At 60.6% G+C, this 57,039-nt stretch carries 54 protein-coding genes and 2 pseudogenes (2 of these 56 only partly in view); 42 read left to right on the forward strand and 14 right to left on the reverse strand.

Going from position 1 to position 57,039, the window contains the following annotated elements:
- A protein-coding gene (locus tag FHS49_RS04725; protein ID WP_281397031.1) for a carbon-nitrogen hydrolase family protein crosses the window boundary here: on the forward strand, window positions 1-513 show its 3' portion. The gene continues 294 nt to the left of window position 1, outside the view; only the last 513 of its 807 coding nucleotides appear in the window; its start codon lies beyond the left edge, outside the window; the stop codon is at window positions 511-513.
- Window positions 513-1,217 (forward strand): RraA family protein, encoded by a 705-nt coding sequence (locus FHS49_RS04730; RefSeq protein WP_221240366.1) that lies wholly within the window; start codon window positions 513-515, stop codon window positions 1,215-1,217. The genes FHS49_RS04725 and FHS49_RS04730 overlap by 1 nt, the downstream gene beginning before the upstream one ends.
- Before the next feature lie 312 nt (window positions 1,218-1,529).
- Here the strand turns inward: FHS49_RS04730 and FHS49_RS04735 are convergent.
- Window positions 1,530-2,035 (reverse strand): annotated as a pseudogene (locus tag FHS49_RS04735) (IS3 family transposase); the annotation flags it as partial.
- A gap of 188 nt (window positions 2,036-2,223) precedes the next feature.
- Complete coding sequence (locus FHS49_RS04740) at window positions 2,224-3,069, reverse strand: class I SAM-dependent methyltransferase (protein ID WP_184015712.1); 846 nt, start codon at window positions 3,067-3,069, stop codon at window positions 2,224-2,226.
- Between the two features lie 399 nt (window positions 3,070-3,468).
- Between FHS49_RS04740 and FHS49_RS04745 the strand changes: the two genes are divergently transcribed.
- The 12 genes from FHS49_RS04745 (at window position 3,469) to FHS49_RS04800 (ending at window position 20,221) form a co-directional block, all read left to right on the forward strand.
- Complete coding sequence (locus tag FHS49_RS04745) at window positions 3,469-4,257, forward strand: hypothetical protein (RefSeq protein WP_184015714.1); 789 nt, start codon at window positions 3,469-3,471, stop codon at window positions 4,255-4,257.
- A gap of 836 nt (window positions 4,258-5,093) precedes the next feature.
- The gene (locus tag FHS49_RS04750) at window positions 5,094-7,391 is read left to right on the forward strand and encodes an AAA family ATPase (protein ID WP_184015716.1); all 2,298 of its coding nucleotides are present in this window, start codon (window positions 5,094-5,096) and stop codon (window positions 7,389-7,391) included.
- An 89-nt stretch (window positions 7,392-7,480) separates the two neighbouring features.
- Window positions 7,481-8,746, forward strand: coding sequence for a metallophosphoesterase family protein (locus FHS49_RS04755; RefSeq protein WP_184015718.1), 1,266 nt, complete (start codon window positions 7,481-7,483; stop codon window positions 8,744-8,746).
- A gap of 2 nt (window positions 8,747-8,748) precedes the next feature.
- On the forward strand, window positions 8,749-12,207 hold the full coding sequence (locus tag FHS49_RS04760) for an ATP-binding protein (RefSeq protein WP_184015720.1): 3,459 nt from the start codon (window positions 8,749-8,751) through the stop codon (window positions 12,205-12,207).
- Entirely contained in the window at window positions 12,204-12,404 is a 201-nt protein-coding gene (locus FHS49_RS04765; RefSeq protein WP_184015722.1) for a hypothetical protein, read from the forward strand. Before FHS49_RS04760 ends, FHS49_RS04765 begins: the two co-directional genes overlap by 4 nt.
- Complete coding sequence (locus FHS49_RS04770) at window positions 12,401-12,871, forward strand: hypothetical protein (protein WP_184015724.1); 471 nt, start codon at window positions 12,401-12,403, stop codon at window positions 12,869-12,871. Before FHS49_RS04765 ends, FHS49_RS04770 begins: the two co-directional genes overlap by 4 nt.
- A gap of 95 nt (window positions 12,872-12,966) precedes the next feature.
- The gene (locus FHS49_RS04775) at window positions 12,967-13,767 is read left to right on the forward strand and encodes an RNA polymerase sigma factor (protein ID WP_184015726.1); all 801 of its coding nucleotides are present in this window, start codon (window positions 12,967-12,969) and stop codon (window positions 13,765-13,767) included.
- Window positions 13,764-14,351, forward strand: a complete 588-nt coding sequence (locus tag FHS49_RS04780; protein WP_184015728.1) for a hypothetical protein — start codon at window positions 13,764-13,766, stop codon at window positions 14,349-14,351. The genes FHS49_RS04775 and FHS49_RS04780 overlap by 4 nt, the downstream gene beginning before the upstream one ends.
- 3 nt (window positions 14,352-14,354) lie before the next feature.
- Entirely contained in the window at window positions 14,355-17,759 is a 3,405-nt protein-coding gene (locus FHS49_RS04785; protein WP_184015730.1) for a UvrD-helicase domain-containing protein, read from the forward strand.
- An 83-nt stretch (window positions 17,760-17,842) separates the two neighbouring features.
- Entirely contained in the window at window positions 17,843-18,595 is a 753-nt protein-coding gene (locus FHS49_RS04790; RefSeq protein ID WP_184015732.1) for a multiubiquitin domain-containing protein, read from the forward strand.
- Entirely contained in the window at window positions 18,570-19,754 is a 1,185-nt protein-coding gene (locus FHS49_RS04795; protein WP_184015734.1) for a ThiF family adenylyltransferase, read from the forward strand. The genes FHS49_RS04790 and FHS49_RS04795 overlap by 26 nt, the downstream gene beginning before the upstream one ends.
- The gene (locus FHS49_RS04800; RefSeq protein ID WP_221240368.1) at window positions 19,754-20,221 is read left to right on the forward strand and encodes a ubiquitination-like system serine protease family protein; all 468 of its coding nucleotides are present in this window, start codon (window positions 19,754-19,756) and stop codon (window positions 20,219-20,221) included. Before FHS49_RS04795 ends, FHS49_RS04800 begins: the two co-directional genes overlap by 1 nt.
- Before the next feature lie 33 nt (window positions 20,222-20,254).
- Here the strand turns inward: FHS49_RS04800 and dgt are convergent, their stop codons facing one another.
- The 3 genes from dgt to dinB form a co-directional block, all read right to left on the reverse strand.
- The gene (gene dgt / locus FHS49_RS04805; protein WP_184015738.1) at window positions 20,255-21,622 is read right to left on the reverse strand and encodes a dGTP triphosphohydrolase; all 1,368 of its coding nucleotides are present in this window, start codon (window positions 21,620-21,622) and stop codon (window positions 20,255-20,257) included.
- A gap of 472 nt (window positions 21,623-22,094) precedes the next feature.
- The gene (locus FHS49_RS04810; protein WP_221240369.1) at window positions 22,095-22,997 is read right to left on the reverse strand and encodes a 3'-5' exonuclease; all 903 of its coding nucleotides are present in this window, start codon (window positions 22,995-22,997) and stop codon (window positions 22,095-22,097) included.
- 4 nt (window positions 22,998-23,001) lie between these two features.
- Window positions 23,002-24,105 carry a DNA polymerase IV gene (gene dinB / locus FHS49_RS04815; RefSeq protein WP_184015746.1) on the reverse strand — a complete coding sequence of 368 codons (1,104 nt, stop codon included), beginning with the start codon at window positions 24,103-24,105 and terminating at the stop codon, window positions 23,002-23,004.
- 229 nt (window positions 24,106-24,334) lie between these two features.
- Here dinB and FHS49_RS04820 point away from each other — a divergent pair, with 229 nt between their 5' ends.
- The 14 genes from FHS49_RS04820 (at window position 24,335) to FHS49_RS04885 (ending at window position 39,041) form a co-directional block, all read left to right on the forward strand.
- A complete protein-coding gene (locus FHS49_RS04820) occupies window positions 24,335-25,240 on the forward strand; it encodes a HEPN domain-containing protein (RefSeq protein WP_184015748.1) in 906 nt (301 codons plus the stop codon).
- A gap of 185 nt (window positions 25,241-25,425) precedes the next feature.
- Window positions 25,426-27,471, forward strand: a complete 2,046-nt coding sequence (locus tag FHS49_RS04825) for a conjugal transfer protein TraG (protein ID WP_184015750.1) — start codon at window positions 25,426-25,428, stop codon at window positions 27,469-27,471.
- Window positions 27,472-27,482: 11 nt separating this feature from the next.
- Complete coding sequence (locus FHS49_RS04830; protein WP_184015752.1) at window positions 27,483-27,884, forward strand: CopG family transcriptional regulator; 402 nt, start codon at window positions 27,483-27,485, stop codon at window positions 27,882-27,884.
- Entirely contained in the window at window positions 27,884-28,981 is a 1,098-nt protein-coding gene (trbB, locus tag FHS49_RS04835; RefSeq protein ID WP_221240399.1) for a P-type conjugative transfer ATPase TrbB, read from the forward strand. The genes FHS49_RS04830 and trbB overlap by 1 nt, the downstream gene beginning before the upstream one ends.
- Window positions 28,978-29,313 carry a TrbC/VirB2 family type IV secretion system protein gene (locus tag FHS49_RS04840; RefSeq protein ID WP_184015754.1) on the forward strand — a complete coding sequence of 112 codons (336 nt, stop codon included), beginning with the start codon at window positions 28,978-28,980 and terminating at the stop codon, window positions 29,311-29,313. Before trbB ends, FHS49_RS04840 begins: the two co-directional genes overlap by 4 nt.
- Complete coding sequence (locus FHS49_RS04845) at window positions 29,310-29,579, forward strand: VirB3 family type IV secretion system protein (RefSeq protein ID WP_184015756.1); 270 nt, start codon at window positions 29,310-29,312, stop codon at window positions 29,577-29,579. The genes FHS49_RS04840 and FHS49_RS04845 overlap by 4 nt, the downstream gene beginning before the upstream one ends.
- Entirely contained in the window at window positions 29,573-32,032 is a 2,460-nt protein-coding gene (gene trbE / locus FHS49_RS04850) for a conjugal transfer protein TrbE (RefSeq protein ID WP_184015758.1), read from the forward strand. The genes FHS49_RS04845 and trbE overlap by 7 nt, the downstream gene beginning before the upstream one ends.
- Window positions 32,014-32,748 carry a P-type conjugative transfer protein TrbJ gene (gene trbJ, locus FHS49_RS04855; protein WP_184015760.1) on the forward strand — a complete coding sequence of 245 codons (735 nt, stop codon included), beginning with the start codon at window positions 32,014-32,016 and terminating at the stop codon, window positions 32,746-32,748. Before trbE ends, trbJ begins: the two co-directional genes overlap by 19 nt.
- A gap of 115 nt (window positions 32,749-32,863) precedes the next feature.
- The gene (trbL, locus tag FHS49_RS04860; protein WP_184015762.1) at window positions 32,864-34,204 is read left to right on the forward strand and encodes a P-type conjugative transfer protein TrbL; all 1,341 of its coding nucleotides are present in this window, start codon (window positions 32,864-32,866) and stop codon (window positions 34,202-34,204) included.
- A 4-nt stretch (window positions 34,205-34,208) separates the two neighbouring features.
- Window positions 34,209-35,003 carry a conjugal transfer protein TrbF gene (trbF, locus tag FHS49_RS04865; RefSeq protein WP_184015764.1) on the forward strand — a complete coding sequence of 265 codons (795 nt, stop codon included), beginning with the start codon at window positions 34,209-34,211 and terminating at the stop codon, window positions 35,001-35,003.
- 14 nt (window positions 35,004-35,017) lie between these two features.
- Window positions 35,018-35,983, forward strand: coding sequence for a P-type conjugative transfer protein TrbG (gene trbG, locus FHS49_RS04870; protein ID WP_184015766.1), 966 nt, complete (start codon window positions 35,018-35,020; stop codon window positions 35,981-35,983).
- Entirely contained in the window at window positions 35,980-37,311 is a 1,332-nt protein-coding gene (locus tag FHS49_RS04875) for a TraB/TrbI/VirB10 family type IV secretion system protein (protein WP_184015768.1), read from the forward strand. The genes trbG and FHS49_RS04875 overlap by 4 nt, the downstream gene beginning before the upstream one ends.
- A gap of 5 nt (window positions 37,312-37,316) precedes the next feature.
- Window positions 37,317-37,553, forward strand: coding sequence for a DUF2274 domain-containing protein (locus FHS49_RS04880; protein WP_184015770.1), 237 nt, complete (start codon window positions 37,317-37,319; stop codon window positions 37,551-37,553).
- 840 nt (window positions 37,554-38,393) lie between these two features.
- On the forward strand, window positions 38,394-39,041 hold the full coding sequence (locus tag FHS49_RS04885) for a TetR/AcrR family transcriptional regulator (protein WP_184015772.1): 648 nt from the start codon (window positions 38,394-38,396) through the stop codon (window positions 39,039-39,041).
- Window positions 39,042-39,496: 455 nt separating this feature from the next.
- Here FHS49_RS04885 and FHS49_RS19480 read toward each other — a convergent pair whose 3' ends face one another.
- Together FHS49_RS19480 and FHS49_RS04895 are read right to left on the reverse strand one after the other, a co-directional pair.
- Window positions 39,497-39,715, reverse strand: a complete 219-nt coding sequence (locus FHS49_RS19480) for a helix-turn-helix domain-containing protein (protein WP_221240370.1) — start codon at window positions 39,713-39,715, stop codon at window positions 39,497-39,499.
- 199 nt (window positions 39,716-39,914) lie between these two features.
- Window positions 39,915-40,259 carry a hypothetical protein gene (locus FHS49_RS04895; protein ID WP_184015774.1) on the reverse strand — a complete coding sequence of 115 codons (345 nt, stop codon included), beginning with the start codon at window positions 40,257-40,259 and terminating at the stop codon, window positions 39,915-39,917.
- 26 nt (window positions 40,260-40,285) lie between these two features.
- Between FHS49_RS04895 and FHS49_RS04900 the strand changes: the two are divergent.
- Both FHS49_RS04900 and FHS49_RS04905 read left to right on the forward strand, forming a co-directional pair.
- A pseudogene (locus FHS49_RS04900) lies at window positions 40,286-40,541 on the forward strand (hypothetical protein); the annotation flags it as partial.
- 74 nt (window positions 40,542-40,615) lie between these two features.
- On the forward strand, window positions 40,616-41,704 hold the full coding sequence (locus FHS49_RS04905; RefSeq protein ID WP_184015775.1) for a DUF3089 domain-containing protein: 1,089 nt from the start codon (window positions 40,616-40,618) through the stop codon (window positions 41,702-41,704).
- 255 nt (window positions 41,705-41,959) lie between these two features.
- On the opposite strand, the gene FHS49_RS04910 is transcribed toward FHS49_RS04905, so the two are convergent.
- From FHS49_RS04910 to FHS49_RS04920, 3 genes are all read right to left on the reverse strand, one after another.
- On the reverse strand, window positions 41,960-43,030 hold the full coding sequence (locus FHS49_RS04910; RefSeq protein ID WP_184015777.1) for a VOC family protein: 1,071 nt from the start codon (window positions 43,028-43,030) through the stop codon (window positions 41,960-41,962).
- Window positions 43,030-43,830, reverse strand: a complete 801-nt coding sequence (locus FHS49_RS04915; RefSeq protein WP_246350360.1) for a phytanoyl-CoA dioxygenase family protein — start codon at window positions 43,828-43,830, stop codon at window positions 43,030-43,032. Before FHS49_RS04915 ends, FHS49_RS04910 begins: the two co-directional genes overlap by 1 nt.
- A gap of 123 nt (window positions 43,831-43,953) precedes the next feature.
- Window positions 43,954-44,874, reverse strand: a complete 921-nt coding sequence (locus FHS49_RS04920) for an alpha/beta fold hydrolase (protein WP_184015781.1) — start codon at window positions 44,872-44,874, stop codon at window positions 43,954-43,956.
- Between the two features lie 283 nt (window positions 44,875-45,157).
- Here FHS49_RS04920 and FHS49_RS04925 point away from each other — a divergent pair, with 283 nt between their 5' ends.
- The 5 genes from FHS49_RS04925 (at window position 45,158) to FHS49_RS04945 (ending at window position 51,317) form a co-directional block, all read left to right on the forward strand.
- Complete coding sequence (locus FHS49_RS04925) at window positions 45,158-46,276, forward strand: PepSY-associated TM helix domain-containing protein (RefSeq protein WP_184015783.1); 1,119 nt, start codon at window positions 45,158-45,160, stop codon at window positions 46,274-46,276.
- Window positions 46,273-46,578 (forward strand): hypothetical protein, encoded by a 306-nt coding sequence (locus FHS49_RS04930; RefSeq protein ID WP_184015785.1) that lies wholly within the window; start codon window positions 46,273-46,275, stop codon window positions 46,576-46,578. Before FHS49_RS04925 ends, FHS49_RS04930 begins: the two co-directional genes overlap by 4 nt.
- 154 nt (window positions 46,579-46,732) lie before the next feature.
- A complete protein-coding gene (locus FHS49_RS04935; RefSeq protein ID WP_184015787.1) occupies window positions 46,733-47,722 on the forward strand; it encodes a hypothetical protein in 990 nt (329 codons plus the stop codon).
- A gap of 76 nt (window positions 47,723-47,798) precedes the next feature.
- Complete coding sequence (locus FHS49_RS04940) at window positions 47,799-50,315, forward strand: TonB-dependent receptor (RefSeq protein WP_184015788.1); 2,517 nt, start codon at window positions 47,799-47,801, stop codon at window positions 50,313-50,315.
- A 207-nt stretch (window positions 50,316-50,522) separates the two neighbouring features.
- Entirely contained in the window at window positions 50,523-51,317 is a 795-nt protein-coding gene (locus FHS49_RS04945; protein WP_184015790.1) for a helix-turn-helix domain-containing protein, read from the forward strand.
- Window positions 51,318-51,596: 279 nt separating this feature from the next.
- Here the strand turns inward: FHS49_RS04945 and FHS49_RS04950 are convergent, their stop codons facing one another.
- A complete protein-coding gene (locus FHS49_RS04950) occupies window positions 51,597-52,100 on the reverse strand; it encodes a glycerate kinase (protein WP_184016039.1) in 504 nt (167 codons plus the stop codon).
- A gap of 81 nt (window positions 52,101-52,181) precedes the next feature.
- Here FHS49_RS04950 and FHS49_RS04955 point away from each other — a divergent pair, with 81 nt between their 5' ends.
- From FHS49_RS04955 to FHS49_RS04975, 5 genes are read left to right on the forward strand one after another with little or no spacing between them, the layout of a single operon-like run.
- Window positions 52,182-52,379, forward strand: a complete 198-nt coding sequence (locus FHS49_RS04955) for a hypothetical protein (protein WP_184015792.1) — start codon at window positions 52,182-52,184, stop codon at window positions 52,377-52,379.
- Window positions 52,379-52,642 (forward strand): hypothetical protein, encoded by a 264-nt coding sequence (locus FHS49_RS04960; protein ID WP_184015794.1) that lies wholly within the window; start codon window positions 52,379-52,381, stop codon window positions 52,640-52,642. Before FHS49_RS04955 ends, FHS49_RS04960 begins: the two co-directional genes overlap by 1 nt.
- Window positions 52,643-52,645: 3 nt before the next feature.
- Window positions 52,646-52,966, forward strand: coding sequence for a hypothetical protein (locus tag FHS49_RS04965; protein ID WP_184015797.1), 321 nt, complete (start codon window positions 52,646-52,648; stop codon window positions 52,964-52,966).
- Between the two features lie 32 nt (window positions 52,967-52,998).
- The gene (locus FHS49_RS04970) at window positions 52,999-53,646 is read left to right on the forward strand and encodes an SOS response-associated peptidase (protein WP_184015799.1); all 648 of its coding nucleotides are present in this window, start codon (window positions 52,999-53,001) and stop codon (window positions 53,644-53,646) included.
- A complete protein-coding gene (locus tag FHS49_RS04975; RefSeq protein WP_184015801.1) occupies window positions 53,643-53,942 on the forward strand; it encodes a hypothetical protein in 300 nt (99 codons plus the stop codon). Before FHS49_RS04970 ends, FHS49_RS04975 begins: the two co-directional genes overlap by 4 nt.
- Here FHS49_RS04975 and FHS49_RS04980 read toward each other — a convergent pair.
- Window positions 53,935-54,129, reverse strand: coding sequence for a hypothetical protein (locus FHS49_RS04980; protein WP_184015804.1), 195 nt, complete (start codon window positions 54,127-54,129; stop codon window positions 53,935-53,937). The two genes, FHS49_RS04975 and FHS49_RS04980, sit on opposite strands and share 8 nt — an antisense overlap.
- Window positions 54,130-54,315: 186 nt before the next feature.
- Here FHS49_RS04980 and FHS49_RS04985 point away from each other — a divergent pair, with 186 nt between their 5' ends.
- On the forward strand, window positions 54,316-54,771 hold the full coding sequence (locus FHS49_RS04985) for a thermonuclease family protein (protein ID WP_184015806.1): 456 nt from the start codon (window positions 54,316-54,318) through the stop codon (window positions 54,769-54,771).
- Window positions 54,772-54,930: 159 nt separating this feature from the next.
- Window positions 54,931-55,380, forward strand: a complete 450-nt coding sequence (locus tag FHS49_RS04990; RefSeq protein ID WP_184015808.1) for a Ros/MucR family transcriptional regulator — start codon at window positions 54,931-54,933, stop codon at window positions 55,378-55,380.
- Window positions 55,381-55,501: 121 nt separating this feature from the next.
- Here FHS49_RS04990 and FHS49_RS04995 read toward each other — a convergent pair whose 3' ends face one another.
- Window positions 55,502-56,314, reverse strand: coding sequence for a hypothetical protein (locus FHS49_RS04995; RefSeq protein ID WP_184015810.1), 813 nt, complete (start codon window positions 56,312-56,314; stop codon window positions 55,502-55,504).
- 366 nt (window positions 56,315-56,680) lie between these two features.
- On the reverse strand, window positions 56,681-57,039 hold the 3' portion of the coding sequence (locus tag FHS49_RS05000) for a helix-turn-helix domain-containing protein (protein ID WP_281397034.1). 133 nt of this gene lie beyond the right edge of the window; the window shows 359 of its 492 coding nt (coding positions 134-492); its start codon lies beyond the right edge, outside the window; its stop codon occupies window positions 56,681-56,683.

The raw sequence follows: 57,039 nt of genomic DNA on the forward strand, positions 1-57,039 counted from the left end.
ATATTTAATAGAGAGGGCAATATTGTTGCCCAATACAGCAAGATCCATCGCTTCGATATAACGCTGCCAGACGGGACGGAGGTGCGGGAATCTGCGCTTGTCGAGGCGGGATGTGATGTGGTGGTAATCAACATCGAAGGCGTGAAGGTCGGGCTGTCAATTTGTTATGATCTGCGCTTCGGCGAGCTTTTCCGAAAGCTTGAACAATTGGGCGCCGACGTCATCGTTCTTCCAGCCGCATTTACCCAGCAGACTGGAATCGACCATTGGGAAATTCTGATCCGTGCGCGCGCCATCGAAACCCAGTGCTATGTCGTTGGTGCCGGCCAGATTGGCTCATACGACAACGGCGCTGGGCATAACTTCGGGCATTCGTTGATTGCTGATCCCTGGGGAATAATCATCGCACAGGCACCAAATCGCGAAGCTCATATTACTGCCTATGTGGATCTGGCCCACTTGCACGCTATTCGTGCAGCCTTGCCCGTCCGGTCGCACAGGGTTCTCGTTTGATGCCAGCATTCGTCTTAAGGCCAATGCCTGCAATGTTGCCTGCGGCACTGCTGGACCAGGCCAGGATGGTCTGCGCGGCCACGATCGGCCATTTTCGTTTTCTCGGCTTTCCGGACGGCGGGATCAGGCCGATCGGATCTGACGACCGAATTGCCGGGACTGCCGTAACTTTGGCGCTTCCCGGCATGGACTCCACACTCTTGCACCACATCGCCGGAATGCTCGGCCCCGGCTTTATTCTTGTTATAGACCGGCTGGGAGATCAGCGACACGCATGCATTGGCGGCGGAGTGGCGGTTGCGCTTAAGAAGACGGGTGTCGAGGGGGTGGTCGTTGATGGCCCATGTACCGATCCGGACGAGGTCCAAGCCGCCGGGCTCCCACTTTGGTCGCGCGGGACTTCACCTATAACAACGCGACTGCAAGGCTTGGGCGGGGCGTTCAATCTACCAGTCAGCATTGGCGGCGCGGTGGTTATGCCGGGGGATCTGATCATTGCAGACGTTGGCGGTATCGTCGCAATACCGCCCGTGGAGGCCGAGGCAGCAGTCTTTAGAGCAGCGGAGATGGAAGCGGCGGAAAACCGTATGCTGCCGCGCCTTGACGAAGGGGAGAGCCTTGGCGATATTTCGGGTGCCACTGCTATGATAAAGAAGGCGACCAGCGTCTTGACCGAGGCGTTAGCACTGCAAGAACGTCGATAGTTCCCCCGCGATACCGGCAAGCCGGCGAGCAGCTTTCATAACGGACGCGGAACAGGCGCCGATACGCTAACCGATCTTCGGAAAAAGATTCAACGAAAAGAGAGAGCCATTTGCCAAATATGGCCAGTAAACGACTGGGCCCTATTCTTAGGCTGTGAAGGTCTAAGATTTTGTGGCCACAGCGGGGGATCTAAGGCCTGATCTTACGCCGATGCTTCAAGACCATGCACGCCGCATAAGGCGAGTTACAGCGATCGCAAGCTTCGGTCGGGGTGAACCGCTCCGCGTCTACCGGAGGCATTGGGTTGTGAGTCACGCTGCTTTATCGATGTTGTCCGCGGCAGCATAATATTGATATTCGGCTTCGGCAGGCGGGATGTTGCCGATGGGTTCCAGCAGACGACGATGTTGAACCAATCGACCCATTCGAGGGTCGCGTATTTCACCGCTTCGAAGGATCGCCACGGCCCACGCCTGTGGATCACCTCTGCTTTATAAAGGCCGTTGATAGTCTCGGCCAAAGCATTGTCGTAGCTGTCGCCGACGCTGCCAACCGAGGGCTCGATCCCGGCCTCGGCGAGGCGTTCGATGTACTTGATGGACACGTATTGCGAGCCACGATCGCTATGATGGATCAGGCCAGCCCGATGGGTCGGCCGGCGATCGTGAAGCGCCGGTTCCAAGGCATCGAGGACGAAGCTGGCATGCGCCGTCCTGCTGGCCCGCCAGCCGACGATGCGCCGAGCATCGGTATCGATGACGAAGGCAACGTAAACGAACCCCGCCCAGGTCGCGACGTGGGTGAAGTCCGACACCCAGAACATGAGCGATGTCTGTCCATCGTAACGGTCGCACTTCGACCCATGCCAGACGCTCAGCGCCCAATTTCCGATCCCTAGCAGCAGACATTCCGCTTTTCCGGCAGCTGTCGACCCCTATCACCCGCTCAGCGTCCAATATTCGATCGCCAGGTGCAATCCGTCCGCTTTCTCAACTTGGCTGCATGTTAGACGGCCTGCTGTTGCAGCGTCTCAAGGCTCATAGAAGGGTGAGGGTAGCGAAATTCATTCATCGCCATTGGGAGAACGAAACCCTCAGGTGAGCCTGCGACGAAATAATTGCCGTGATATTGATCCGGACTCGTGCGGAAGTCATGCTCACCATAAGCTTCGCCGATGGGGGCATAATTGAGGTCGAGGCCGAAAACGGCGTAGAGGGCCATATCGACAAAGTTCATATATTTTGCGTGGCCGCGCAGGTGAGTGTCCTGAACGATGATCGCGTGCACTTTTTCTGCGACATAAGACAGCGAGGCCATGTCCTTCACGACCTGCGAAAACTGATGGTCGCCATCGTGATGGATGATGCACTGCGCAGGCTCGTGCGAGAGAATGTTGGAGACGTACGCCGGCAGATCACCATGGAACATGCGTACGCGCCCGATCGCTTCTGGATGAGTCCGACGGATCCGCTCATACGCAAAATGCAGGCAGCGGTCATCGATATCTACGAGATCAAGGTCGAAATCGAAAGCCTGAACACAGCCCCCCAATATGGCCGATGCACCACCCATAAATACACCAACTTCGACGACTCGATTGAACTCACCATTGAAGTCCCGCAACGCATTTACGATGTCGAAATAGTATTTGGCCGAACATTGATCCTCATAAGGAATGTCCAACTGGTTCAAGCGATGGGCAATTCGGTCGAAAATTCGACTGCGGCCCATATAGGCGTCCCAGTCGCGTTCAGCGCGATACCCGCCGAGGATAGGGATGCCCATTTTCTGGTTAGGGTCAGCCAATTCTTTCAATCGATCGTCGGGATCGATGAAGGTGCCGAAAGTCATGCTCATATCCTGCTAATTACCATGACGCGCTACTCTAAAAATGGTTAACAATGTCTTGGCGTCAATTCGCGGAGACCAAATTATAAGCGACGCCTCCCCAAGTTGAATTAGCAGGGCCGCCGCAGTCGACCGCTATTGGACGCTCAGCAGTGGATTTTTGGACCCTAGGAGCCAACCGTCTGCTAATTCAGCGGATGTCGACCAAAAATGGAGATTTAGCGTATTGGTTGGGAACGACCGGTCGGTGGAAATGCACCATTCGAAATTTGAGGAGCCAGGCGTTCGACCGTTCCGACAGACGCTGCTCACAACATGCTGTCGCAGAACCCGCATTCCATGTAGCTGTCCGATATCATGCCCGCCAATGCAGACTCGAGACCACAAATAAGCCCGGCAGACATGCAGATCGTTGAGCACGTTCTGAACATGAAAGGCGGCTATGTATTGGATTTTAGCGACCGCACCTTTGACGAATTCATCGCTCATGAGGTGGGGATTGACGCAACGGCTCCACGCTTTTCCGAAGATGGTGGGTCAAAGGCAAAACGGTTGAGGCGCATCCTCCCATCACTCGCGGCTGGCCAGCAGGCGAGAATGCTGCGGGCTTTTTTGGATTATCGTGACAGCCCCGCTCGCGATAGCCGCGTGGACTTGCTTGATGATGAGTGGCGACAATCATATGAGAAAATCATTCGAGGCTTGGAAAAGCAGGTCACAGATGCCGACAACACATATGCTGCTAGTTCCTGGACGGGAGTCCGTACTATACGTGAACAGGTCGCCATCGTCCGTGGCCTAGCTCCTGTCACGCTCAGAGAGATTGATGTCCTTGCCGATCTGATCGAAAGTAAGCGGTTTAACGATCCCATCACAGCCGACGCCGTTCAATGTTTGCGCGACCTTCACCGACAATTAGGTGATTTGATAGATGCAATTGATCGCGGCAATATGACCCGCGCTGCGGTCGAGGCGATCGAAGCGAACCGTGAGAAATTGACTCATTACGTAAAGCAGGGAGCAAAGCTAACGATGGTGGCGCCAGCGATGACGTTCGGCATCATGCACCTCCTCGCTTGGCTGTCCGGTGTGCCTATCGACAGCACAATTGTTTCAACCGTGTACGGTTCTGTCGTCGGCGTCGACGTCCTAACAGCATTTACGAAGAAATCGAGCCTAGCGGGGACGTAGGATAAACAATGGTTTCGGTGTAAAGTCTCGGCGGCCATATCAGAGGAGCTCCAGTAGGCATTGGCGCTACGTGCACGCACATTTCGACATCGGCGGAACCACAAGCAATTGGCCAAATTCAATCTCAAACGGATTGATTTCCAAAAAAAAATCATTCCGACAGAACTGAACAGGCAGTGGCCCAGCGACCGGGGGGGCGCCCTTTTCATGTTTAACTTCATTCCGACAAATACCTGACGCTAGTAAGAAGACGGCGCGCGCCGCTTGACGCCTGTTTAGAAAGATGCCCTATATCCCGCAGGGATTGAGGGCCTCTCGTCTTTGAAAGTGATATCTTTCACGCGGAGGTCCAATGTTTAATCGAGAACCACCATCAGACCAATTGGAAATGGTCGCGGCTTTTATTCGGGCAAAGCGCTACAAAAGTGCACTGGTAGTTGCGGCTCTTAATAGCCGGGCAACAATTCCGCTTGGAACCGGCATGCTGGCGCTGGCCGGAATTCTAACTCAATCTTTCGTATAGATTTACCGAGAACATGAAAAAACGGGATAAACGACCCTTTGTTGCCATTCAGCCGCCGATTTTCGATCCCCAGGAGCCGACCGTCTGCTATTCCGGCGGGTGTCGACCATTACAGGCTATTCAACGGTGAGGCCATAAACGGCTGGTTTTACCAATTGCTGTCGTTCGTCGAGCGGCTGGCTGTCTATCGCAACGAGAGGCTGTTCATCTTGATTGATGACAGGAGCTACGAGGCAAGGCGCGCACCGCCCGAACGTTCGGACTTGCGAATTGAGAAGTTGACAATGACTATGCCAACGCATGAACTCCGACTATGGGGATCATAAAGAACATCAAGTCGCTGCAGGGAATGGGGATATACGCAGACCGCGGCGTTCGCTCGCCCTCCCTCCAGTTCCGCCGCTACAATCTCGTCTACGGTTTCAATGGGTCGGGCAAGAGCACGCTGTCTCGCCTCTTCGCGAGTCTCGAGGCCGGCGGACCGCACCCCAAGCTCCCCGCGGGCGGCACATTCGAGGTAGAGCTTGACGATGGCACAGCGTTCGGATGCCCTATCAATCCCATCGGCCTCGAGCAGCGGCTGCTGGTCTTCAACTCGGACTACATCGAGCAGAACCTGCAATGGGCCGCAGGGCGCGCGAACCCTGTGTTCTACATCGGCGCGGACCAGGCTGAAGCCGCTAACGAGCTGACGAAGGTCGAAGGCGACATCATCCAGGCGGATGCAAAGAGGGATACCGCATCCGCGACAGAGAAGGCAGCGGAGAAGACGTTCGCCAACTATAAGAAGGAGCGCGCGAAGTCGGTCGCATCCCGCCTCCACCTCGGCAGCCGCAAGTACGAGGCGCCGGCTCTTGCTAAGGACTACGAGACCTGGAAAGCCGACGATCGGCCCGCGCTCACGGACGACGAATTGAAGGCGGCTGAGGACACACGCCGGCTCGACGAGCCAATGCCGCGCCTCGAATCCATGTCGTTCGACAAAACGACTATCGAGACGGCCTACCGCTTCATCGCCGACGTCTGTGGCCAGTCGTTGGCGACGGTCGCGCTCGAGGAGGTGAAGCAGTATCCCGACATGCTGCTTTGGCTGAAGCACGGGCACGAATACCATGAAGCCCACGGGATTGCCGACTGCCTCCTATGCGGCAATGCGATATCGGCCGAGCGCCGCGCGCTCCTCGCCGCCGCCCTCGACGACAAGGTCGATCAGTTCGTCGCGCGTCTGAAGAAAACGGCTGAGCGGCTGAGCGACCTGATCGACACATCGACCCGGCTTGGCGCCCAGCTACCTGCCCCGGACGACCTGGCAACGGAGTTGCGGGCCGCTTTCAAGGAAGTCCGGGAGAATGTGTCGAAGGACGTGCGCCTGCTCGCGAAGCAGCTCAGCACGCTGCAGACCGTCCTCTCCGCCAAGTTGGAGCGTCCGGCGACACCCGCCGATATGAAGGACGTCGCCTCAGAGACGGAGGTCCTCGCAACCGCGGAGAGGCTTGCTGCGGGCGTTGCGACCGTCAACGAAGCCATCGTAGCCCACAACCAGGCAGTCACCGATTTCGCGAAGCGCAAGGATGCCGCCGAGAACTCGATACGGCGGCACTTCATCGTCGACTGCCGCGATGACTACGCGAAGGCCGCTAAGGACCTCGACGAAGCGACAGACAAGCTGAAAATCGAGACCGACAACGCGGCGGCGTTGCGAGAGAAGGCGCGCGAGTTGCGCCTGCGGATAAGGACCCATGGACCTGCCGCCGGCGTGATCAACAAGCTGATCGCGGCTTACCTCGGACACGGCGAGCTGACGATCAATCCCGTAGACGAGGGCTACGAGCTCCAGCGGCACGGCGCGCCGATCACCGGCGCCCCGAGCGAAGGTGAGAAGACCGCTATCGCGATCTCCTACTTCTTGTCATCCATCGAGGCAGACAATCGGAAACTAAAGGACGTAATCGTGGTCGTCGACGATCCGGTGTCGAGCCTGGACACAAAGGCTCTTAATTTCGCGTGCTCTCTAGTGAAAACCCGGCTGGAGAAGGCCGCTCAAGTGTTTATCCTCACCCACAACCTTCAGTGCATGAATGAGTTCAGGAAGGCTTGGAAAGGCAGGGTGCGTCCCCCTGAAGGCAAGGAGCCGACCGGCACCTTCCTATTCATTGACGTTACTATTCCAGAAGGACAGCATCGGCGCTCGTCGATCATCATCGAGATGTCGAAGCTGCTCAGGGAGTATGACTCAGAGTATCATTTCCTGTTCAGCCATATACTCCGGTTTGTGGAGCAGCCGGATGCCTACGACGATCACGGCTACATGATTCCCAACGTGATCCGACGGGTGCTAGACGTGTTCTTGGCGTTCAAGTGCCCGGGTGGCGGTGGACTGCCCAGTCAGCTCGACAAGCTGTGCACCGACTATTCGGTCCTCGACCGCGAGAGGCTAGCCGCACTCGATCGCCTTGCCCAGGTCGAATCCCACTCTGACAACATCGACGACTTACTGTCTTTCTCGACCATGACCTTGGAGGAAACGAAGGGAGCGGCGGCCACGCTGTTCGACATGATCGAAAAAGTCGATTCCAAGCATCTTGAGCGCCTGAAGAACCTTTGTCGTTAACTGCTTAACGGCGGCAATTGCTGTTGCATGATGCTTGTAAAAGTACACTGGATGGGGCCTCATTGTCGGTACCCCGGGGATAAGTATTGATGAACGACTTTCGTTTTCTACACGCCGCCGATATCCATCTCGACAGCCCGCTCCGTGGCCTGTCGCGATACGAGGGGATGCCGGAGGACGAAATCCGCAGCGCGACCCGGGCTGCCTTCGACAATCTCATCCAGCGGGCCGTCGACGAGGCCGTCGACTTCGTATTGATCGCCGGAGACATTTTCGACGGCGATTGGAAGGATATGGGTACTGGGCTCTACTTCGCCCGCGCCATGGGGCGACTCAACCAAGCTGACATCCCGGTCTTCCTCCTCTCGGGCAACCACGACGCGGAGTCGGTGCTAACCCGCAGCATACCTTGGCCGCCGAATGTGAGGCTTTTCGGGACGAAGCGGCCCGAGACCCACACGCTTCCTGACCTCGCGGTCGCGGTGCACGGACAGAGCTTCGCGACGCCTGCTGTGACAGACAACCTCGTGCTCGCTTACCCCGACGCGACCGACTACCACTTCAACATCGGGATGCTCCACACCGCCCTGGCAGGCCGGCAGGGGCACGCCGCGTACGCCCCGTGCAGCCTCGAAGATCTCAAGTCTAAGCACTACGACTACTGGGCGCTCGGCCATGTCCACGAGCACGAGATCGTCTGCGAGGACCCGCACGTCGTGTTCCCCGGCAACACGCAGGGACGCACGATCCGCGAGACCGGTCCGAAGGGTGCCGTGATCGTGACGGTCGGGGATGCGCAGGTCGTCACCATCGAGCGCGTCGAGCTCGACGTGCTGCGTTGGGCGCGCGTCGAGGTGGACTGTACCGACGCGACGGCAGACGCCGTCCCATCCCTCATGCGCGCATCGCTCCTATCGGCCTGGCAGAGCAACGCGGCTGGCCTGCCGCTGATCGCGCGAGTCTCGCTGACGGGACAGACCGCGGACGCTGGTCTGCTCCACGATGGTGTGACGTCCCTCCGCGATGATGCCCGCGCGGTCTCCGCGTCAATATCGCCAGATCTGTTCATCGAGAGGGTAAAGGTGCTGGTCGCGCCGTTGGCGCAGACGCAGGAGATGGTGATCGGGGACGACTTCGCGTCCCTCATCGGACAGGCGTCGACCGACCCGACCCTAGCCGCCCTGCTGGCTGAGGACCTCGCTCCGTTCCTCCTCGCTGCCCAAACCGCGCTCGGCCAATCGCCGGAGGACGCGGATGACGAGGGTTTGCGGCGGTCCGCGAGCGACAGCAACTGGACGGAGGTATTGGAGACGGCGACGCTCGCGCTCCGATCCCGTCTGACCGGGGAGGCGTAGAGATGCGCTTCGTCGACCTCGCACTCGAGCGCTACGGCCACTTCGACAACTGCACGCTCTCCTTCCGCGCCGGCGAACCCGACCTCCACGTGATCTACGGCGCGAACGAGGCCGGCAAGACCACGTCGATGGCGGCCGTATCGGACCTGTTGTTCGGCTTCCCCGGCCGTTCGCCCTACAACTTCATCTATGACTATTCACTACTAAGGGTCGGAGCCGTACTTGAAGACGAGGGCCGGACGATGGCCTGCCGCCGCAAGAAGGCCGCCAGCGGAACGCTCCTCGGCCCTGACGACAAACCCATCGACGAGGGGCCACTGCTCGCCATGCTCCGAGGCCAGACGCGGGAGACATTCGGCCTGTCGTTCAGCCTAGATCAGGAGGGCTTGCGCGCCGGCGGGAAGGCGATGGTCGAGGCGCGCAACGATCTCGGGAGGGCGCTGTTCGCCGCCGGATCGGGCCTGACCGGTGTTTCCGACGAGCTGGCGCGCCTCGAGGAAGAGGCCGACGCCATCTGGGGGCCACGCGCGTCGAACAAGAGGTCGTTCACTGTCGCGCAACGAGAGCTCGAGACTAACGCGCGGGCCATCCGTGAGCGGTCGCTGAGGCCGAAGACCTGGCTCGATGCGAAGGCGGCGGTGGCGACGGCGCAGGGTGCGCTGGACGACGCGCGGGGACGGCGGGACGAGCTGCTTGCCGAGATCAGCCGAGCGGAGCGGATACGGCGGATCGCTCCTTCGGCACGTCTTCGGGCGGATCATCTGGCGGCGCTCGCGGAGTACAGCGCGACCGTCGACATCCCAGCGCAGCGCGAGGACATGGCCGAGGCCGCGATGGCCGACGTCGCTCTCGCAACGAGGGCGAAGGCCGCTGCCGCGAAGCTTGCCGATGAGGCGACCGAGCGCATGAAGGCGCTCGTGGCCGACGCGGAGATTCTCGCCCAGGCAGATCTCATCGACGAACTGGTGACGACTTCGGGCGCAGTCGTGAAGGCAGGCAGCGACATGGTCCGGCTGACGACTGAGCAGGCCACGCGCGCCGGCCGTATCGAGATCCTCCGGGAAGAGGCCGGCGCACTGGCAGCGGACCCACCGTCCCGGATCGCGAGTGCAAAGCTGCGCGAACTTGCGCTCGCGCACGTCGAGGACAAGTCGGCGCTCAGTCAGATAGCCGAGAGCGAGCAGGAGCTTGAGGAACGACGGCGGATTGCACCAAACACCTCGCTGACGGTCGACGACGGCTCGCCGGACGAGTTGAAGAGGGTGGTCGCCGCCGTCGATGCAGCACGCGCGCTCGGCGCCGACAGCGACGCCCGATGCCTGACACTGCGGAGGATCGCCGACTCGACCGCCGCCTCGCTCTCCCAGGCGCTCGTCCGGCTTGCACCATGGAACGGCGACGCCTCGTCGCTCCTCGAACTCCCGAGGATCGGCCAGGTCGAGGTCGATGAAGTGCGCACGACGCTCTCCGATCTGACCACCGAGGTCGACCGCGAGCTGGCGACCGCGGCTCGCTCCAGGGAAGAGGCCGCAGCCCTCTCCCTCCAAATGGACCAACTAGCGTCAGGCAAGGCAGTATCGGCCGACGAAATCGAGAGCGCGCGGACTGAACGCGACGGACGCTGGCGTCCGATACGCGATCATGTGCTCTCCGAAACTCGACTCGATGCCCCTACGGAAGTTGTCTCCGCATTCGAAATCGCCCTCGCTCAAGCCGACGAGCGCAGCGATCTCAGGTTCGCGGCAGCCGACGAGTCCAGCCGACTGACCGACATGGGCAACCGCGCCGCGAAGCTGCTGTTGGATGCTGATCAGGCGGACATCCGCACCGCGACCTTCACCCGGCGCCGGGAGGCAGCGCGCACCGCGTGGGGTGAGAAGCTCATCGCCGCGGGCCATCTCGATATGGAGCCGACCCGCTTCGTTGGCTGGAGCGCCGAGAGAGCCGCCGCGGAAATGGCGCACGCTGCTTCCGTCGCTGCCGCCGAGGAGGCCGATGCAGCCATTGCCCGAAGGGTGACGGTTCTTGAGGGACTCGCCTCATGCTTGCCTGAAGGCGATGCTGCACGTGAGGGCGTCGAGATCGCTCCCGTCCTGACCTCCGCCGAGCGCTTGAGGACCGACCTCGAGATGCTCCAGCAGCAGCGGCGGCTCGACGAAGCCGCAGCGGCACGGATCGAGCAGGATGCCGAAGCGCTGGGGAGGCGGAGGAAGCGGCTTGAAGATGCCGCATTCACCCGTAGCGACCAGTGGCGCCAGCAGCTTGAGCAGACCGGGCTGAGCCTCGAGATCGAGAGCGCGATCGCCACTCTAGACGTGCTCGACGAGCTGCGCGTCGAGATTGCGGCCCAGTCGGACCTGAAGGGACGGCTGGACGGCATGGTCAGGGACTCTGGCGAGCACAACAGCAGGGTCGTCGCGGTGGCCGATGCGCTTGGCATCCCAGCAGCGAAGGAAACCGGTGATCGACTGGCCTTGATGCGCACCAGGCTCACAGCCGCGCGGTCCACCGCCACCGTCCTCGACACCCTGCAGGCGACGGTCAGCAGCCGCGACGACGAGATAGCCGCGGAGGGCGCCAAGTTGACCGCGGCGCTGGATTCGCTGGCGGCTCTGATGAAGGAGACGGGAGCCGCGGACATCGACGCGCTGACCGGCGCGATCGAGCGCTCGCGGGCGGCACGGGCCCTTCGCGCTTCGGTCGCCGAGACCGAAACTGCGATCAAGTCGGCCGGCGACGGCAAGGGTCTGGAGGAACTGCTCGATTCACTCGAGGGCGTCGACCCAGACGGTCTGGCGGCTAGGACGCAAGCCCTCTCGTCCGAGCTCGCCGACCTCAACGCGGGAGTAGACGCGGCTGCGGCGGCCCACGGGGACGCGCGAAGGGCCTTCGCGAGCCTCGAGAAGGAAGGGAACAGCGCAGTGGACGCGGCGACTGACGCGGATCATGCCCGCGCGGAACTGGCCGTTCTCTCCGAGCAGTACATCCTGAAGCGAGCCGAGGCGGTGACGCTGCGCTGGGCCATCGAGCAATACCGCGAACGCCATCAGGATCCGATGCTGCTGCGTGCCTCTGAACTGTTCTCCACCCTCACGATCGGACGCTACGCAGCGCTGCGGATCGACAACGACGCTAGCACGCCGCGGCTGCTTGGGATGCGGGACGACGGCAGGACGGTGGTCGAAGTCGGCGCCATGAGCGAGGGCACGACGGATCAGCTTTTCCTGGCGTTGCGCCTCGCCGCCGTCGAGCAGTCCGTTGCTTCCGGCATCCGCCTACCGTTCCTCGCCGATGACCTCTTCGTCAACTTCGACGACGAGCGATCGCAGGCCGGGTTTCGCGTTCTCGCGGAACTTGCCAGGTCCACCCAGGTCCTGTTCTTCACCCACCATCCCCACCTCGCGTCGATCGCACGTTCGGTGGTCGGGGTCGACGTCCACTCGGAGTGCTCGCTGGCTTGAGACCGGTGCCGCCCGAACTGCTTCCGGCGTTCAAGCCGAACTGGCTGGCCGCCAGTGCATTGACGGAGCGGCTGCGTTTCGTGGATGCGACCGCGCTCATGCACCTATCCCGCGGCCTGACCTTCGATCCGCTGCGATCGGCCGAGGTGTTGGACGACGCGCTGTGCGCCCTCGACGAGAAGACCTTCAAGCCATGACCGACGGCCGAGTTCACGACAATAAAGCCCGTACTCGTCTCTATCCCCAATTAGCGCATGGCTATTTGTCGTGGTGGAACGAAAAGCGGCGTTGGATCAATGAGCCAATTGAAGTCATCCCCCAAGGAGTTAAGGCACCTTATTCGTTTGCTGAAATAGGAGGAACCGTAAAGGTCGAAAATCTGTTGGCTCTAAATATTGGTGGTAATAGAAAAAGACTGGTTTATCCATATTTTAGCGAAAAGCCCGTCATGCAAGATGACGTTGCTCGCCTGGGATTGTGGCTTATGGGACAAGCACTTCCGAAATATCAGATTGAGGATATGAGAATTTTGGATGTTCTTAGGGGAGTAACATTTTCAATCGACAAGAGCCATCTGCTTGGAAACGAGGGCGCGATTTTTGTTGAGCGATACGCAAAAATGTTATCGGACTGGCGGGGGTTTCTCAGGGACTTTGCTGACTAGATCGGAGATCGTTCCGATCTGGAGCAGGTTTTTTTGCGGAGCCGTTCCGGTTCTTTTTTCCGTGGCGATTATCCGAATATAGAAGCTATGCACGAATGCGGATCGGGGAGGATAAGTTGATTGTTCCGCTAACTAAGCGAAAGAAGGACGGTACGCTCTACCTCCGTCCCGACAACGTCGAACCGCTGTTGAAGTCCCTTTCCGATCTACCGCGCGATGTCCTGCTCGAACGGGCGCGCATCCGCGATCGCAAGCATCCGGACTACGTTCCCAGCGAGTGCCTGCTGCATTTCATCCGGGCCAGCCGTCGCGACAACTCCGATGCCTGGTTCGAACGGTTGTACAAGGTGCTCGTCGAACGGGTCCTGAGGGCGGTCCCGCGAGTGGAGGCTTCCGGGAACAGCGCGTCGCTTGCCAACGAGCGCATCCGCAACTCGGTGTTCGACCGCTTCGTTGAACTGCTCGCGAAAGATCGCAAGGAGCTGGACGACAAGCTCGACTTCTTCGAGGTGCGGTTCGACCTCGCCATCAAGCGCCTTCGCCTCGACGCGCAGGAGCGGGTGTGGCGCGAGGAGAACCGCAGCGATTCCATTGACGACGAATCCGGCGGCGCTGGCGACGACGCGGCCGAAGCCACCTCGGCCAGCCCGTTCGACGCGGATAATTTTTCCGATCCGCTTTTCCGGGAGCGCCTCTATGTGGCGATTGACGCCCTGTCACCGGAACAAAGCAGGACCATGCACCTGCTGCTTCTCGGGTGGCAGACCCATTCGAACGATCCGGCCGTCATGACGATCGCGAAGGCGCTGGGCTGCTCGGATCGGTCAGTTCGCAACTATCGGGACCGGGCGATGAAGACGCTCGGCGCCCTATTCAATCTTGGGGACGACCAATGACCTCCAATACTCCGCCCCTCACGCTCGAGGCTGTGCTTGACCACTTCCAGATGGAGGAGATCCACGATGGTGACGTGCTCGCACGCTACGTCCAGGCGCATCCACAGTTCGCCCTCCAACTCATCGACCTCTCCAGGCTGATCGCGACGTCCGGCGTGGAGGACGAGAGCCCGCTGTCCGCCACCGAGCAGTCGCGCATCGATACGGCATGGATCGCGCACAAGGCTGCTGGCCCGGAAGTGCCCCCGGCCGGCGATCCGCTCGCCGCGCTGGTCGGAGAACCCAGCAAGGCTCTTGCGCGCAAACTCGGCGTGCCGCGCCAAGTGATCACCTGCTTTCGCGAACACAAAGTGAAGGCATCGAGCGTGCCTGGCCACGTCCTCCAAGACTTCGCCGACGCGCTGAATGTTCCCGCGGCGCACGTGATCGCGGCCATGCAGCAGCCTCCTTCAATGGCGATGGGCAGAAGTTACAAGTCGGACGGCAAACCCGGCTCGGGCGAACAGGATACCTTCGAGCAGGTACTCATAGATGCCGGCGTATCCGAGACGGATCGCGCGCGGCTGCTCGCCGGCGTCGCCTGACGCATGGACGCAATCGAGCTAGGTCGCCAACGCGCTGCGGAACTGCACTCCGACGCCATCGCGCGCGAGCTCGATCCGACCGATCCATACGCGTTCGCCGTCGCCGTAGCAAAGGCTCGCGGCCTAGACGTCGAGGCGACGAATCCCGGCGGCGCCAGCCTGGACAATGGCCGCGCGACGCTGGTGCCCGCGGACGACCTGATCATCCACGAGAACATCGGCTCCCGTTTCGAACAGGCCTTCCTGGTCGCCCACGAGATCGGCCACCACGTGCTGGGCGACGCCACTGCGTCTCCCACCGTGCTCCGCGCCGACATCGCACGGCCATCCGAGCCCTCACCGACAGGCATTGACCGGGTCGTCGACTATGGCCGGCGCCAGCGGCGCGAGGTGCAGATGGATCTCTTCGCGCGCGAGCTCCTCCTTCCGCGCGAACTGATGTGCCGCCTTCATCTCGAGGACGGTCTGACCGCCTCCCAGATCGCCGCGCGCATGAACGCCCCCTTCGACGCCGTCGCGCAGCAGCTGCTCGACGCGCTGATGCTCCCGGTAATCGAACCAGGTGAAAAGGTGCGCCAGGAGCATCCGCTGAACGAGGCCCAGGTGAAGGGGGCCGGACATCGCGGGCGCGCCTACCTGCTCGAGGCTGGCCCTGGCACCGGGAAGACCCAGACGCTCACCGCGCGAGTCGTCCAGCTGCTCGACGAGGGCGTCGATCCGCGCAGGCTGCTCGTCCTCACCTACTCGAACAAGGCCGCCGGCGAGATGGCCGAGCGCATCGCGGCGAAGAAGCCGGACCAGACCGCGGCAATGTGGATTGGCACCTTTCATGCCTTCGGGCTCGACCTCATCCGGCGCCTGAGTTCCGAATTCTCTCTCCCCGACGATCCTCGAATGATGGACCGGGTCGAGGCGGTCGAACTGCTCGAGGCGGAGTTCCCCAAGCTCGCGCTCGACCACTATCAGGACCTCTACGATCCGACCCGCCTCATCGGCGACATCCTCGCCGCCATATCGCGGGCTAAGGATGAGGTTGTCGGCGCCGATGAATACGCACGCCACGCGGAGGAGATGCGGATTGCGGCGCAAGGCGCGGAGCCGCGCAACACCGACGCCCTGAAGGCCGCCGAGATCGCCCGCGTCTATACCCTCTACGAGAAGCTCAAGCGCGACCGGCGGGCGATCGACTTCGGCGATCTGGTCTCGCTCCCCGTCGAACTGCTCGAGGCGCGACCCGAGATCGCCACCCAGCTGGGAAAGCTGTATGATCATGTGCTCGTCGACGAGTACCAAGACGTCAACCGGGCGAGCGTGCGTCTACTCAAAGCGCTACGTCCGACCGGCGAGAACCTCTGGGTGGTCGGAGACGCACGGCAGTCGATCTATCGGTTCCGAGGCGCTTCCCCGATCAGCACGTCCAAGTTCACGTCGGAGGACTTTCCGGATGCAGCGTCGGGCAGGCTGGAGATCAACTACCGTTCAGCCGACGAGATCGTCACCGCCTATTCCGCTTTCGCCGCCGAGATGACGGCGAGTTCGACGAGTTCCCAGCTGAAGGCCCATCGCGGCGCCAGCGGCAACCCGATCGAACTCAGGCTGCGCGCGGCAAAGGATGAACAGTCCATAGCGATCGCCGACGGCATCAGCGAGATGCTCGCCGCGGGCGTCGCCTATCGGGACCAGGCCGTGCTGTGCACAGGAAACGAGCGCCTTGGCGAGATCGCGCGGAACCTCGAGCGGATGGACATCCCCGTCCTCTTCCTGGGCAGCCTGTTCGAGCGCGGTGAGGTGAAGGATCTGCTCTCGCTCCTTTCACTGCTCACCGACCGTCGTGCGATGGGACTCGTCCGCACCGGCTGCATGCCCGATTTCGCCATGTCGCTCGGCGACGTCGGCGCCGTGCTGGACTCGTTGCGCAACGAGGAGCGCGAACCGCTGGACTGGCTCGTCGAGCGTCACGGCCTGCCCATTTCAGCCGAAGGACATGCCGCGCTCGACAGGCTCGCCTTTGTGCTCGACGGCTTCGATGCCGACGCGCCGCCCTGGCGGGCGCTGGCCGTCATCCTTCTCGACCGTACCCGCATCGCGGCGCGTGTCGCGGAGGCGGGTTCAGTCGCCGAGCGCAGCCAGGGCATCGCGCTATGGCAGCTGATGAACTTTCTCCGGGTCCAGCCGCGCGAGCAGGGCCGTGCCGTGCCGCGTCTGCTCGACCGCATCCGGCGGCTGGTGGCGATCGGCGACGATCGCGATCTCCGCCAGCTACCGTTGGCGACGCAGGGGCTGGACGCCGTTCGCCTGATGACCATCCACGGTGCCAAAGGCCTCGAGTTCCGATGCGTCCATCTCCCCGGCCTCAACCAGGACACGCTTCCGAGCTACCCGAAGGCGCCGGCCTGCCTGCCGCCGGAAGGCATCATCGCCGGCGTGACCGGCGACGTGAAGGCGACGTTGTGCGCCGGCGACGCGGAGGAGCGTGAATGCTTGTTCTACGTCGCCACCTCGCGCGCGCGGGACCGCCTCTTCCTCTATGCCGCGACGGAGAAAACGGACGGTAAGAAACGTCCTCTGTCCGACTTCCTTCCTCGGCTGGGGCCGGCCGTAATCCGACGCACGCCGGTTCTCATCCACGCCCTCCCGCCCGCACCCGAGGCCGAGCCGATTCTGCTTTCAATCGGCGGGCCAATCCGCCTGCGGGACTCGCAGGTCGCTATGCTGGATAAGGACAAGTGCAAGCGGCGCTTCTTCTACACCCACGTGCTCGGCATCGGTGGCCGTCGGACCGAGACCGACTACATGCGGATGCACGAGGCGGCGCGGTCGGTCGTGCGCGCCATTGTCCGCGACGGGCTCGACGTCTCGAACGACGCCCATCTTCGCGCAGCCGTCGAACAGGCCTGCGACGATCACGGCCTCGACACGCCGGGCAGCTTCGCGGAACTGCGCGCGGCGGCGATCGCGCTCGTGACCAGGTTCCGGCGATCGCGCGACGTGCATCAAGCCGAGATGCCAGCCGCGCTTTCGCTGCAGATCGGAAACGATCAGATCGCGTTCAGCGCCGATGACGTCCTCATCAACGCGCAGGGTGCCCGGATCTACCGTCGCGTTCGCACTGGCGTGTTTCGCAAGTCGGACACCGAGAACCTCGGCGTGGCGACCGCGCTGCTCGCCCTAGCGGACAACGCCCCCGGTGCGGTCGCGCAGGTCGTCCATCTGACCAGCGACAAAGTCACACCGCTCAGTCTCTCCGCGCTGGTTCTCGGCCGGCGCCGCGATGCTTTGGGTGCGGCGCTGACGGGCATCCGCGCCGGCAGCTTCCCGACCGCCCCCTCGCAACGGGTTTGCCCCGGCTGCCCCGCCTTTTTCATCTGCGGTCCGGTGCCTGCTGGAACGCTGCAGAAAGATTTCTAACCGTCTTTCCGGTCGGTCGCCACTGTCCCGATTGTCCTTCCATAGCCGGGCTGACCCGGCAGAGCACGAAGGACAAACGCAAAATGAACTCCCCCGAACTCCCCGAATACGACGACGTCGGCGAAGCGGTCCGCGAGGGTCGCGCCCTGCTGCCGGCAAATGCATACCGCATCCAGTTCGCCCTCGAGAACCTCGACTTCCGTCCGCTCAGCGTCGCCGACCCGATCCCGCTGGGCCGCCAGGTCCTTGAGGCGGCGGGGCTCGAGCCCGACCGCGGCTATAGTCTGTTCGCGATCCTCGACACGGGCGACTTCGAGGACATCCGTCTCAACGAGCCGTTCGACCTGCGCGGGGTGGCCGCGGAACGTTTCGTCGCCTTCCTCACGGACCGCGAATTCAAGTTCGAGGTCAACTCGCACGAGGAGCGTTGGGGCAAGCCCGCGATCAGCGGCCAGATCCTCAAGCAGCTCGCCAAGCCCGGTCCGGACGAGGCGGTCTTCCTCGAAGTGCGCGGCGGAACCGACGTCTTGATCGAGCCGACCATGCTGGTCGATCTGAACGCACCGGGCATCGAGCGCTTCTACAACGCGCCGCGTCCCCCGGTTGAGATCGAGGTCATCGTCAACACCCGCCCGCGCCTGGTCCGCGGCGCGACGGTGACCTTCGAGCAGATCGTCGAGCTGGCATTCCCCGGTCTGCACGATGCCAACGTCGTCTTCTCGATGACTTATCGCAAGGCGGCCTCGACGCCGCACGCCGGTGAGCTGGGCGCCCACGGTTCAGTCACCATCAAGCAGGGGACGGTCTTCAATGTCACGCGCACTGTTCAGTCGTAACGCCGACCTCGCAAAGCTTCGCGAGGAAGGCTATTTCGTCCAGGTCGTCGGAGGGTTCCTCGTCATGCGCGAGGTTCCCTACGTCGATGCGAACCGCAAGGTCCGCAAAGGCACCCTGATCTCGAGTCTCGCGCTGGCCGGCGACCAGACCCGGCCGCCGGACACCCACGTCCTGCATTTCGATGGCGACTACCCGTGCTTCGCGGACGGAATCCGAATCGCGGCGATCGCAAACCAGACGACGCACTTCGATCTGGGACACGGGCTGACAGCCGAGCATGCCTTTTCGAGCAAGCCCGACGGCGGCTATCGCGACTATCACCACAAGATGAGCACCTACGCGTCGATCATCGCGGGCCCGGCCGCGGTGCTCGACAGCACCTCGACACCCCGGCCCTACCGCGCGCTCGATGAGGAGGAGGACGCTGACAGCGTGTTCAACTACGTCGAGACAGCGTCGGACCGCGTCGGCATCGGTGCGCTCACGGCGAAGCTCGCGGGACACCGTGTCGCGATCATCGGCCTCGGCGGGTCCGGCAGCTACATTCTCGACATGCTCGCGAAGACTCCTGTCGCCGAGATCCGGATGTTCGACGCCGACGAGTTCCTTCAGCATAACGCATTCCGAGCGCCAGGCGCGCCGAGCCTCGAAGAACTGCGCGAGGCCCCCCTTAAAGTGAACCACTTCAAGGCGATCTACGAGCGCATGCACCGCGGCATCACCGCGGTACCCCAGGCGATCGCGGCGGATAACCTCGATCTGCTAGACGGCATCGACTTCGCGTTCCTGAGCCTCGACGCGGGTGAGGCCAAAGCGCCACTCGTCGAACGGCTCCATGCACGCGGTGTCGGGTTCATCGACATCGGCATGGGCCTGGAACTAGGCGATCATGGGCTGAGCGGAATCCTGCGGGTGACGACCAGCACGCCGGCAACCCGGGAGCAAGTCAGCTCGCACGAGCGCATTCCCCTGGCCGGCGGTGGGGATGGCGACGTGTACGCGTCCAACATCCAAGTCGCAGACCTCAATGCGCTAAACGCGGTGCTCGCGGTGATCAAATGGAAGAAGCTGTGCGGGTTTTACTGTGATCTCGAGAACGAACATCACTCGACCTATACGCTCGACGGAAACATGCTCCTCAACGAGGACCAGTCGTGATGCAGCACACGGTCCTCGAGCATCGCTTCGTCGAGCACTTTCCCGAAACCCTCGAGCCGGGGGTGCTCTATGTGTCCCTCGAATTCGGCAGCGCCGCCCACAGCTGTTGCTGCGGCTGCGGTGAGGAGGTCGTGACGCCGCTCACCCCAACGGATTGGGACATCACATACGACGGCGAAACGATCACGCTGCATCCTTCGGTCGGCAGTTGGACACTGCCCTGCAGGTCGCACTACGTGATCCGTCGAGGGCGCGTGATCGAGGCACCGCCGTGGACAGACGCCGAGATCGCGGCAGAACGACGGCGTGACGGCCGTGCCAAGGCGAGTCACTTCGGGCAGAATGAATTTAACCCCGCGCCTTCCTCATTGCCTGAGGTAACCGTCGGAGCCGCCCGTGCGCCCGAACCGCCAGTCGGACACTGGTGGCAGCGTCTTCTGGCATGGTGGTGCAGCGTGCGGAACTGACGCAAAGTCGCTGGGAAGAGGCAGCCCCTCGCCTCAGCGGCCAATCATTTCAGCTACTTTGACGGCGTAGCGATCAGTCATCCCGGAAACGAAGTCCGTCATGGCGTGCAATGCGTTGTAGGCGTTTGTTGCCGTCGTGACAGGGAACTTGAGCGCACGCGCCAACTGCACATGGTAGGAGCTAAGTTTGCTCCTATCCCACCCGTGGCTGCGGAGGTCATCAAGCAACGGAACGATGCCGTCTAATGCCCGGTAGATAACGTTACGGCCTGACACCTCAAGTTCGGTCTTGCGCGGCGCACTGAATATCCGCTGTTTGGCAACCTTCTTGATGGCTCCAAATTCCTGCGAAAGCCGCGATGCCTCAACAAGCGACACCGCGAAGGAGCCGCTCATGATCTCAGCATAATTGTCCTTGAAAGCGTCGGCACACGCATCAATCGCTCCCTTTATGGCGAGGGCACGATGACGCGATACGGTGCCGGATTCCTCGTCATCGACATAGATCTTGTTGGTTTTGGACATAACCGGCGTGAGCAATTCGCATACAAGATCGAAACTGATATCACCGGCGAGGTAGGCATCCTCCAAGTCCATGACATTGTAGCAAATGTCGTCCGCGGCCTCCATTAGGAATGCTAGCGGGTGACGGCGCCACCACGACCCTACGGGCGTGCCGTCTTCACGAATGACGTCGGTTTTCAGCAGACCAAGTTCTTCCGCTACGCTCGCAAACGTCTCAATGTCGTTGTCGAAAAAACCGAATTTCTTCAGACCGATATAACGGTTCCCGTTGATCTCTCCCTCCGTGCCTACCTGTTGCCGAACGCTTGCTGCCACGGGATATTTCGCGAAGGCGCCGAGCGAACCAACCGCAAGCCGCAGTCCGCCCTCGTTCTTATACATTTCGGTTCGGGTCAGGATGCGAAAGCCCTGAGCATTACCTTCGAATGCGATGAACTCTTCGCGCTGGTGTGTATCAATTTCAGCCAATACGCCGTGTGACTTGGAGAAGCGATCGGCAAACCAAGATCCGATCGCACTCTCGCCCGAATGACCGAAAGGCGGATTGCCAATATCGTGCGCCATGCACGCAGCTTGTACGAGGCCTGCAATGATCTCAACGTCCGACGCTTTCACCTCTTTCTCGTCGGCTAGCCAGGAACCAACAGAAACGCCGAGATCATGACCGACTGTCGCAACCTCTAAGCTATGAATAAGCCGGTGATGGATATGATCGTTGTCGTAGAGTGGATGGACCTGCGTCTTATTCGCTAGGCGACGAAAGGGCTGTGAGAATAGAATACGATCGATATCCTGCCGGTAAGCCGGGCGATATGGATGTTGAACATATTTCGGGTCGTTAAGCCGATCGAGCTTGAGAAGCTGGTGCCACTCCATTATGTTGTTTCCCCACATTGAGATGGCTCGATCAAAGTGCCTCAAGACACAGACCCGTAGTGATGGAAGCCTCGCATATAAGCAATGATGTCTTACGGAGGTCCAACCCTCAATTTGAATTAATGTCGGCTTTCTGGATCAGCCGCATCGAGCCTGAATGACCGCATTGCGGCGCAAAGCACAAACACGGCGCAGCGCCGCCGATATTCGCTATTCGCATAGTGACGCTCCAGCGGACCGATCATAAAGTTCCAGCCAAGGGAGCTTCGGCGCGTTTCATCCGGTTCATGAACGTACGACTACTTCCTCCGAATTCCGCTCCAAACCGGACTGTCGCGAATGTCCCATTTGTAGCCGTAAAAGGACTGACGGATTGCCCAGAAGTCGATGTCACCAGGCGAGCGCTGGCTAAATCGTCTGAGTGAGTACGGCATCTTCTGACACTGCGGCTTCTAACCAAAATTATGGGACATTACGCAGACTCGATGCGGGTGAGGCGCGCCCTGAGCGCGTCTTCCGTTACGATTTCGACGGAAGCGCCGCCGTTCAGGAGCTCCTTGGCACGCCGATATTCATGGCTTGCGTGAACGAAACGCCCAAAAGGTTGTGTATTGGCAATCACGAGCATCGTCGTGGTGATACCCACCGAGGCAACGATCCGAGCGCCTGCGCCAGCAATCCAATGGGCAACGGTGCCATCGCGCGGCGCGCCGAGGATGGCGACCCGCTCTCCTTTCAGCGGACCCGAAGATGCGGGTTTAGGAGCAATTCCTCCGCGCTTTTTCACCGGCGTCAGCCAACCGGCGAGATCTATTCCGGTGTGATCGATGGCCCTGACCACCACCATCCCCGCTGCGCGAGCGTCGCTCAAAGCGTCGTGGTGCTTGTGCTTCACGCCCAGGAAGCGCGTCAAAACGTTCAGCCGATGGCTTGGTAATTCGGGCCATGCGCGCTTGGCGACGCGAACGCTGTCGAGCCATGTCGTCTCGATCGGAGCGCAATCGGTGAGACGACAGGCCGCCGCGAGGGCACCCTTGTCGAAATAGGAATGCGCGACAGTGATCCGCCCAGAGAGATGCGCATCTACAATCGGGTGGACTTGCAAGAAGGACGGTTGTCCGACCACGTGATTGGCGCAAATTCCGTGGATCCGCGTGTTGAATGACGAAAACTCGTCCCGCGGATCAACCAGCGTTTCATAAGCGAAGGTCTCGACCCCGTCTCGGAAACCGACGATACCGACCTGGCAGATACTGCTTACCCGAGAGCAGGCCGTCTCCACATCGATGACTACGAAATCGAGCGGCGCCGGCTGATTTTCCGGGACAGAAATATTATCAACAATGGACGATGCGCTGCTCACTGAATTGGACATAATGTCAGGCGGCCTCTCTCGCAATCTGCGCGCCTTCAAACAGCGGAAGCGCGCCATCCTCGACAACAGCTCGATCGAAGTTTGAGACGGTCACTCCCACCAGCCGAATGCCTTTTTCGGTCGGAAGCACCGATCGAATCAAGGCCATGCTCGCGTCGCGCAGGTCGGCCTGAGTGGTGACAGGCGTTCCATGCGTGCGGCTCCGCGAAATGTTATGAAAGTCGGCATATTTCACCTTTACGGTGACTGTCCGACCATAAGCGTCGGCTTTCTGGCACCAGGCCCAGACGTCGTCAGCCTGACCGAGCACGCCAGCGACGATTTCGTCATCTCCCATCAGATCGCGGTCGAACGTTGTCTCTGAGCCAGAGGATTTGCGTTCCCGATTGGGATTGACCGGCCGATCATCGATGCCTCGCGCGATGTCGTGATACCAGTCGGCCGAACTGCCGAAATGCTCCTGCAGGAAGGCCATCGGCTTGGCGCGCAGGTCGGCGCCCGTCTCGATCCCGAGCCTTGCCATTTTCGCGGCCGTCACCGGACCCACACCGTGAAACCGGGATACGGGCAACGTCTCGACCCAATCGGCACCCATGCCCGGCGTGACGGCGAACTGTCCATTCGGCTTACGCTGGTCGGAGGCGAGTTTCGCCAGAAACTTGTTATAGGAGATGCCGGCAGAGGCGGTAAGTCCGGTGACTTCGAATATCCGTTTCCGGATCGCCTTGGCCGTCAGCCAAGCCGTCGGGAGGCCCTGACGGTTGTTGGTCACATCGAGATAGGCCTCATCCAGCGAGAGCGGTTGGATCAGATCCGTGAACTCTTCAAAAATCGCGTGGATCTGCCGAGACACCGTCTTGTAGACATCGAACCGCGGCGGCACGAATATGAGCTGGGGACAGCGCCGCATCGCAGTGACAGACGGGAGTGCCGAGCGTACACCATGCACACGGGCTTCGTAGCTGGCAGCAGCGACCACACCCCGCGCGGCTGCATAGCCCACGGCAACGGGTCGACCTCGAAGGCCGGGATCGTCACGCTGCTCCACAGACGCGAAAAAGGCGTCCATGTCGACGTGGATAATCTTGCGGTGCTCGGATTCCGCCATGGTCTCGCCATAACCGATCTCGAACAAAAAGAGAACGAATAGTTTTGGTAACTGGGGCTTAGCACAGGGCGAACATCGGCACGCCACCGACCAACGCTGCTTATTGGCGCCACGGCGCCAAAAAGTGTGTCGCCAGGGCGGCGTCTACCTGCCGAAAAATAACCGCCAATTTGGTGGATTGCTTTGATGATGGGTTGCGTTGCCAATCCGTTCCGGCAAGAATCATTCCATGGCCGAACTTAAATCCAGCATTGAACATTTGCCCGAACGCGCGCGGGGTGATTTGGCGCGGCTTGTCGAAATCCTGCACGAAGAATTTGCTTCGGCCATCGCCGACCGCAAAGCACCGCGGCTGCGGGACGGGAAAATCCTGAAGATCGTGCTGTTCGGCTCATATGCCCGTGGCACGCAGGTGGTGGATCCCGTGGGCCGTTATTTCTCGGATTACGATCTGCTCGTGGTGGTCGATCACGAGGATCTGACTGACACCTTTGAGTATTGGGCCATGGCAGAGGAGCGGATGCTTAAGGAAATGGCTCAAGGGGAGTGGCCTCAGCCCTTCAACTTGATCGTCCACTCGCTTGATGATGTGAACTATAAGCTCCGTCTAGGTCGATACTTTTTCATAGATATGATCAAGGATGGGATCGCACTTTTTGAGTTGCCGGGTTTCCCGCTTGATGAATCGCTGGTGCTAGAAGAGGCCGAGGCGAAGTCAGAAGCCCAAGATTTCTTCGATGATTATTTTACTGCTGCTGTAGATGCTCGAAAGGGTGTCGACGCGTTTCGCAGCATCGGAAATCCGAAATGGGCAGCATTCATGCTGCACCAGTCTGCAGAGGCTGCCTATTACTGCCTCCTTCTGGTCATCAAACTTTATATGCCCAAATCTCACAATCTCAATTTCCTTTCCGGGCAGTGCGAGCAGATCGACAGCCGGCTGATCGGGATATGGCAGAAAGACAGCAAATTCGGGCAGCGTTGCTACGAACTGCTCCGCGCCGCCTATATCAAGGCGCGCTATTCCAAACATTATAAGATCACCGATGAAGAGCTGGATTGGCTGAGCGCGCGGATCGATGAGCTGCACGCGCTGACCAAGGTGATCTGCGAGGAAAGACTGGCCAAGATCTGATCCGGCGTGCAGCGCGGCTGGCGATTCTGATCGCCGACCCGCTATTATGGCGCGCGCCAGGAAAACCGGGTCCAATTTGCATCATGATCGCACGTGAGCGCACACCAGCGTAATTTCCAAATGCGCGAATTGAGCCGATTTTAAGCGCCTGACCGGATGCACCCCTGCACCGGGGGAGGCGTTCGATGACACCCACCAAATTGCTCATTGGCCAGATCTTGACCGTGTTCGCGATCGTGATCCTCGGCGTCTGGTTCGCGACGCAATGGGCGGCTTCCATGCTGGCCTATCAGCCCGAACTGGGCGCTCCATCCTTCCTGATCGGCGATATGCCAGTGTATCAGCCCTGGGCGCTATTTGCCTGGTGGTATCATTTCGACGCTTATGCGCCCCATGTGTTCGACAAGGCTGGGGCCCTGGCCGGCGCGAGCGGGTTCATCGGCTGCGGTGCCGCGATCGCCGGGTCGCTCTGGCGTGCACGCCAGTCCTGCATGGTCACGACCTATGGCTCGGCGCGCTGGGCCACGTCCCGCGAGATCAAGGCCGAAGGCCTGCACGGCGACGCCGGCGTCTTTCTGGGACGTCGCGGTTCCCACTATCTTCGGCATGATGGTCCCGAGCATGTCCTGACCTTCGCGCCGACCCGGAGCGGCAAGGGCGTTGGTCTTGTCGTGCCGACCTTGCTGTCCTGGACCGGTTCGGCCGTCATCCACGATATCAAGGGCGAGAATTGGGAGGTGACCGCCGGCTGGCGGTCGACCTTCTCGCACTGCCTGCTGTTCAATCCGACCGATCTTCTCTCGGCGCGTTACAATCCGCTGCTCGAAGTGCGCCGCGGCGCCAACGAGGTCCGCGACGTCCAGAATATCGCCGACATTTTGGTCGATCCCGAAGGCGCGCTCGAACGCCGCAATCACTGGGAGAAGACCAGCCACTCCCTTCTTGTCGGCGCCATCCTCCACATTCTCTATGCCGAGCAGGACAAGTCCCTCGCCCGGGTCGCGACCTTCCTGTCGGATCCCCAGCGCAGCTTCGTCGCCACGCTGCGGCGCATGATGACCACCAACCATCTGGGCGACGCCGACCATCCCGTCGTTCACCCCGTGGTGGCCTCGGCCGCGCGCGAATTGCTCAACAAGTCCGAAAATGAACGCTCGGGCGTACTGTCGACCGCCATGTCGTTCCTCGGGCTGTACCGCGATCCAACCGTAGCCGCGGTCACCTCGCGCTGCGACTGGCGGATCGCCGATCTGGTCGATGCCGCGCAGCCCGTCTCGCTCTATCTGGTCATTCCCCCGTCGGACATCTCGCGCACCAAGCCGCTCATCCGCCTCATTCTCAACCAGATCGGCCGGCGGCTGACCGAGAAACTGGAAGCCGAACGCGCCAAGACGGGCCGCCACCAATTGCTGATGATGCTCGATGAATTTCCGGCATTGGGACGCCTGGACTTCTTCGAGACCGCGCTCGCCTTCATGGCCGGCTATGGCATCCGCGCCTTCCTGATCGCCCAGTCGCTCAACCAGATTTCCAAGGCTTATGGCGAGAACAACGCCATTCTCGACAATTGCCATGTCCGCGTCGCGTTCAGCACCAATGACGAGCGGACCGCCAAGCGGATTTCCGATGCGCTCGGCACCGCCACCGAACAGCGCGCCATGCGCAACTATGCCGGCCACCGGCTCGCGCCCTGGCTCGCCCATGTCATGGTCAGTCGCCAGGAAACCGCCCGACCGCTGCTGACCCCAGGCGAGATCATGCGATTGCCCGCGACCGACGAGATCATATTGGTGTCGGGGCTGGCACCGATCCGCGCGAAGAAGCTCGTCTATTATAAGGACCGCAACTTCCGGGACCGGGTCCAGCTGCCGCCAGTCCTGTGCCCCGTCACCTATGCCGATTGCCCTGCGGCGCGCGCCGACGATTGGGCCGGCGTGACCGGCTTGAGCGACCCGCGTCTCGAGGCCGCGGTCGAGGCGCAGGAGGCCGCAGAAGTGCCGGCCGACGACGAGGGCGGGGCGCAACAGCAGCGTCACCCCGGTCTCGCCGAAGAGACGGTTCATCTGCTTCCAGAGCCTGATCCCGCTGGCCAGGGCGAATTTGCCGACGATCAGGACGACCCCCAGGCCGAGCAGCGCGCGATGGCGCGCGCCCAGTCGACCGGCCTGGTCGTGCGCGCATATGCCCTCAACGAAGGCGCGGGGCCTGACGACCTCGTGCCCGATTTCTGAAGGGCGCGGACATGAAACCCCGCCATCATCTCTATCTCGACGTCGCGCTGACGACCGAGCTCGAGGCACTCGTGCGCAGCCGGCCCAAGCTTACCAAATCGGCTGTCGTGGCCGATGCGCTGCGCAGCTATCTCAAATATGGCGCGCGGCACGAAGTGGACGAGCTGCTCCGCAAGCGCCTCGACCGCATGACCGCCGAGACCGCTGGCGTGCGGCGAGACCTGCATGCCTTGTCGGAGGCCTTGGCCTTGTTCATCCGGCACGAGCTGACCGTTCAGGCACCGATTGCCGAGGGCGACGAGGCGGCGCGTGCCATGGGTCGCGCCCGCTTCAACCAGTTTGTTCTTCAGGTGGGTCGCAATCTCGCCAATGACCGCCTTAGCCTGGGCGGCGGCGAAGGGGAGGGGGCATGATGCGTCCCACCGAATCCGACGACCGGCGCCGCGTCATGCTGCAGACCGCCATGGGGTCTGCCATCGCTGCCGCCATGGCCGATCCGCTCGTCATCGAAATCATGGTCAATCCCGACGGCGCGCTCAGGATCGATCGCCTGGGCGAAGGCTGCAGCGATACCGGCGTCAGGCTGACGCCCGCCGCGGTCGAGCGCATCATCCGTCTGGTCGCAAGCCACGCCAAAAGCGAGGTGCACGGTGCGAGCCCCATCGTCAGCGCCGAGCTGCCGCCGCACGGGGCCGGGGCAGGGGAGCGGTTCGAAGGCTTGCTTCCGCCGGTGTCCACGGCACCCTGCTTTGCCATCCGAAAGCCTGCGGCGCGCATCTACCGGCTGACAGACTATGTCGCCGACGGCATGATGACCGCGCTGGATGCCGACGCGCTCGCGCGCGCCGTGCGGGAACGCCGCAATATCCTGATCGCGGGCGGCACCAGCTCGGGCAAGACCACGCTCGCCAATGCCCTGCTCGGCGAGATGGCCGACCTTGGCGAGCGCGTGATCCTGATCGAGGATACGCGCGAGCTGCAATGCGCCGCCCCCGACACGGTCGCGCTGCGCACTCGGGCGGGGCACGTCTGCATGGCGGATCTGGTGCGTTCGACCCTGCGGCTGCGGCCCGACCGGATCATCGTCGGCGAAGTGCGCGGCGGCGAGGCCTTCGATATGCTCAAAAGCTGGAACACCGGCCATCCCGGCGGGATCGCGACCGTTCACGCCAATAGCGCGCGCGCCGCGCTCTACCGGCTCGAACAGCTGATCCAGGAAAACGGCATCGTCGGACCGCGCCGCCTGATCGCCGAGGCCATCGACAGGATCGTGTTCATCGCCGGGCGCGGGCTCGAGCGCCGGATCGACACCATCGCCCATGTCGCCGGCCTCGATCCGCAAGGCGATTTCGCGGTGATCGACGCGGTTCACCCGCCGGTCCCGCCTATTGGCGAGACGCTGGGAACACCCTCCAGATCCGTCGAGGCCAACGCCCTCGAGGTCGAGCCTTCTCACCGCCAGCCAGCTCCGTGCCAGCCCACCAGCCCCAACCAAGGAGAATTGATATGAATGTCAAAACCCTCAAGCCCCGCCGGCATCTCGCGGCCCTGGCGCTCTGCACCGCGCTCGCCATAACGATCGTCACATCAGCCCAGGCCGCGGGCTCCGGCATGCCCTGGGAAGAGCCGCTGCAACAGGTGCTCGAGTCGGTCCAGGGGCCGGTCGCCAAGATCATCGCGGTGATCATCATCATCGTCACCGGCCTGACGCTCGCCTTTGGCGAGAATTCCGGCGGGTTCCGCCGGTTGATCCAGATCGTCTTCGGCCTGTCCATCGCCTTTGCCGCCTCGTCCTTTTTCCTGAGCTTCTTCAGCTTTGGCGGCGGCGCGCTGATCGCATGACGGCCGGCCCCCATGTCCCCGGGTTCGAAGCCCCGATCCACCGGTCTCTCACCGAGCCGATATTGCTGGGTGGCGCGCCGCGGACGATCGCGATCATCAACGGCACGCTCGCGGCAGCCCTTGGTCTGGGTCTGCAGCAATGGATCGGCGGGCTCGTCGCATGGGCGCTCGGCCAGACGCTCGCGGTGTTCGCGGCCAGGCGCGATCCCGACTTCGCCGCCGTGCTCCTCCGCCATCTGCGCCAGAAAGGATATCTTGCATGCTAGCGCTTCGTGAATATCGGTCGCGCGCCGACCGGCTTGCCGATCATCTGCCCTGGGCTGCGCTCGTCGCGCCCGGGGTCATCCTGAACAAGGACGGCAGCTTCCAGACGACCGTGTCCTTTCGCGGACCCGATCTCGAAAGCGCGACCGAAGCCGAATTGGTGTCGATCTGCGCGCGGGCGAACAATGTGCTGCGTCGTTTCGGCTCGGGTTGGGCCTTGTTCTTCGAGGCCGAACGCCGCGAGGCGCTGCATTATGCGTCGAGCCATTTTCCTGATGCGGTGTCGCAGCTGGTCGACGAGGAGCGCCGCGCCGCCGTCGACGGACAGGCGGGGCGGCTTTTCGAGAGCCTGACCTGGCTGACCTTGGTCTGGATGCCGCCGGCCGATCAGGCCGACGCCGCAGGCGAAATGCTGATCGAACGCGGGCGGAGCGAGCCGGGGCGCGACTGGCGGCAGGCGCTCGCCAGCTTTGTCTCGGAAAGCGCGCGCGCGCTTGATCTGCTGGGCAGCTTCATGCCCCTGGTCCGTCCGATGAGCGACGACGAAACGCTCACCTATCTGCACGGGACGATATCAGCCCGGCAGCACGCGGTCCTGCCACCGGACATCCCGCTCTATCTCGACGCATTTCTGGCCGATACCCCGCTGGTCGGCGGTCTCGAGCCGATGCTCGGCGACAAGCATCTGCGCACGCTGACCGTGCTCGGCTTTCCCAATATCAGCCGCCCCGGCATTTTGGACGCGCTCAATCACCTGGGCCTGTCCTACCGCTGGTGCTCACGCTTCATCGCGCTCGACAAGAGTGACGCCACGCGGGCGCTCACCAAGATGCGCCGCCAATGGTTCAACAAGCGCAAGTCGATCACGGCCCTGCTGCGCGAGGTCATGTACAATCAGCCCGCGCAATTGCTCGACAGCGACGCCGACAATAAGGTGGTGGACAGCGATCTCGCGCTCCAGGCGCTCGGCGGCGATCATGTCGGCTTTGGCTATCTGACGACGACCATCACCGTGACGGACACCGATCGGCTTGCGGTCAATGACAAGGTCCGCGCGGTCGAGCGCGTCGTGAACGGTCTCGGCTTTACGACCATCAGCGAGAAATTGAACGCGGTCGAAGCCTGGCTCGGCTCGCTGCCGGGACAGGTCTATGCCAATGTCCGCCAGCCCCTCATCCACACGCTGAACCTCGCGCATATCGTCCCTTTGTCTTCGGTATGGGCCGGTCCCGCGCGTAACGGACATCTGGAAGGTCCGCCCCTGCTTCATGCGGAAACCGCCGGATCGACGCCCTTTCGGCTCTCGACCCATGTCGGCGATGTCGGCCATATGCTGATCGTCGGTCCCACCGGTGCCGGCAAATCAGTCCTTCTCGCGATGATCGCCTTGCAGTTCCGCCGCTATCCCGGCTGCCAGATCTTCATCTTCGACAAAGGGCATTCAGCACGGGCGGCGGTCCTCGCCATGGGCGGCGCGCATCATCCGCTCGGCAGCGATGCGGCGGGAGAGGCGATGGCGTTCCAGCCGCTGGCCCGGATTGATGACCCGGTCGAGCGCAGCTGGGCGGCAGAATGGCTGGCAGCGCTGCTGGCGCACGAATCGATGATCGTCACCCCCGAGATCAAGGAAAGCCTCTGGTCCGCGCTCACCAGCCTGGCATCGGCGCCGCCCGCCGAGCGGACGCTCACCGGGCTTGTGCTCTTGGTGCAGTCGAGCGCGCTCAAGGCAGCGCTCCAGCCCTATACGCTCGACGGCCCCTTCGGGCGCCTGCTCGACGCGGCTGAGAGCGCGCTGACGTTCAGCGACATCCAATGCTTCGAGACCGAAGCCCTGTTCCACCAGCCCGGCGTCGTGGCACCCGTGCTCACCTATTTGTTCCACCGGCTCGAGGAACGCTTCGACGGGCGGCCGACCCTGCTCATGCTCGATGAAGCCTGGGTGTTTCTCGACCATCCGCTGTTTTCCGCGCGTATCCGCGAATGGCTCAAGGTGCTGCGCAAGAAGAATGTCGCCGTGATCTTTGCGACCCAGTCGCTCGCCGACATCGCTGGCAGCAGCATCGCCCCTGCCATCATCGAAAGCTGCCCGCAGCGGATCTTCCTGCCCAATGACCGCGCCATCGAGCCCCAGTCGCGCGCAGCCTATGAGCGGTTCGGGCTGAACGATCGACAGATCGAGCTGGTCGCGCGCGCCACGCCGAAGCGCCAATATTATCTGCAATCCCATGTCGGCAACCGGCTGTTCGAGCTGGGCCTCGGGCCGATCGCACTCGCGCTGTGCGGTTCGTCCGACGCCGCCACCCAGGCGCAGATCGATTCTTTGCTCGCCGAACACGGTGTCGATGCGTTCGGCGCACGGTTCCTCAGACAAGCCGGGCTTGGCTGGACCTGGCCGCATCTCACCAGTCTTCCCAGCCCTAAAGAAGGAGAAATGCCATGCGACCCTGTTTTTTGAGTGCCTCGGTTCTGCGCGTCGCTGCAATCGGCGCGGCCGCGGTCACCGCTTTGGTGCCGTCATCCCCGTCGCTTGCGATCCCGGTGTTTGACACCGCCAATTACACCCAGAATCTGCTGACCGCAGCGCGCACGCTCCAGCAGATCAACCAGCAGATCCAGTCGCTGCAGAATGAAGCCGCGATGCTGACCCAGATGGGAAAGCATCTGCAGAAAATCGATTTTCCCCAGCTGCACGCCATGAGCGAGACCCTGGCGCAGGTCGATCAGCTGATGGCGCAGGCGCAGGGCATCGGCTTCCGGGTCGATGGGCTCGATACCCAATTTCGGTCGCTTTATCCCGACACGTTCGACCAGAGTTTGCGCCTCGACCGCCGCGTGGCGGACGCCCGCGCGCGGCTCGACGCTGCCATGGCCGGTTTTCGCCAGACCATGACCGTCCAGGCCAAGGTGGCCGAAAGTGTCCAGGCCGATGGGGAGACGTTGCTCGATCTCGTCGCCAAGAGCCAGGGTGCCGTCGGATCGCTCCACGCGCAACAGGCCACCAATCAGTTGCTCGCACTGGCCGCCAAGCAGCAGTTCCAGTTGCAGAATTTGATGGCGGCGCAATATCGCAGCGAAACCAGCGAGATGGCGCGGCGGGTCCAGGCCGAGCGAGAAGCGCGCGCGGCGACCAAGACGTTTCTCGGTTCCGGCAAGGCCTATGAGCCTCGTTAGGCCCGCCGGACGGGCTTGAGCGCACGCCATGGCGCTCGGCCCGGTCGCGGGGTTCCGTGCTCCCCTCCGGAACCCCGCGACATTCTCCCTCCTCCTTTCAGAAAGCGGAAGCCCCATGGGTAATCTGAACGTGATCGATCGCTTCATGGATGCCTTTATTCGCTATATCGACAGCGGGTTCGGCCTGCTCGGCGGCGATGTCGGCTTTCTGACCAGCGTCCTCATCGGGATCGATATCACGCTCGCCGGCCTGTTCTGGGCCTTGGGCGGCGAGGACGATGTCATCGGGAAATTTCTTAAGAAAATCCTCTACGTCGGTGCCTTCGCGCTGATCATAAACAGCTTCTCGACGCTTACCGACATCGTGTTCCGCTCCTTTGCCGGTCTCGGCCTCACCGCTGGCGGCGGGACAATGAGTGCGGACGATCTGCTCAAGCCCGGCAAGCTCGCCGGCACCGGCTTCGAAGCGGCCTGGCCATTGCTCGACCAAGTGAGCGAGCTCATGGGATTCACCAGCTTCTTCGACAATTTCCTGACCATCATCATCCTGCTGATCGCCTGGGTCGTGGTGATCGTCGCCTTCTTCGTGCTGGCCGTGCAGCTCTTCATCACGATCCTCGAATTCAAGCTCACCAGCCTGGCGGGCTTCGTGCTCGTGCCATTCGCTTTGTGGAACCGCACCAGCTTTCTCGCCGAGCGCGTGCTCGGCAACGTCGTCTCGTCCGGCGTCAAGGTCATGGTGCTCGCCGTCATCGTCGGCATCGGCTCGGGCTTTTTCGCTGACTTCGTGGATGCCCTGAATGGACAGGAACCCGATATCGGCCAAGCCATGAGCCTGGTGCTCGCCAGCCTCGCCTTGTTCGGCCTGGGCATCTTTGGTCCGAGCATCGCCTCGGGCCTGGTCGCCGGCGCCCCTCAATTGGGGGCGGGCGCTGCGATCGGCACGGCCGCTGCCGCTGTCGGCGGTGGCGCGCTCGTCGCGGGCGGAGCCGCCGCTGCCGCCGGATCGGTCGGCGGCGGCGCACTGAGCGCGATCCGCGCGGGCACGGCCATGGGATCGGCTGCGGCCACCTCCTATCGCCTTGGACAGGAAACCTCCGGTTCGCCGTCCGTCGGCGCGGGTCTGGGCGGCATGGCTGCAGCCGCCAAAGGTGTGGCGGCCCAAAGGATTTCGAGCGCAACCGGTTTTGGCGAAGCCGTCGAGGCAGGACAGGATGGTGCGTGGCGCGCGATGAACAGCGGGGGTGGTCCGGGCGCGGGCGGCTCACGCGCCGGTCCGCGGTCCAGCCAAGGTGCTGGCGGCGAAGGCCCGAGCGACGGCGCGCCGGCCTGGGCGCGCCAGATGCGGTCCGAACAGACCGCGCGACATCACCGACACGCCGCATTCCAGGCCATTCGCGACGGTGATCGCGGTGGCGCTTCAGCAACCCCAGATATCAAAGAACGGGAGGATTAATGTGATGATCTTCAAACGCGCGCTTCAGCGCTACGGGCGGACGCCCGAGCCCGAAACCCCCTATCAACGTGCCGGCCAGCAATGGGACGAGCGGATCGGATCGGCCCGCGTCCAGGCCCGCAACTGGCGGCTGATGGCGCTGGGGGGCCTGTTCCTGTCCTCGGGCCTGTCCGCCGGGCTGCTCTGGCAATCCCTGCAGAGCCGCGTCACGCCCTATGTGGTCGAGGTCGATCAATTGGGGGAGGCGCGCGCGGTGGCACCGGTCGGGACGGACTATGTGCCGACCGATCCGCAGATTGCATGGCATCTGGCCAAGTTCATCGAAAATGTTCGCTCCATCTCGCTCGACCCGGTTCTGATGCGCAAAAACTGGCTGTCGGCCTACGACTTTGCGACTCCGCGCGGCAGTGTATTCCTCGGCGAATACGCCCGCAGCGCCAATCCCTTTGGCGACCTCGGACGGAAGACCGTCTCGGTCCAGGTGACAAGCGTCGTGCGGGCGTCCGACACGTCCTTCCAGGTAAAATGGCGCGAGATGGCCTTCGAAAATGGAAGCGAAGCCGGCAAAGCCCATTGGACCGCCATGATCACGGTCGCGATCAAGCGCCCGGTCTCGGCCGAGATCCTGCGCAAGAATCCGCTCGGGCTTTATGTCGATGCAATCGACTGGAGCCGTGAACTGGACGCCGCCGACGCGCCCAGGCCAACGATGCCAGGCCGCCCGCGTGACATCATCCCGCCCGAAAACGCACCCGATCCGCTCGGCCCCCTCGCGTCGCCGCCCGCGCCCGCCCTGTAACAGGAGAATTAGCCATGACTATTCGACTCTCGATCTTGCTTTGCCTCCCCGCTCCCCTGGTGATCGCTGCGGGTGGGCCGCCGGATGCGCGCACGCCAGCACCAGGAGCGGTGGCAGCCCAGTCACGGGGCGCGGTTGCGCCCATCAGGGTCGCGCTGGCGCAGCCGATGGCCAGAAAAGTCATGTTGAAGCGCAAGCGCGCGCGTCCGTCGATCATGATCCACCCGGTCACACGCGCAAACCGGGCGGCAACGCTCGAGCCGGCAACGCACGGGTTCATCAACGCCGTGCAGGTCTTCCCTTTTGGCGAGGGCGCCATCTACCATGTCTACACGGCCCCCGAGCGCGTCACCGATATCGCGCTCGAGCCGGGCGAAACGCTCGGCGCGGTCGCCAGCGGCGATACGGTCCGCTGGGTGGTGGGCGATACCACTAGCGGGGCGGGCGACGGCAAGCGCACGCATATTCTGGTCAAGCCCTTTTCGTCGGGACTTTCCACCAATCTCGTCGTCACGACCGACCGGCGCACCTATCATCTGGCTCTCACCAGCACGGGCGGCATCGCCATGACGGCGCTGTCCTGGACCTATCCGCATGACGCGCTGATCGCGCTCAAACGAAAGCAAGCCGAGACTGCGGTCTCCGCGCCGGCGGTCGCCAGCTTCGATGTCGCGCAATTGCGCTTCGATTATGCGATCAGTGGTGGAAGCCCGGCCTGGCGGCCGCTGCGCGCCTTTGACGATGGCCGTCAGACCTTTCTCGAATTTCCTGAAAGCATCACCGTGGACGAAGCGCCGCCGCTCTTCATCGTCAATGCCAAAGGCGACGCTGAACTCGTCAATTACCGCATGCGCGGGCGGCATTATATCGTCGATCGGCTGTTCCAGGTCGCCGAACTCCGGCTTGGTACCAAGGATCAGCAAATCGTACGGATTACGCGCGGCAAGCCTGCCCAGAAGGGCGGGAGGGCGCGTTCATGACCCAAGCCCCGCTTTCCGGCGCGAACAGCGCCCCCATAGCGCCCGCGGCCTTGCCCGGTCCCGCTGCCCCGTCTGACGCTCCGCCCCAGTCAAACGCGCCGCCTAAGCCCGTGACGCAGACCGATCATCCGGTGGCTTCGCCACCGGCGGCCCCTGTCACCAAGCCAGCGGCCAAGGTCGATCCTGAAACCCTGACGCTGCGCGCGCATCCGGTGCGCGCAATCCGGTTCAAGCGCAGCGTCATCATCGGACTGGCGAGCGCGGCGTCTGTTGCTCTGGTCGGCACAGCCTGGCTGGCCTTCAAGCGTCCAAGCCTGCCGCAGATCAGCCAGGCCAGGGATACGGGGGAAATGGCCAAACCCTCGACCGAGGCCCTGAATGCGCTCCCGGCCAGCTATGGCGATGTGCCGAAGCTCGGCCCGCCGCTCCCCGGCGACCTTGGGCGCACGATCCTGGCACATCAACGCGCCATGGCGGATGAAGCACCGGCCATGCCCCATGACGATGGCCTGACAAGGGCCGCGCTGGATCAGGCGATCGCCGAGCGAAAGTCAGCGCGGGAATCGGGCCTGATGGCAAACACCGTGCGCGGCACGGCTGTGGCACCCGCTATGCTGCAGTCGGAAGGACCCGACCCGAATGCCGCCGCGCGCACGGTGTCGCTCGATCCGGAAAAAGATCCCAATGCCCAGATGCGAAAAGCGGATTTCGTTTCCACACGCGACGGGCAGGGGGATGTCAATCCGCATGAGGTCGCGCCAGCGCCGTCCCCCTTCACACTATCGGCAGGGTCGGTCATCGCCGGCAGCCTGATCAGCGGCCTTCGATCGGATCTGCCCGGGCTCGTCACGGCGCAGGTGACCGAGCGCGTCTTTGACAGCGCGACAGGCAGGATCCTGCTGATCCCGCAGGGCGCGCGGCTCATCGGAAGTTATGACAGCGTCGTGGCCTTCGGGCAAAAACGCGCTCTGGTCGTCTGGCAGCGGATCATCTTCCCTAACGGAAGCTCGCTCAGGATCGAAAATGTACCGGCCAGCGACGCCTCAGGTTATGCCGGTCTCGCCGACAAGGTGGATTTTCACAGTTGGGCTTTGCTGAAGGGCGTGGCGCTTTCGACACTGCTCGGGGTCGGCGCCAACCTCACTTTTGCCGGTGAAAGCGACCTCGTTCAGGCGATCCGCGAGTCGACGCAGCAAAATGCCTCGCGTGCGGGCGACCAGATCACCTCGAAAAACCTGCAGATCCAGCCAACGATCACGATCCGGCCCGGCGCTTCGGTGAGGCTGGTCGTTCACCGCGACCTAATTTTGTCGCCTTGGAAGGAGTAGCGGGCATGCCTGATATCAAACTCGCTCGATTGCCGGACCGGACGCCGATTAAGCTGGCGATCAGCATACCGCCCGAGCTTCACAATGCCCTGCTCGATTACGCAGCTATTTATGCCGAGGCCTACGGTGCGGCGGTATCGATCGGGGAGCTGATCCCGGCAATGCTGGCCGGTTTTCTGGAAGGGGATCGGGAATTCGGCAAATTGCGTCGCTCCCGGAACATAGATAACAGCGCAGTTTAGTCGACATGCGTTGTGCCTCGGCGCCAGGAGATCCTGTTGGCTGTTACCTTCAGGCTCCACTCTTGGTGCTCGTTTGGAGGGCCGCTTCTGATTGGAAGGAATGAAAGTCGGATTGTCATTTGCGTAATGACGGTTTTGCGACCGCCGGTTCGCTCCCCTGAGTGGCGAGGTCAGCGTAAAAGAGGCGGGCCTTCGCATCGGCCGGCTCACGCGCCGTGCAATCGTGTTCAGGAAATGGCCACGCAGACCTTTTGTGGTGCCTGGCGCCAAATGCCTCTGCAGTGACCGCGCTCGCCAGCCTCGTCTGCTCGCGGGAGGAGCGCCTTGCGCCGCCTGCTAAAGCGTGGCCGCGCGCAATCACCTGAAGACTAACAATACATACTTGACCTGACGCGTTCTGTTTTTGTCTTGTGTCCGGCCTCAAGATCCGCCCCCTCTAAACAGAAACCGCGATACCATTTTGCGCCCGAGAGTTTATCCACAGTTCATTGCCGAATGTTGGTCAAATCGTTAGGGCTTTTGCCAGGATCACGTTTTCGATCAGAAAATTATGACACATTATCTCAACCGCTCGAGAGCACTGCGAACTCGTGAAACCTGACACGAGGTTAGCCGTATGCTGCTTTAGCGGTCAGTCATGCGACCGCTTCCATAGATATGACAAATCAGGTTTGTCACTGTTTACTTGGCTGCGGTTATCAGACAATTCCAGATCAGACCGCGGGGGCGATTTGGAAGGTTGAATTGCGGAGACGAGACCGTCGCTGATGCTTTCATCATCGCGGGATGGGCAAAAAGTGGACGTGGACCTTGAGAATCGGTGTGAAGGATTTGGCAGCAATGGAATTGGAAGAGCATTTGGACGAATCGTCCGCCGCTGCGCTGCCTCGACGGGAAAGCCTTCGCCTTCAGCGACGCCAAGCGATCATTACCGTGGCCACGCGATCGTTCCTTGATCACGGCTATGCGGCCACCTCAATGTCGTCGATTGCGGCGGCAGTCGGAGGTTCGAAAGGCACGCTTTGGAGCCATTTTTCTTCTAAAGACGATCTATTTTCTGCGGTTTTGGAAGACCGAACCGAAGCGTTTCGGCGAAACTTGAGCGCGCCTCTGGATCCGGACAATAATCTGCACGATGCTATTCGGAGCTTCTGCTGCCAGTTTATTGCGAAGTTGATCTCTCCCGAAGCCATTGCGCTGCACCGCCTCGTGATATCCGAATGCGCGCGATTTCCGCAAACAGGAACGATTTTCTATGAGCGCGCGCAGCTCAAAACTTTAAGGCTCATGGCCAGTTTTCTCACGCTTCACATGGAGAAGGGGGGTATTCGTCAATGTGACGCTATGATGGCTGCGCGCACCTTGATGAGCCTATGTTCGGGCGGATCGCAACAAGAAATTTTACGGGGCGCGTCATACGCTGTAGAACGAATTGAAACTGATGCTGACTTCATCGCGGATGTATTTATGAGAGCCTTTACGCCATGAATGCCAACAGCCGGCCACAGCTACCCTGTCACGATAATTTCCCATTGCGATCATTGACCGTCAGCAATGAAGCAATGTTCATCTTCGTTATTTACCTATGACGACGTCTTAGGCGATCGGGTAAAGTCCCGAAAGCAATCGGCTCAGGCTCGTGCTCGGGCAACGGTCGAGGCGATATTCGAAGCGACCATCCAGCTTTTGCTACATGGCACTGTTCGCGCGGGCCATCGCGCGAAAAGCGCAGCTGCCCGACCGGTGCCAGCGCCTCGCCGAGCGCCACTTTTGCGCGATAGTCGGCCATCAGAAGGCGAGGCCATCAGGATTGGAGCCGCCATTCTCTGACGAGGCCGGATCGACACCGCTTTGCTGCCGATGCCGCACGGATACGCTGCGACCGCGTTGCGGAAGCCGTTCATTGCTGAGGGCCAGGCCAAGATCGTCGTGCCGGACATCGATCAGATCGGCAGACGCTCATTGAGGCCGAACACGACCAGCACGTCGGCGAGCATGCCGATCCCGACTCCCGCCTCGCCTTTTTCCAGCCGGATGATGGTGCTGGTCGACGTGCCCGCGCCCACGGCAAGGTCGACGATAGCCATGCCGCGGCGAAGGCGCGCAGCCCGCAGGTCCTTGCCGAGCCGGATCAATATTGAGCGGGTTTTTGCCGACGACATGATAACAATCCATATATGACATGATGCAGGTGATAGTGGCCCATATATGACATGTTGTTGGTTAGGTGAAGGCTGACTGTCTTGGTGATCGAGCCCGCGACACTCACCAGGCGCCTCCCGTCGCCCCTGAGCGATCCGCGCGCTAAGTGAGGACTGGCCTTCGATAGCCCTGGTCATGACATCGGCCAGTTTCCCAGGATCAAGCACTTAGAAGAAAGTCACCATGACGATTGAGCCTGCAACTCACAGCGACCTGAACACCATCCTCGCCTGCCTCGCAGCGGAAGCAGCGGCGGGCGAACAGACCGTTCGGGGCAACCGCAATCTGATTGCGCAGAGACAGCAGGAGATTGAGTTTTTTGGTCTTCGCGAAGCAGGCCAGGTCGTCGCTTTCGCACTTGGCAAGTCTGGAGCGATCGCGATCCAGGAGATCCGACCGGACTGCCGTGCCAAAGGCGATGGCCGGATCCTTGCGCAATTGGCCATCGACCGTTCTCTGGCTGCGGACACCCGAACCGGGAAAGCCGTGATGACGGAATGCCAAGCGGTTCGTGGTCGACTCGGGGCTGCGATAGCTATGACAACGCCTTGGCTGGAGACGATCAACGGCCTTTGCAAGCCTCTCCTGAGCTGCGCCGAAGGGGCCGAGGTGATCCATCGCAAGGCACCATGGCGATCCTTCGAGGCCGTGGAATATGCCACGCTTGAATGGGTGGACTGGTTCAACAACCGGCGACTGCTGGAGCTCCTCGGCAATGTCCCACCCGCAGAAGCCGAAGAACGCTATACGCCATGCTGGACGATCAACCCTTGGCTGCGTAACTGAAGTCAAATAGCCTCCGGCAGACCCGGGGCGGTTCAGCTCGAGCACAAAACAATGCAATGCAACGAAAGCTTTATATGAAATCATCGACTTTCTTCGCTCTGGTTTTGGTTATCGGGAGCCCGGCGCATGAGGCTGGCGCTCAGCTTGCGGTTCCAGTGGCAGCTTCGGAATTCGCAGCTCAAAAACCTGCACCTGCGCCTGATTACGCTCTCTCAACATCATGGGCTGCGGGTTCGGCGGGTGCTGGGGCTAGCGTTGCGGTGCCAGCGGGCGCATCGCCCGCCGCTACAGATCCCGCCATCGATGTCTTTTATATTCATCCCACGACCTTCCAGAGCAAGACTATCTGGAATCAGGATGTCGCCGACACGGAGGTAAATGCATGGACAGACGCCAGTGTGATGGCGCGGCAGGCGAGTGCTTTCAATGGATGTTGTCGCATTTATGCGCCGCGCTATCGACAGGCATCCATGCGTGGCGACTATCGCAATTTGGCGCTCGATCTAGCATATGGTGATATCGAGCGCGCCTTTGATTATTACATCAAAAACATCAGCCATGGTCGACCTTTCATTCTCGCCGGGCATAGCCAAGGCGGTTATATGGTTGCCGAATTGCTGGAGAAGCGGATCGACGGCACTGCGCTCCAAGGGCGTATGGTCGCCGCGTACGTGATTGGGATAAATCTGGTCGAGGGCGATTTCCCGCGTCGTTACAAGCACATTCCAATTTGTGACACGCCTTCGCAAACAGGGTGCACCGTCCAGTGGAACTCAGTTCTGCCCACCGCTGATCTGGCTGCTATTGCCAAACAATATGAGAAGCCGTTCGTGGACAAATACGGTGATCTGTCGACCAAGCGGACGCTCTGCATCAATCCGATAACGTTTGACCGGGCGATTCCGATTGCTGGAAAAGAACTGAGTCGGGGCGCGGCACCAGGCGATCCGGGCGAAGGCACCATCCGCCCGTTAGTACCAATGGCGGTGTCGGCGCGTTGCGATCATGGCCTGTTGGTCGTTGATCCCGATCCTGCGCTGGACCTGAAGCCGTTGCCGGGCGGCGTCATGCATTATCATGACTTCGGTCTGTTTTATGCCGATGTCCGCGATAATGCGATACTGCGAACACTGTCGTATCTGCGCGCGCACGCTAGAGATTGACTGCAGCGGCGTCCAAACAACCTGCGATGGCTGTCTCGATGTCTACGGTCAACACGCGTCATGCCTGATTGTGTGCATCCCCAAAATTTCGCTGTTGTATGACCAAGTGATCACGTTGGGCAGTGTCTACCGTCTTGACCTTCCAATGGACGCGAAACCTGACGAACTGGAGTAGCTTCCCGATGCATACCACGGGTCACTTTTCAGCAGCAATCAACAAACAATCTTAAGACCCCAATCGGTCCAAAAGGCTCATTATTTTGCAGCATCCTCGATCAATTCCACGCGGTTTCCATTAAGATCCAGCACCGTCGCGGCGCGGGCTTTTCCATACAGCGCGATGGGAGGTGTCAGGAACTGGACTTTCAGTAAATCCAAATTGGCAACCGCAAAGCTCGTCATCGCGTTGCCAGGTGGCAATTGTCCGTTGCCGTGCGGACGGGGCACAAGCTGCAACGGGTTTTCCTCGAACTGGATAAAGTTCGCGCGCTCATTTGCTAACAGGAGCGTGTTGGGCATTGTCGCGCCCGTCGTCGACCCCGGAACAGGCCGTTGCAGCACGTCAGTCTTCATCAATCCAAATGCCTTGGCATACCAATCGCGCAATTGCAGAATGTTTGGACCCGACACCCACACAAGATGCGGGCGTCCGACCCGGCCGCCGGGCGCAGGCAGATAGGATTTGCTGCGATCCCCCGTTTCGCAGGTTAAGAATAGCATCTCCTCCGCGGGGCCTGAAACATCCATCGAGAACACGCTCGGATACGCTTTCACCGGTGGGTGGGGCGCGTTGATCGGTCGAAACGGCGATCCCTGCAGCAGCGCGTACATCGCGTTGTCGCTGTCGACCATGAACTCGAACCCGTTCCATCCAGCCGTTGTCGATCGTTTGAAGCTGGGGACCGGATCAATACCGACGATGCGGACGAACACGTCCGCATAACCTACCGAGCTGAGCAGAAAGAAGGGGCGTCCCGCGCTACCCGGCGCCCCCCAGCTGATGGCCAACTCGTGCGAAACCAAACCGCTTTCGCGCAGTCGATAATCCAGCCATTTCGCATAGAGGTCGGCAATGGCGCCCGGGTTGCTGGCACCGATCGTGACGATCTTAATCCGTAGCAATGCGGGCGGAACTTCGACCAGCGGCTGACCCAGGGCATTCGTCGCACCGCTCGCAATTGCGGCGGCCAGGCCGGCTGCCCCCCACAAGACCCTGCGCCGCGTTTGGCCGAAACCTGCAGTGTCGACGGTATCGTTGATGGAGGCTTTCATCATGTGTCCGTCCGATGTTTGGAGAAGAGTGTGCGGCGCGTCATCGCGGCGCATCAGGGCGTCTCGGCTGCTTCCCGAATGTCACCGGCAACAGATGCGCCCGTCCAGACGCGCGGCTCATCAGCGGGCCGCGCCCATATCACAGGCAGTTCGGCGCTCGGCGCTGGATGCACGCCGGCTGGCATGGCTTGCACATTGACCCCGGCGATCGCTGTCAGACCAATTGCCGGACACCAATAGCTGTCGTCGCCGATCGTTCGCACGGCAAGTCCGGTGCGCGGCAGATGATCCGAATCATTGCCCTTCGAATAATGCGGGATGTCGACATGAAACAGCACAGCATCGCCGGGCTGGAGATCCCAGGTGACAAACTTGAATGGGAAATCCGGATCGTCGCGCTGCGCCTCGAAGTCCGGAAAGCAGAAAGCGCCGTCGCCAGCAGGGCCGAAGCGCGATCCGGTCTCGATGCAAAACTTGTGATAGCCTGCGACGAATTCGATGCGGCCATTTTCCTTGTTCACAGGGGTCAGCGCGATCCAAATATTGGGTATCATCGTCCCCGTAAAGGGCCAGAGGTGATCGGCATGCCACTGCATAATGCTTGGCGATTTCGCGGGTTTGTGGAACAGATGATCGTGAAATATCTGAATGGTATCAGCCTCTATTACACGACCGACGATCTCACCAACCGGGGAGTTCATTACGAAATCCCGGAACGGCCCGTTTTCGCGCCACAGGAAGGAAACCGAAGTCATCGCGCCGTGCGAAGGGCCAGTCTGTCCATATGCCTGCGGATCGGCGATCACATCCTGCGCGCCGGATTTCAGCGCTTCGATCCACTCTGCATCGAACATCTGGCGCAGGCAAACAACGCCGTCCTGACGATAGGTTGCTATGTGTTCGGCGGTGATCGGATTAAGGGGATACTTGTTCAAAATCAGACTCCGGAAATCAAGGAAAGCTGAGTGGCTTCGCCTTCAGCCAGTGTCGAGAAAGCTCTTCAGCACAGCAGCGGTGGCAGACGGATTGTCCTGCATTACGAAGGCACCCGAATCGGGTACGAAGCGCGTCTGCGCGTTTTTTAAGGCACCTTCTGCGCCAGCTCGAAACGTCAGATAAGCGTTCGGTTGATCGCCATAGAGGAGCAGCGTTGGCGCACTTATGCGCGTAAGCAGATGCTTGATGTCGGTGATAAGCACCCCGCGCTCCGAAGGCTGTATCCAACGGCCCGCGCGGCGGCGGCTCGCATTCTGTTCAGCGGCGATCGGCCCGGCATGGATCAACCCCATCATCTTGGCCGATATGCTGGCATCCACCGGCAGAGGATCCCCCTGTGGCGTGAAAATCGCCTTTTCGGGCTCGTCGATCAAAGTGGCGATTTCTGCGAGAGTGTGCGCACGGGGCAGCGCGCACGAGACCAACGTCAGGCTGCGGACGCGATCGGGAAAAAAGGCGGTGAGCGGCACCGAGACACAGCCTCCGAGCGAGGTCCCGATCAGATCGATTTGGGAGATGCCCATCTCGTCGAGCGCGCCAACCAATAAAGCCGCAGTCTCCGACAGCGACTGGATATAGGGCGCATTACCCAGCCATCGCGAGTCGCCATGGCCGGGAAGGTCGAAAGCGATTACGCGGCGCCCCTCTGCCAGTGCCGGCGCGACGAAGCGCCAATCCGCAACCCAGCCGCCGAGCTTATGCAACAGGACGACTGGCGGCCGGGTGGAGGCGGGGTCACCCAACGTCACATAATGCAACACGCCGCCGGCGCGTTGCAGCAGACCGCTGCTGGTCCATGGCCCCTTGGCCGGTTCCGAAAAGGCGACCTGCGCGGCGGCACCGTGCGTGCAGACGGCGGCCGCGGCCATAGCCCCGAGACTGAAGGTGCGGCGATCAATCATGGGCTTCCTTATAGAGGCGTTGAATTCGGACCGGCGCCTAGTGACTCGGCAGTGGCGATGTGATCGCGTTGGCCGTCAACCAACAACGATATCTTGCTTTTTCACCTCGAAACGCTGCGGGCACCAAGCCCCTTGGCCGACACGCTATGGCAACGACCCCAAGCATCAAACAGCGCAATTGGAGCTGACCGAATATCGGTCGAATCTCAATCAGCGCGTGTAACGGCTCGCCACTTGGATAGTTTCAGTGTTGCCAAGGGGTTTGGTGACAGGGGGAAATTGGATGGCGTGGTTGCACAAAACCATAGGGCTCATCTTCGGCGCTTGGCTGATGCTGATGGGGCTCACGGGTACGATTCTCGCTTTCTATCCTGAGATCGACAGCATGTTGAATGCCCGCGAGATGCGGGTCGCTCAGTTCGAGCAGCACCCCGACATCGACGCGATGAGTATGGTCGTCGCGGCTGCCTATCCGAGCCGCACGATTCTCTCCATCGAGCGGTATGGGATCAGCGACCTGGAGAGCTTTCCCTTCCTGCTGACCGAACCGCACGCACCAGGCGCGATATTCAGTCCCGAGCCTCGGCTTGAAGTGTTCGTCGATCCGACCAGTCATGCGATTCTGGGGCAGCGCGCCTATTGGACTTGGTTCAGGCTGATTCGATCGTTCCATATGGAACTGCTGTTTCCAGGGCTTGGCGAACGGATCGTCGGCGTGTTGGGTATTTTCCTGTTGGTCACGGTGGTCGCCGGCACGACGATGTGGTGGCGCCAGAGCAAGAAGCGACTGGGCAAGGCGCTCAAACTGCGCCTCAAAGGCCCGCGCCCTATGATGTATCGCAACATCCATACCGTCGGCGGCATCTATGTTGCCCTGTTCCTGCTCGTGCAGGGGGTGAGCGGCGCGCTCGCGGCCAATCTGTTCCCGGCCCAAATGGCGATCGCCGCTATGTTCGCGCCGAAGCAGAGCGCACCGATATCTCCACCGCCATCGGCTGCGCCGCCCAAGCCAATGGCGGCCAACCGGGCGCGCGACATCGCGATCGCCCATCACCCTGATTCTGCGATAATCCAAGTGCAGTTCCCGGCACCGGGCTTCAATCTCTATTCGGTGCGGCTCTTTCCGCGCGATCAGCCAAAGACGCAGTTCACTAGGCAATATATGATGGATGCCACCTCTGGCACAATCGTCATGGATTTTGATCCTGCCAATCAGGGGGCGTTCCAGAAATTCTTCGGTGCATGGATGATCTGGATACACAATGGGCGCTTCTTCGGGGTCATCGGGCAAGTGATCTTGATCGCCGCAGGCACGATGCTGGCGCTGCTGTTCCCGACAGGCGCCTATATGTGGCTACGCAAGCGCAAGTTTGGGCAGAAGCGCACGAAGGTGGCGGCATGATGGCGGCATTGAAAATGCTTCTCGGCCCGTGGCGCAAGACTGCCACCCTCAAACGCGCGGGCGGCGTGTACATTTCGCCGAACTGGGTCAGGACACAGCAGAGGGTCCGACTCCAGCCCTCAGAGCGTGGTGATGGTTTGGTCGACATCCAGGCACTGATGCGGCGGATCGAGGCATCGACCTTGCTGCTCTATGGCGACCGCGACCCGACTGATAGCCACTGGGCCACGGACGTCGGTGCCGCACTGAGGCATGGTGGCACGCAATATGTTCCTCATTCCGGGAGTTTCGTTCTGCAGTAAATCCCTGTGGAGACCGCCAACATCCTGAACTTTTTCCTCAAGTGAACACTAAATCTCCAGACAGATTACTTAACCAAAACTTACTGCTCAAAAAAATAGACCGATATCAACAATTCTTTGGACGTCGTCCAAAGACAAGGTGGGATTTTGCCTTATGAAGCGTCGTGATTTCATCACAACTGCAGCGGCCGCGGCCACGATCGGCGGCCTATTAACCAGGGCAGGCGCCGCGACCATGCCTGTCGCCGCCCAATCCCCCAGGCTCGGCGCATTGCGCGCGGTCACCATTCCCGCGCCCGATCTCGACTTTATCGAAAAGGCATATCGCACCTACTTGGGCTATCAAACCGTCTGGCGCGGCACCGTGCCGGCGGAGACTGCGCGGTCGTGGGGCGCACCCGCGATCGCCGGCAAACGCGTCGTGGTCATGGCACCATCGAGCGGTGACCCAACCTATCTCCGCTTCGTCGAGCAGGCACTCCCCTCCAGCTATCGTCCGCTTACGACATATGGCTGGAATGCCGCCGAACTCCTAGTGGCGGATGCCGATGCTCTGGGCGAACGGCTCAAGGGATCGCCATTCGATATTATCGGTGCGCCGCGCATGCTCGATGGCTGGCCCACGGCGAAAGCAATGCAAGTCGTCGGTCCGGCAAAGGAAGTGCTATACTTTACACATTTCGGGCCCGACCCGAAGCAGCCCGAACTCTATGTACCGCCGAAAGCGTTCGTCGACTATTGCTTTGTCGCAATTGTCGGCACTCCCGACATGGATGCCGCCGTCGCCAATTATGCGAGCAAATTCTCGACGACTTCCTACGGCACGTTCGACATTGCCAACATCATTATTTCGAATGCGAACGGCCTGCCCGCCGACACGCGGCACAAGCTCAACACCGTCAAGCTCGACAACGGTCGGATGATCGAAGTCGATCAATTCCCGAGCGTCGCCAAGTTTCGCGCCAAGCCCAAGGGCGGCCTCCCGCCCGGCATCGCGCTGGTGACCTTCGACTACACTGGCGGCGATGGCGATCTGAACTGGGTAGGCAAGGCACCGGCCAGCACAATGCCGCCAGTTGGTGGGCATTCGACGTCAGTCCTTCTCGGAACGGTAGGAGAAATCATCGAGGTTATTCGAGCCTAGGCACGGTCGACGTCTGTCGACCGCAAGAACCCGGGCCGAACTTACACAATAACACCAAGGATAAAGGGAAATTATAATGAAATACAAATCATCTCTGCCGAGCACCCTATATATAGCAAGCGCGATCAGCGTTATTGTGACGGCAACGTCGGCGCATGCGCAATCGACCGATGTCGGGTCCGCTGCAACGCCGGTCGCGGCGGAGGCCGCACCGTCAGGTCCTCCCGAAATCCTCGTCACGGCGCGCCGCCGCGACGAGAATATCCTTTCCACCCCGATCGCGATTTCCGCCCTGACCAGCGCCGACCTGACCGCGCGCGGCGCTGTGACGTTACAGAATATTGCTGAGTCCATCCCGGGTCTCAATCTGATCGGCCAAGCGAGTTCGGGCGCGCGATCGGATCGTTCATTCCAAGCCGTTGTTATTCGCGGAATCACGCCCTCCTCGACGTTCGTGCAAACCACCTCGATCTTTATCGACGGCGTGCCGGTAAGTTCATCGACTGCGCTACAGAGCATCACCGACCCGGAACGCATTGAAGTGCTGAAAGGACCCCAGAGCGCCTATTTCGGTCGCCAGACTTTCGCTGGCGCGATCAACCTCGTGAACAAACTGCCCACGGATCATCTGACCGCGCAGGTTGCGGCGATGGGCGGAACGCGTGGCAATTATGACTTTATGGGCCAGATCAGCGCGCCGTTGATCGACGATTTGCTTGGCGTGCGCATCACCGGGCGAACCTACGCCAAGAACGGCTCCTACAAAAATCCCGGCACGCACGGTCAGACATTGGGCGACCAATCGACCACAAGCGGCACAATTGCGCTCATCTTCACGCCCGCCAGCAATTTCACTGCAAAAGCCTTCGGTCTAATTTCGCAGAACAAAGACGGCGCGGCCGCTACCGGCTTGATACCGGCCTACACAATCACCGGACCCAATGGCATCGTTGTGCGCGGTCAATCGAACTGTAATGTTACTGGTCTCGGCCTCTCGGGGGTAACAACCAATGCTTGGTTCTGCGGTGTCGCGCCCAGAATCCAGCCGGGCTTGCCGTCGGCCAACACGTTGAATGACGCCGCGGTCCAGAACTTCCTCTCGCAATCGACAGGACTGGTGTCGCCGTCCAACCGACCTGACGGCTACGGCCTGAAGAGCCGCTTCTACCATCTCCATCTTGGTTTGGAATGGAAGATTGGCGAGAGTGGGATTACCTTGTCTTCGCTGACGGGCGCGAATGACGAGCGCCGCGCCGAACTGGCAGATCTCGACAATACCAACGATATGACCCAGCCCAACGTCTTCGGCGGCGCAACCGCGACGCGGTCCTATTTCGATTTTCCCGCAATGGTTGAAACCGTCGATCACGATTTTTCTCAGGAATTTCGCGCTACGTTCGAAAACGGCGGCCGACTACACGCTACCGTCGGTGCAAGTTATCTCAACGCCTTCATCCAAGGTTCGTTCGGTGGAACCTTCGGGAATTTGAGCACCGCCGTGATAAATGTTTTGGGAGCCTCTCGCGCCAAGACGACCGCAGGATTCTTCGGCGTCGGTTTCGATTTTACGCCCCGGCTCACGTTCAACGTCGACGGCCGGTATCAGAGCGATCATCTCTATACCTATGCCGGGTCGGGCGGTGCTAATCTGACCTCTAGCGTGTTCGTTCCTGCAGGCTTCTATCCCGAAGGTGCCACGCTGTTTCAGAAGACGTACAACAATTTTCTGCCGCGGGTGATCGGCCAGTTCAAGATTACACCGGACAACATGGTCTATGCTTCATATTCGAAGGGCGTAAATCCCGGGCAATTTAACAACTTTTTTACGCAACCGGCAGAAATCCAGGCGCTCGCGCTACAACTCGGACTAAAGCTTGAGGTTCAGCCCGAGAAGCTCGATAATTTCGAGATCGGCTTCAAGGGCAAATTGTTCGACAACCATTTCCGCTACTCGGTCGCAGCATATTATGCGGTTTGGAGCAATCAGATCAATATTCAGAACCGCGTCCTGTTGGTTGGCGAGAGCAACACGCCTTACGCCCTCACCACCGCGACCAACTCCGGGCGGGTGAATTTGAAGGGTCTAGAGATAGAAACGACCACATACCTGACGCCCGAACTGACGCTCGATCTGAACGGTGCGATCAATGATTCTTCGATTGTTCGCGCCGTCAACGCACAGGTCACTGCTCAAGCAAATGTCGATTTTGCCGGAAAAATGAATCCGCAAACGTCTAAATATTCGGGCTATGCCGCGCTTGAATATGCGAAAGAGATTTCGAGCAGGTCGGGGCTCACGGCATACACCCGAGCGGATTTCTCTTACAAATCGGGACAATATGCCGACATTTCGAACACGGTGCGTTCAGCCGATTTCACCAATGCCAATTTCCGGGTGGGAATGCGAAACGAGCATGCTTCGATCGAGCTTTTCGTAACCAACGTATTAAATGACAAAGCGTATTACACAATCGGATCAGGCAGTCAGTTCGACAACACCTTTTCGATCTCCGGCGCGCACAGTTATTCGGCGTTGATCGCCTCGCTGCGCGAACTGCGGACATTCGGGATGCGCACCTCATACAAATTCTGATTTGACTCTATTTGTCGAGAACAATGGTGCCTCGATATCCGATCGATGGCCGGCGTGTTGTGGCGCTGGCCATCGACTGATCTTGGGTATTTTATGACTAAATTGCGCGGATCTTGGCAGATTGCTTTCCGCTGAGTGGATAGGTTCGCCGGATCGGCTGACGATTGTACAGGTTTCTATACTTCCCCTCACAAGGGGATTTGGAGCATGGATGGCCGCGAGCACCTAACATCTCTCAAGCGTGGTCTAGCGGTCCTGTCTCTGCTGAACAGGACTGCAGCCACTGTCGCGCAAGTCGCCAAGGTCCTCGATCTGCCGCGAACGACGGCACATAGGATCGTCCATACTCTCGTACTCGAAAGTTATGTCGAGCGCATTCCCAACTCGCGCTTCTATCGGTTGACGCCCGCAATCAACACGCTGTCGGGTAATTTCACGGACGCCAATTGGGTAAGCTACATTGCATCGCCGATGCTGTACGAGAAGACGCGGGAAATCGGCTGGCCGCTGCGGCTGGCCACACGGTTCGGTGAAAATATGCTGGTACGGGTCTCGACCGATCAATCGACCACTCTCGCCCTCGATCACTTTGAAGTCGGGTTCATGCGGCCGATCATGCGTTCCAGCGCGGGACACGTGCTCTTGGCGTTTGCGTCAGCTGCCTATCGCGCTTCCGTGCTCGACCTGTTGCGCTGCTCTGATGATCCGCTTCAGACAGACGCGTGCAGCGAGGGACATATCAACCTTATGATAGAAAGGGTGCGCTCGGGCGGCTTCGAGCATATCGCAACCGCGCGCTCGGCAGAAGCCAACATAGGCGTGCCTGTCTTCCTTGAGGGGCATGTGGTTGCGAGCCTAGTTGTCAGTTATATCCAGCGAGCTCTGCTACCACGAGACGCCGAGGCCCGGCTCGTCCCCATTTTACAAGAACTTGCCAAGGACGTCGAAACAGCGGTGCTTGTCGACAAGCATCGAATCCGGCGCGCTGGCACCATCAACTGATGAATCGAATGCCCTCAAGCTCGCTAGACACCAATTTGAATACGTACCTCTTTTCCACCTTCGATTTGGCAACGAATCTAGACAATCGTTTCGTTGATGCAATGAACAGGGCCCTGAAATTTGGTCCGCTTCTTATGAGAAATTCTCGGCTAGGTTTGGCTCCTGGCAACCCGAGACTTTGCCATAAAGGGGTCGAGGATCACTGAGCAGCAGATCGCGTTTCTTCTTAATCAGTCTGATGATGGCACGACGGTAGGCGTGCAGGTAAATACTGGCTGATCAGAAAATTTCCGGCATCGGTTGTTGTTGAATTTTCCTGCCAATCTTGATGGCTGCGGCAACATTGCGGGCTGCAATCTGCACATTTTCTGCAGCTTGCGCCAAAGCCACCTCGATCGTGCAACATTCCTGTATGACGCTGAACATGGCGTCGATACCGCGCGAATAGGCCATTTCAGCGCCATATCCCAGCGCGCCGGCGACCACGATCACAGGTTTGCCGTGGCGGTTTGCAAGGGCGGCGACGCCGACAGGGGCCTTTCCGCGCATGCTCTGGCTATCAATCCGACCCTCACCGGTGATGACAAGATCAGCGCTCGCCACGATTGCATCAAGCCCCAGCGCCTTGGCGACGATATCCAATCCCGGTCGAAGGTCAGCGGGCATGAATGCAACCAGTCCAGCGCCCAGCCCTCCTGCCGCGCCGCCGCCGGGTAGGGCGTTCACGGCGATGCCAAGATCCGCTTCGATGATCCGGGCATAATGTGCGAGATTGTCAGACACTTTGGCTCTTGCGGAACATAATAAGAACATTCTACTCTTCATATTCGCCGAGTCGGCACCGCCACATTGCAGGAAGTCACCATGCAGCACGATATTCGCATGCGGGAAGCCGCGCGCGCCATATACAATGCCGTCTATCCCGGGGACGAATGGTCGCCGGTGACATTTGAGGAGGCCGAGCAGCATCAGTCGGTTCATTATCGTAACGCCGTGGCTGCAGCGCAGGGTGTCCGGCTGCATTTTCTGTCCGACACAACCGTCCAGCTGGCGTTGCTCTGATGCACCGCATCGCGCGAAATGATCTCGAAGCCGCCATTTTCGTGTCGATCCAGTGCGCCCCAAAGACCATGAAGCAGCGCGTGGAAAGGGACGGCGGTCTGGCGGGCGAACGGGCGTTCAAGGAGCTTGCAAAGCACATTTGCGACCAGATCGACAATCAGAGCCATATGGTCATCCGTACCGAACTGGTTGGTTATGCGATGGGCAAATGGGACATTGATGAGCCGTCCCCCGCCGAATTGATCAAGCTGCCAATGCGATGAACCATGAAGCGCGATTTGGTCAATCCTGTCCGTGATCTGCTGGACGCGGCCGTCAGGCACCGTACGGTCAGGATGAGTTGCACGCGCTGCCCTCGGGTTTCAAATTACGATCCGCACGCCATGTGGTGGCTGTTCGAGCGCAAGGGGTGGGCAGACTGGATCCGTGATGTCCATCGCCATTTCTATTGTCCCGATTGCCGAAAGACAAATGGTGCGAAGGTCAGGCCAAGGGTCGAAACGCTGGATGGATTGGTGCCCGTCGATACCCATCTGGCCATGCCATCGGAGCGGGACTGGAAGAACGCGCTCGGCCGACGGCGCTGACGGGTGTGTTCAAACAAGAGGACTTTCCCTCAATGTGTAACCTTCATGCCAACAGGAAAAGCGCCGCCGAGGTGGCGCGTATCTTTCAGGCCATCATCCCGCACGCTTTCAATGCGGTGGAGGAGACCTATCCCGGGACGCCAGGCATGGTGGTGCGCGAGGTCGATGGCCAGCGCATCCTGCAATCCATGACCTGGGGTTTTCCGCTCCTGACGCGCGCCATGAAAGAGCGTGGCTCCAAGCCCAAGCCCGCCAATCAGGCAGCAGACCTGACTCTGCCCACCTGGCGCAGCGTGGCACCCAACCCCGCGAACCGATGCCTGATCCCGCTTACGGCCTTTGCGGAACCCGAAGGCGAGAAGGGACGGATGACCCGCACCTGGTTCCGCGTAAAGGACCAGCCGCTTTTTGCCTGGGCCGGAATTTGGCGCTCGAGCATCGAATGGGGCGATGTCTATGCCGGCGTCACCTGCGATGCGAACGCTGCCGTCATGCCCGTCCAGGACCGCATGCCGATATTGCTGATGCCCGACGAGCAGGAGCGGTGGCTGCACGGAACGATCGACGACGTCATCGCCTTCCAGCATCGGCCGTTTCCCGACGAGCTGATCGAGATCGACCGCACCGCCGAACCCTGGACCCAGGTGCGGCGCGGATCGGTCCAGGAACGCTTGTTGTGAGCGCATTGAAAAACATGGATCCGGCCGCGCATGCCGCGACTGCTGGCCTTGTCAGCGAGGAACGCGATGCGGACGGGTTGCTTCAATATTGTCCCAGGATGACGGATCGCGTGTCGGCAGACCCCACTTTAGACAATCAGTTTCGTCATCCCGAAGATGGGGAAGGCACGGACTTGCGCGCGGTGCCCGATTGCAAAGCGCGCGCTGAAGCGCTGGAATGGTGGATCGCGACGACGGTCGTTGGCGGAGCATGGATATTTGGCATCCTTTGCGGCATCGCAACATTGTTCAGATGATATGGTGGCTCGCAGCCGCGGCAAAATATGGAACAATTTCTTGCAGTTGGCGGCGGAACACTCGGCAGAAACGATCGTCTAGCGAGGAGCCGGACTCGCAGACGGTGAGGCCGTCAGGGAGCAGATCCTGCCACTCGGCGGCCGAAATCGCCCATGCGAAGATGCATTGGCATGTTTTGAAGATCATGGCATGATCATTCCATGAAAATTTGGCCTGACCCACGCTGGGATGACGACTATCCGATCAGTCGCAAGCTTATTTTTCTGGTCGCATTATTGGTCGTTGGCCCGATCGCCTGGTCCATTTGGTCGGCGCTTGTGTGGATCATGCACTTTTAACCTGCGTTCAATCAACGTCAGCTATAACAGATCGATGGCAAGCAGATTTCTATTTCCGGCGCTGCTGGCTGGTGTCGTCACCGCTGGCGGCGCGATCGGTTTCGCATGGCCCATTCACACCGAGGCGCAGGCCGAAGGCCGCGCGGTACATTTCAGCCTATGCCATAGCGGCGGTGGCACCAATTGCGTGGTTGATGGCGATACTATCTGGCTCGCTGGCGTGAAAATCCGGATCATGGACATCGACGCCCCCGAAACACATCCGTCCAAATGCCCGATGGAGGCCGATCTGGGCGGCAAGGCGACAGCCCGCCTCCAGGCATTGCTGAATGCCGGGTCATTCAACGTGGAGAGCCGCGGCGCGCGTGATACCGACAAATATGGTCGCCAGCTTCGCGTGCTGACGAGAAAAGGCCGATCCCTGGGTGCGAAACTGGTGGAAGAGGGTTTGGCGCGCGAATGGGGCGGCGCGCGGCGGCCCTGGTGTTGATCAAGCCTTTTGCGTCATCTTATGGGCAGCCGAGAAAGTTAAAATGGGAACCTGCTTTCTCAAGCTGCTATAACGAATGATAGAAATTAAAAAAATAGAGTCGGTCAGTCAATTGGGAGGCCGCTGAACTTCGATCACAGCCATAGATAAGGACACAAAATGTCAGACTCCAATCTTCTCACGAACCTGACCGCTGATATCGTTGTCTCCATGGTCGCCAACAATTCTGTCAGCGTGAGCGATCTTCCCGGTCTGATTGGCAACGTACATTCTGCCCTCGCTGGCCTGGGTCAAGTCGCGGCAGCCGCGAAACCCGAATATACGGCTGCTACGACCATCCGCAAAAGCCTGTCAGATCCCACCAAGATCATCAGCATGATCGACGGCAAACCCTATGCGATGCTCAAACGGCACCTGGGTCTAAATGGCCTGACTCCTGCCGAATATCGGATCCGTTATACCTTGCCCGCCGACTATCCGATGGTTGCGCCGGCGTATTCGGAACAGCGTAAGCAACTGGCTATAAAGATCGGTCTCGGTCGCAAGCGGGCTGTTGTGAAGCCGGTTGCAAAGGCTAAGCCTCGTGCGCCGAAAGCCCCCATCGAATAACTGAAATTTTCAGTTCCGGAATGCACACCCCGCACCCCTTTGCCAAAAAATGGCGCTCCGCCCCCCGCTCATATAGCCGATGCGTTCAGCTATGGGGAGCGGATTGATGTCGGCCGAAAAATTAGTCCTGCGTCACCAAGGCTGGAATCTCAGCCGCGCTGTCGGTCGGTTTAACGCTCGCAGGTATCGCAACTGGAACTGGAACCGCCATCACGGGTGACGACACCGCTGCAAACGCAACCGTGATGTCTTCGTCCAGAAAAGCCTTTATGGGCGTTCCCAGCGGGATCTCGGCACTTGTTCCAGTCATGAAAAATCCAGCGATGGGGATGACCACGAGCGCGCCGACCACGGCGGCAGTTCCCGTTTTACCCTTGTCATCAAATTGGCCGGTCAGACGGATTTGACGTCCGTTGGCGCGCGCATACAGCACGCGGGCGTTGATGCCGCCCGACTTCCCCCACATGCCCTTGTTGCGGACAGTCGTGATTTCTCCAACGGCAGGGCTGCCCGCCGGGATGACGATCTGGCCATTGAGCATGATGGATTCGGCCACCTCAAGCTGAATCCGTTGGCCGACCTTCAACTTCTTGCCTTTGGTGGTGAGCGCTTCGCTGGTCGTCAGCAGAATCGGCGCGCCCGTCCGCAATACATTGTCGCCCGCGCTTGTCAGAATGACGGCATGCGCGGGTGCAGGCAAAATGGACGGGGGTGATGCAACGGATTCGGGAACGATGGTCTGCGCGCCTGCAGCCGAAGAACACGCAAGGAAAAATGCGCCCGAGAGCGCACGCATTTGGATTACCATGAAATTCCCCTCAAGCCGGTCCCCCCGGACCGATAAATCAGAATGCGGCCAAGTGCCGCGCCAGTCAAGTCGTCTCTCCGCCGAAATGAAATAATATATATTGTGCCAGATTGATTTCGAACCCATCGAATTCTCATCATTTTTTCGATTGAATCCATCATCGAGATCTTGAGCAAACGCTGCGACTGGGCATCTCCAGAGTGACGGTGATAGAATAGCGATTGATGAAACCGTGCCGACTGGTGTAACTGATCCGTGAGCGAACGGGATGCATCCCCACGCGCTGGACCATGATTGAGAGTGCTAGCGGCAAAGAGGTGCTCCGCTTGATCAGCGATTTGGGACACGTCCGGCAAGCTCCTTTGTGATCCAAAGCAAGGAGACGCAGATCGAGAGCGAGCGGGATCGGCCTGCTTGTGTCTCAAGGCTGTGGAACCGGACCCCCCTGCAGTCTGTAGAATTTTGCCAAGCGCCATCGACAATAGGCCGCGCTCATTCCGGTATCGGTTTGCGTCCAACCGCGTGAATGCGCGCTGTCCCCTGCTCCAGCCAAGTTTCGGCGAACGTGTCTCGCCGTCGCACGCGCTCCACCAATTCCTTCGAGATCCTGGTCATCGCGCCGATGATCAGGCCGGACTCGACATAGACGATGTCAGGGCCAAGTTCGTCGTTGAGTTCGCTCATCGCGATCATCATGATCTTGGCCAGCTTGTTGTCGGCGCACCGGACAGCGAACTGCGGATCCTTCATCGCGACCGCGGCTGAAATGGCAAAAGCGTCACTGCTGGTGGCCTCAGCAAACAACAACAGCCGGTGATAGCTGATCCGCCCTTTTCCAGCTTCCAGATGCT

Source organism: Sphingobium boeckii, assembly GCF_014199215.1.
GTDB lineage: Bacteria > Pseudomonadota > Alphaproteobacteria > Sphingomonadales > Sphingomonadaceae > Sphingobium_A > Sphingobium_A boeckii.

Coding starts and splice junctions, on each gene's coding strand:
- FHS49_RS04915 (WP_246350360.1), bottom strand. CDS start 43,830: ATGTTCGATGCAGAGTGGATCGAAGCGCTGAAATCCGGCGCGCAGGAT.
- FHS49_RS04990 (WP_184015808.1), top strand. CDS start 54,931: ATGTCAGACTCCAATCTTCTCACGAACCTGACCGCTGATATCGTTGTC.
- trbB (WP_221240399.1), top strand. CDS start 27,884: ATGCGTCCCACCGAATCCGACGACCGGCGCCGCGTCATGCTGCAGACC.
- FHS49_RS19480 (WP_221240370.1), bottom strand. CDS start 39,715: ATGTCGTCGGCAAAAACCCGCTCAATATTGATCCGGCTCGGCAAGGAC.
- FHS49_RS04730 (WP_221240366.1), top strand. CDS start 513: ATGCCAGCATTCGTCTTAAGGCCAATGCCTGCAATGTTGCCTGCGGCA.
- FHS49_RS04905 (WP_184015775.1), top strand. CDS start 40,616: ATGAAATCATCGACTTTCTTCGCTCTGGTTTTGGTTATCGGGAGCCCG.
- FHS49_RS04885 (WP_184015772.1), top strand. CDS start 38,394: ATGGAATTGGAAGAGCATTTGGACGAATCGTCCGCCGCTGCGCTGCCT.
- FHS49_RS04830 (WP_184015752.1), top strand. CDS start 27,483: ATGAAACCCCGCCATCATCTCTATCTCGACGTCGCGCTGACGACCGAG.
- FHS49_RS04845 (WP_184015756.1), top strand. CDS start 29,310: ATGACGGCCGGCCCCCATGTCCCCGGGTTCGAAGCCCCGATCCACCGG.
- FHS49_RS04800 (WP_221240368.1), top strand. CDS start 19,754: ATGCAGCACACGGTCCTCGAGCATCGCTTCGTCGAGCACTTTCCCGAA.
- FHS49_RS04910 (WP_184015777.1), bottom strand. CDS start 43,030: ATGCGCCGCGATGACGCGCCGCACACTCTTCTCCAAACATCGGACGGA.
- trbL (WP_184015762.1), top strand. CDS start 32,864: ATGGGTAATCTGAACGTGATCGATCGCTTCATGGATGCCTTTATTCGC.
- FHS49_RS04755 (WP_184015718.1), top strand. CDS start 7,481: ATGAACGACTTTCGTTTTCTACACGCCGCCGATATCCATCTCGACAGC.
- FHS49_RS04960 (WP_184015794.1), top strand. CDS start 52,379: ATGCACCGCATCGCGCGAAATGATCTCGAAGCCGCCATTTTCGTGTCG.
- FHS49_RS04740 (WP_184015712.1), bottom strand. CDS start 3,069: ATGACTTTCGGCACCTTCATCGATCCCGACGATCGATTGAAAGAATTG.
- FHS49_RS04770 (WP_184015724.1), top strand. CDS start 12,401: ATGACCGACGGCCGAGTTCACGACAATAAAGCCCGTACTCGTCTCTAT.
- FHS49_RS04840 (WP_184015754.1), top strand. CDS start 28,978: ATGAATGTCAAAACCCTCAAGCCCCGCCGGCATCTCGCGGCCCTGGCG.
- FHS49_RS04955 (WP_184015792.1), top strand. CDS start 52,182: ATGCAGCACGATATTCGCATGCGGGAAGCCGCGCGCGCCATATACAAT.
- FHS49_RS04920 (WP_184015781.1), bottom strand. CDS start 44,874: ATGATTGATCGCCGCACCTTCAGTCTCGGGGCTATGGCCGCGGCCGCC.
- FHS49_RS04940 (WP_184015788.1), top strand. CDS start 47,799: ATGAAATACAAATCATCTCTGCCGAGCACCCTATATATAGCAAGCGCG.
- FHS49_RS04970 (WP_184015799.1), top strand. CDS start 52,999: ATGTGTAACCTTCATGCCAACAGGAAAAGCGCCGCCGAGGTGGCGCGT.
- trbE (WP_184015758.1), top strand. CDS start 29,573: ATGCTAGCGCTTCGTGAATATCGGTCGCGCGCCGACCGGCTTGCCGAT.
- dgt (WP_184015738.1), bottom strand. CDS start 21,622: ATGGAGTGGCACCAGCTTCTCAAGCTCGATCGGCTTAACGACCCGAAA.
- FHS49_RS04750 (WP_184015716.1), top strand. CDS start 5,094: ATGGGGATCATAAAGAACATCAAGTCGCTGCAGGGAATGGGGATATAC.
- FHS49_RS04930 (WP_184015785.1), top strand. CDS start 46,273: ATGATGGCGGCATTGAAAATGCTTCTCGGCCCGTGGCGCAAGACTGCC.
- dinB (WP_184015746.1), bottom strand. CDS start 24,105: ATGGCGGAATCCGAGCACCGCAAGATTATCCACGTCGACATGGACGCC.
- trbF (WP_184015764.1), top strand. CDS start 34,209: ATGATCTTCAAACGCGCGCTTCAGCGCTACGGGCGGACGCCCGAGCCC.
- FHS49_RS04790 (WP_184015732.1), top strand. CDS start 17,843: ATGAACTCCCCCGAACTCCCCGAATACGACGACGTCGGCGAAGCGGTC.
- FHS49_RS04965 (WP_184015797.1), top strand. CDS start 52,646: ATGAAGCGCGATTTGGTCAATCCTGTCCGTGATCTGCTGGACGCGGCC.
- FHS49_RS04825 (WP_184015750.1), top strand. CDS start 25,426: ATGACACCCACCAAATTGCTCATTGGCCAGATCTTGACCGTGTTCGCG.
- FHS49_RS04745 (WP_184015714.1), top strand. CDS start 3,469: ATGCAGATCGTTGAGCACGTTCTGAACATGAAAGGCGGCTATGTATTG.
- FHS49_RS04760 (WP_184015720.1), top strand. CDS start 8,749: ATGCGCTTCGTCGACCTCGCACTCGAGCGCTACGGCCACTTCGACAAC.
- FHS49_RS04795 (WP_184015734.1), top strand. CDS start 18,570: ATGTCACGCGCACTGTTCAGTCGTAACGCCGACCTCGCAAAGCTTCGC.
- FHS49_RS04995 (WP_184015810.1), bottom strand. CDS start 56,314: ATGGGTTCGAAATCAATCTGGCACAATATATATTATTTCATTTCGGCG.
- FHS49_RS04935 (WP_184015787.1), top strand. CDS start 46,733: ATGAAGCGTCGTGATTTCATCACAACTGCAGCGGCCGCGGCCACGATC.
- FHS49_RS04810 (WP_221240369.1), bottom strand. CDS start 22,997: ATGTCCAATTCAGTGAGCAGCGCATCGTCCATTGTTGATAATATTTCT.
- FHS49_RS04980 (WP_184015804.1), bottom strand. CDS start 54,129: ATGATCTTCAAAACATGCCAATGCATCTTCGCATGGGCGATTTCGGCC.
- trbG (WP_184015766.1), top strand. CDS start 35,018: ATGACTATTCGACTCTCGATCTTGCTTTGCCTCCCCGCTCCCCTGGTG.
- FHS49_RS04985 (WP_184015806.1), top strand. CDS start 54,316: ATGGCAAGCAGATTTCTATTTCCGGCGCTGCTGGCTGGTGTCGTCACC.
- FHS49_RS04785 (WP_184015730.1), top strand. CDS start 14,355: ATGGACGCAATCGAGCTAGGTCGCCAACGCGCTGCGGAACTGCACTCC.
- FHS49_RS04945 (WP_184015790.1), top strand. CDS start 50,523: ATGGATGGCCGCGAGCACCTAACATCTCTCAAGCGTGGTCTAGCGGTC.
- FHS49_RS04875 (WP_184015768.1), top strand. CDS start 35,980: ATGACCCAAGCCCCGCTTTCCGGCGCGAACAGCGCCCCCATAGCGCCC.
- FHS49_RS04780 (WP_184015728.1), top strand. CDS start 13,764: ATGACCTCCAATACTCCGCCCCTCACGCTCGAGGCTGTGCTTGACCAC.
- trbJ (WP_184015760.1), top strand. CDS start 32,014: ATGCGACCCTGTTTTTTGAGTGCCTCGGTTCTGCGCGTCGCTGCAATC.
- FHS49_RS04880 (WP_184015770.1), top strand. CDS start 37,317: ATGCCTGATATCAAACTCGCTCGATTGCCGGACCGGACGCCGATTAAG.
- FHS49_RS04820 (WP_184015748.1), top strand. CDS start 24,335: ATGGCCGAACTTAAATCCAGCATTGAACATTTGCCCGAACGCGCGCGG.
- FHS49_RS04925 (WP_184015783.1), top strand. CDS start 45,158: ATGGCGTGGTTGCACAAAACCATAGGGCTCATCTTCGGCGCTTGGCTG.
- FHS49_RS04775 (WP_184015726.1), top strand. CDS start 12,967: ATGCGGATCGGGGAGGATAAGTTGATTGTTCCGCTAACTAAGCGAAAG.